69 protein-coding genes and 4 tRNA genes (1 of these 73 cut by a window edge) are annotated in these 54,022 nt (G+C 54.1%); 16 read left to right on the top strand and 57 right to left on the bottom strand.

The features are described 5' to 3' along the window. The 11 genes from H8696_RS08115 to H8696_RS08065 form a co-directional block, all read right to left on the bottom strand. Positions 1-188 carry the 5' portion of an HK97 gp10 family phage protein gene (locus H8696_RS08115; RefSeq protein WP_249316453.1) on the bottom strand. Its footprint begins 187 nt before the window's first position, so 188 of the gene's 375 nt are visible here — the first part of the coding sequence; its start codon is at positions 186-188; the stop codon falls past the left edge of the window. Next, a complete protein-coding gene (locus H8696_RS08110; protein WP_249316449.1) occupies positions 178-489 on the bottom strand; it encodes a phage head closure protein in 312 nt (103 codons plus the stop codon). Before H8696_RS08110 ends, H8696_RS08115 begins: the two co-directional genes overlap by 11 nt. Continuing rightward, positions 489-761, bottom strand: coding sequence for a phage head-tail connector protein (locus tag H8696_RS08105; protein ID WP_249316446.1), 273 nt, complete (start codon positions 759-761; stop codon positions 489-491). Before H8696_RS08105 ends, H8696_RS08110 begins: the two co-directional genes overlap by 1 nt. Further along, entirely contained in the window at positions 754-912 is a 159-nt protein-coding gene (locus tag H8696_RS08100) for a hypothetical protein (protein WP_249316444.1), read from the bottom strand. Before H8696_RS08100 ends, H8696_RS08105 begins: the two co-directional genes overlap by 8 nt. A gap of 14 nt (positions 913-926) precedes the next feature. Further along, positions 927-2,051 (bottom strand): phage major capsid protein, encoded by a 1,125-nt coding sequence (locus tag H8696_RS08095; protein ID WP_249316443.1) that lies wholly within the window; start codon positions 2,049-2,051, stop codon positions 927-929. Then, on the bottom strand, positions 2,048-2,623 hold the full coding sequence (locus tag H8696_RS08090) for an HK97 family phage prohead protease (RefSeq protein WP_249316442.1): 576 nt from the start codon (positions 2,621-2,623) through the stop codon (positions 2,048-2,050). The genes H8696_RS08095 and H8696_RS08090 overlap by 4 nt, the downstream gene beginning before the upstream one ends. Continuing rightward, positions 2,607-3,791: a phage portal protein gene (locus tag H8696_RS08085; RefSeq protein ID WP_249316440.1), complete on the bottom strand. Its 1,185-nt coding sequence runs from the start codon at positions 3,789-3,791 to the stop codon at positions 2,607-2,609. The genes H8696_RS08090 and H8696_RS08085 overlap by 17 nt, the downstream gene beginning before the upstream one ends. Beyond that, entirely contained in the window at positions 3,792-3,980 is a 189-nt protein-coding gene (locus H8696_RS08080; protein WP_249316437.1) for a hypothetical protein, read from the bottom strand. Position 3,981: 1 nt separating this feature from the next. After that, positions 3,982-5,631, bottom strand: a complete 1,650-nt coding sequence (locus H8696_RS08075; RefSeq protein WP_249316435.1) for a terminase large subunit — start codon at positions 5,629-5,631, stop codon at positions 3,982-3,984. Continuing rightward, positions 5,624-5,977, bottom strand: a complete 354-nt coding sequence (locus H8696_RS08070) for a hypothetical protein (protein ID WP_249316429.1) — start codon at positions 5,975-5,977, stop codon at positions 5,624-5,626. The genes H8696_RS08075 and H8696_RS08070 overlap by 8 nt, the downstream gene beginning before the upstream one ends. Before the next feature lie 109 nt (positions 5,978-6,086). After that, complete coding sequence (locus tag H8696_RS08065; RefSeq protein WP_249316427.1) at positions 6,087-6,383, bottom strand: HNH endonuclease signature motif containing protein; 297 nt, start codon at positions 6,381-6,383, stop codon at positions 6,087-6,089. A gap of 68 nt (positions 6,384-6,451) precedes the next feature. Between H8696_RS08065 and H8696_RS08060 the strand changes: the two genes are divergently transcribed. Together H8696_RS08060 and H8696_RS08055 are read left to right on the top strand one after the other, a co-directional pair. Further along, positions 6,452-6,634 carry a type II toxin-antitoxin system HicA family toxin gene (locus H8696_RS08060; protein ID WP_249316425.1) on the top strand — a complete coding sequence of 61 codons (183 nt, stop codon included), beginning with the start codon at positions 6,452-6,454 and terminating at the stop codon, positions 6,632-6,634. A gap of 40 nt (positions 6,635-6,674) precedes the next feature. Further along, positions 6,675-7,067: a type II toxin-antitoxin system HicB family antitoxin gene (locus tag H8696_RS08055; RefSeq protein WP_249316422.1), complete on the top strand. Its 393-nt coding sequence runs from the start codon at positions 6,675-6,677 to the stop codon at positions 7,065-7,067. A 73-nt stretch (positions 7,068-7,140) separates the two neighbouring features. On the opposite strand, the gene H8696_RS08050 is transcribed toward H8696_RS08055, so the two are convergent. The 11 genes from H8696_RS08050 to H8696_RS08000 all read right to left on the bottom strand — a co-directional run bounded on the left by H8696_RS08050 (position 7,141) and on the right by H8696_RS08000 (position 16,647). Next, positions 7,141-8,226: a DNA-methyltransferase gene (locus tag H8696_RS08050; protein WP_249316420.1), complete on the bottom strand. Its 1,086-nt coding sequence runs from the start codon at positions 8,224-8,226 to the stop codon at positions 7,141-7,143. A gap of 136 nt (positions 8,227-8,362) precedes the next feature. After that, positions 8,363-8,755: a sigma factor-like helix-turn-helix DNA-binding protein gene (locus H8696_RS08045; protein WP_249316418.1), complete on the bottom strand. Its 393-nt coding sequence runs from the start codon at positions 8,753-8,755 to the stop codon at positions 8,363-8,365. Beyond that, entirely contained in the window at positions 8,745-9,092 is a 348-nt protein-coding gene (locus H8696_RS08040; RefSeq protein ID WP_249316416.1) for a VRR-NUC domain-containing protein, read from the bottom strand. Before H8696_RS08040 ends, H8696_RS08045 begins: the two co-directional genes overlap by 11 nt. After that, positions 9,064-9,516 (bottom strand): hypothetical protein, encoded by a 453-nt coding sequence (locus H8696_RS08035; RefSeq protein WP_249316414.1) that lies wholly within the window; start codon positions 9,514-9,516, stop codon positions 9,064-9,066. Before H8696_RS08035 ends, H8696_RS08040 begins: the two co-directional genes overlap by 29 nt. Before the next feature lie 333 nt (positions 9,517-9,849). Continuing rightward, positions 9,850-12,576, bottom strand: coding sequence for a DUF927 domain-containing protein (locus tag H8696_RS08030; protein WP_249316413.1), 2,727 nt, complete (start codon positions 12,574-12,576; stop codon positions 9,850-9,852). Positions 12,577-12,630: 54 nt separating this feature from the next. Beyond that, the gene (locus H8696_RS08025) at positions 12,631-13,362 is read right to left on the bottom strand and encodes a hypothetical protein (RefSeq protein ID WP_249316412.1); all 732 of its coding nucleotides are present in this window, start codon (positions 13,360-13,362) and stop codon (positions 12,631-12,633) included. 14 nt (positions 13,363-13,376) lie between these two features. Beyond that, positions 13,377-13,781: a gp33 family protein gene (locus H8696_RS08020; RefSeq protein ID WP_249316409.1), complete on the bottom strand. Its 405-nt coding sequence runs from the start codon at positions 13,779-13,781 to the stop codon at positions 13,377-13,379. Beyond that, positions 13,729-15,441: a DEAD/DEAH box helicase gene (locus tag H8696_RS08015; protein WP_249316407.1), complete on the bottom strand. Its 1,713-nt coding sequence runs from the start codon at positions 15,439-15,441 to the stop codon at positions 13,729-13,731. The genes H8696_RS08020 and H8696_RS08015 overlap by 53 nt, the downstream gene beginning before the upstream one ends. 309 nt (positions 15,442-15,750) lie before the next feature. Continuing rightward, positions 15,751-16,011 (bottom strand): hypothetical protein, encoded by a 261-nt coding sequence (locus H8696_RS08010; RefSeq protein WP_249316406.1) that lies wholly within the window; start codon positions 16,009-16,011, stop codon positions 15,751-15,753. Further along, positions 16,008-16,235 (bottom strand): hypothetical protein, encoded by a 228-nt coding sequence (locus tag H8696_RS08005; protein WP_249316405.1) that lies wholly within the window; start codon positions 16,233-16,235, stop codon positions 16,008-16,010. Before H8696_RS08005 ends, H8696_RS08010 begins: the two co-directional genes overlap by 4 nt. Before the next feature lie 142 nt (positions 16,236-16,377). Next, the gene (locus tag H8696_RS08000) at positions 16,378-16,647 is read right to left on the bottom strand and encodes a hypothetical protein (RefSeq protein WP_249316404.1); all 270 of its coding nucleotides are present in this window, start codon (positions 16,645-16,647) and stop codon (positions 16,378-16,380) included. A gap of 148 nt (positions 16,648-16,795) precedes the next feature. On the opposite strand from H8696_RS08000, the gene H8696_RS07995 reads away from it, so the two are divergent. Beyond that, on the top strand, positions 16,796-17,245 hold the full coding sequence (locus H8696_RS07995; RefSeq protein WP_249316403.1) for a hypothetical protein: 450 nt from the start codon (positions 16,796-16,798) through the stop codon (positions 17,243-17,245). 356 nt (positions 17,246-17,601) lie between these two features. Here H8696_RS07995 and H8696_RS07990 read toward each other — a convergent pair whose 3' ends face one another. Together H8696_RS07990 and H8696_RS07985 are read right to left on the bottom strand one after the other, a co-directional pair. Next, the gene (locus tag H8696_RS07990; protein ID WP_249316402.1) at positions 17,602-17,781 is read right to left on the bottom strand and encodes a hypothetical protein; all 180 of its coding nucleotides are present in this window, start codon (positions 17,779-17,781) and stop codon (positions 17,602-17,604) included. A 38-nt stretch (positions 17,782-17,819) separates the two neighbouring features. Continuing rightward, positions 17,820-18,011: a helix-turn-helix transcriptional regulator gene (locus H8696_RS07985; protein WP_249316401.1), complete on the bottom strand. Its 192-nt coding sequence runs from the start codon at positions 18,009-18,011 to the stop codon at positions 17,820-17,822. 122 nt (positions 18,012-18,133) lie between these two features. Here H8696_RS07985 and H8696_RS07980 point away from each other — a divergent pair, with 122 nt between their 5' ends. From H8696_RS07980 to H8696_RS07955, 6 genes are all read left to right on the top strand, one after another. After that, positions 18,134-18,799 carry a LexA family protein gene (locus H8696_RS07980; protein WP_249316400.1) on the top strand — a complete coding sequence of 222 codons (666 nt, stop codon included), beginning with the start codon at positions 18,134-18,136 and terminating at the stop codon, positions 18,797-18,799. A gap of 14 nt (positions 18,800-18,813) precedes the next feature. After that, positions 18,814-19,527, top strand: coding sequence for a DUF4428 domain-containing protein (locus H8696_RS07975; protein ID WP_249316399.1), 714 nt, complete (start codon positions 18,814-18,816; stop codon positions 19,525-19,527). Between the two features lie 20 nt (positions 19,528-19,547). Beyond that, the gene (locus tag H8696_RS07970; RefSeq protein WP_249316398.1) at positions 19,548-20,048 is read left to right on the top strand and encodes a hypothetical protein; all 501 of its coding nucleotides are present in this window, start codon (positions 19,548-19,550) and stop codon (positions 20,046-20,048) included. A 57-nt stretch (positions 20,049-20,105) separates the two neighbouring features. Then, a complete protein-coding gene (locus tag H8696_RS07965) occupies positions 20,106-20,309 on the top strand; it encodes a DUF4160 domain-containing protein (RefSeq protein WP_249316397.1) in 204 nt (67 codons plus the stop codon). Between the two features lie 44 nt (positions 20,310-20,353). After that, complete coding sequence (locus H8696_RS07960) at positions 20,354-20,818, top strand: DUF2442 domain-containing protein (protein ID WP_249316396.1); 465 nt, start codon at positions 20,354-20,356, stop codon at positions 20,816-20,818. A gap of 132 nt (positions 20,819-20,950) precedes the next feature. Further along, the gene (locus H8696_RS07955; RefSeq protein ID WP_249316395.1) at positions 20,951-22,102 is read left to right on the top strand and encodes a tyrosine-type recombinase/integrase; all 1,152 of its coding nucleotides are present in this window, start codon (positions 20,951-20,953) and stop codon (positions 22,100-22,102) included. Positions 22,103-22,258: 156 nt separating this feature from the next. Here H8696_RS07955 and H8696_RS07950 read toward each other — a convergent pair. The 4 genes from H8696_RS07950 to H8696_RS07935 all read right to left on the bottom strand — a co-directional run bounded on the left by H8696_RS07950 (position 22,259) and on the right by H8696_RS07935 (position 22,606). Further along, positions 22,259-22,334, bottom strand: a tRNA-Lys gene (locus H8696_RS07950). A 26-nt stretch (positions 22,335-22,360) separates the two neighbouring features. Beyond that, positions 22,361-22,434, bottom strand: a tRNA-Gly gene (locus tag H8696_RS07945). A gap of 4 nt (positions 22,435-22,438) precedes the next feature. Then, positions 22,439-22,513 (bottom strand) — tRNA-Gly (locus H8696_RS07940). Positions 22,514-22,522: 9 nt separating this feature from the next. After that, positions 22,523-22,606 (bottom strand) — tRNA-Leu (locus H8696_RS07935). A 214-nt stretch (positions 22,607-22,820) separates the two neighbouring features. Between H8696_RS07935 and H8696_RS07930 the strand changes: the two genes are divergently transcribed. Then, positions 22,821-23,525 carry a coenzyme F420-0:L-glutamate ligase gene (locus H8696_RS07930; RefSeq protein ID WP_249316394.1) on the top strand — a complete coding sequence of 235 codons (705 nt, stop codon included), beginning with the start codon at positions 22,821-22,823 and terminating at the stop codon, positions 23,523-23,525. Here H8696_RS07930 and H8696_RS07925 read toward each other — a convergent pair. Continuing rightward, positions 23,506-24,426, bottom strand: a complete 921-nt coding sequence (locus H8696_RS07925; protein WP_249316393.1) for an aldo/keto reductase — start codon at positions 24,424-24,426, stop codon at positions 23,506-23,508. The genes H8696_RS07930 and H8696_RS07925 overlap by 20 nt on opposite strands. Positions 24,427-24,519: 93 nt before the next feature. Here H8696_RS07925 and H8696_RS07920 point away from each other — a divergent pair, with 93 nt between their 5' ends. From H8696_RS07920 to H8696_RS07900, 5 genes are all read left to right on the top strand, one after another. Continuing rightward, entirely contained in the window at positions 24,520-26,037 is a 1,518-nt protein-coding gene (locus H8696_RS07920; RefSeq protein WP_249316392.1) for a putative polysaccharide biosynthesis protein, read from the top strand. Between the two features lie 119 nt (positions 26,038-26,156). Next, positions 26,157-27,548: an MATE family efflux transporter gene (locus H8696_RS07915; protein WP_249316391.1), complete on the top strand. Its 1,392-nt coding sequence runs from the start codon at positions 26,157-26,159 to the stop codon at positions 27,546-27,548. Positions 27,549-27,607: 59 nt separating this feature from the next. Further along, the gene (locus H8696_RS07910) at positions 27,608-27,880 is read left to right on the top strand and encodes a DUF1294 domain-containing protein (protein ID WP_249316390.1); all 273 of its coding nucleotides are present in this window, start codon (positions 27,608-27,610) and stop codon (positions 27,878-27,880) included. Beyond that, positions 27,877-28,287, top strand: coding sequence for a PaaI family thioesterase (locus tag H8696_RS07905; protein ID WP_249316389.1), 411 nt, complete (start codon positions 27,877-27,879; stop codon positions 28,285-28,287). The genes H8696_RS07910 and H8696_RS07905 overlap by 4 nt, the downstream gene beginning before the upstream one ends. A gap of 260 nt (positions 28,288-28,547) precedes the next feature. Beyond that, a complete protein-coding gene (locus H8696_RS07900) occupies positions 28,548-30,467 on the top strand; it encodes an elongation factor G (RefSeq protein WP_249316388.1) in 1,920 nt (639 codons plus the stop codon). A gap of 216 nt (positions 30,468-30,683) precedes the next feature. Here H8696_RS07900 and H8696_RS07895 read toward each other — a convergent pair whose 3' ends face one another. After that, entirely contained in the window at positions 30,684-31,352 is a 669-nt protein-coding gene (locus H8696_RS07895) for a hypothetical protein (protein ID WP_249316387.1), read from the bottom strand. Positions 31,353-31,641: 289 nt separating this feature from the next. Here H8696_RS07895 and H8696_RS07890 point away from each other — a divergent pair, with 289 nt between their 5' ends. Beyond that, a complete protein-coding gene (locus H8696_RS07890) occupies positions 31,642-32,076 on the top strand; it encodes a hypothetical protein (protein ID WP_249316386.1) in 435 nt (144 codons plus the stop codon). A 338-nt stretch (positions 32,077-32,414) separates the two neighbouring features. On the opposite strand, the gene H8696_RS07885 is transcribed toward H8696_RS07890, so the two are convergent. From H8696_RS07885 to H8696_RS07755, 27 genes are all read right to left on the bottom strand, one after another. Continuing rightward, the gene (locus tag H8696_RS07885; protein ID WP_249316385.1) at positions 32,415-33,140 is read right to left on the bottom strand and encodes a hypothetical protein; all 726 of its coding nucleotides are present in this window, start codon (positions 33,138-33,140) and stop codon (positions 32,415-32,417) included. Positions 33,141-33,849: 709 nt separating this feature from the next. Next, positions 33,850-34,107: a phage holin family protein gene (locus H8696_RS07880; RefSeq protein WP_249316384.1), complete on the bottom strand. Its 258-nt coding sequence runs from the start codon at positions 34,105-34,107 to the stop codon at positions 33,850-33,852. 3 nt (positions 34,108-34,110) lie between these two features. Further along, positions 34,111-35,202 (bottom strand): peptidoglycan recognition protein family protein, encoded by a 1,092-nt coding sequence (locus tag H8696_RS07875; protein WP_249316383.1) that lies wholly within the window; start codon positions 35,200-35,202, stop codon positions 34,111-34,113. 12 nt (positions 35,203-35,214) lie between these two features. Further along, positions 35,215-35,439, bottom strand: a complete 225-nt coding sequence (locus tag H8696_RS07870) for a hypothetical protein (protein WP_249316382.1) — start codon at positions 35,437-35,439, stop codon at positions 35,215-35,217. Next, positions 35,429-35,581, bottom strand: coding sequence for a DUF433 domain-containing protein (locus H8696_RS07865; protein ID WP_249316381.1), 153 nt, complete (start codon positions 35,579-35,581; stop codon positions 35,429-35,431). The genes H8696_RS07870 and H8696_RS07865 overlap by 11 nt, the downstream gene beginning before the upstream one ends. Then, positions 35,578-35,940: a hypothetical protein gene (locus tag H8696_RS07860; RefSeq protein ID WP_249316380.1), complete on the bottom strand. Its 363-nt coding sequence runs from the start codon at positions 35,938-35,940 to the stop codon at positions 35,578-35,580. Before H8696_RS07860 ends, H8696_RS07865 begins: the two co-directional genes overlap by 4 nt. 2 nt (positions 35,941-35,942) lie before the next feature. Then, positions 35,943-37,055, bottom strand: coding sequence for a hypothetical protein (locus tag H8696_RS07855; RefSeq protein ID WP_249316379.1), 1,113 nt, complete (start codon positions 37,053-37,055; stop codon positions 35,943-35,945). A 4-nt stretch (positions 37,056-37,059) separates the two neighbouring features. Beyond that, positions 37,060-38,142 (bottom strand): siphovirus ReqiPepy6 Gp37-like family protein, encoded by a 1,083-nt coding sequence (locus H8696_RS07850; protein ID WP_249316378.1) that lies wholly within the window; start codon positions 38,140-38,142, stop codon positions 37,060-37,062. After that, positions 38,142-39,017, bottom strand: coding sequence for a phage tail family protein (locus H8696_RS07845; RefSeq protein WP_249316377.1), 876 nt, complete (start codon positions 39,015-39,017; stop codon positions 38,142-38,144). Before H8696_RS07845 ends, H8696_RS07850 begins: the two co-directional genes overlap by 1 nt. A gap of 4 nt (positions 39,018-39,021) precedes the next feature. Further along, entirely contained in the window at positions 39,022-42,318 is a 3,297-nt protein-coding gene (locus H8696_RS07840; RefSeq protein ID WP_249316376.1) for a phage tail tape measure protein, read from the bottom strand. A gap of 201 nt (positions 42,319-42,519) precedes the next feature. Further along, positions 42,520-42,870, bottom strand: a complete 351-nt coding sequence (locus H8696_RS07835; RefSeq protein WP_249316375.1) for a hypothetical protein — start codon at positions 42,868-42,870, stop codon at positions 42,520-42,522. Between the two features lie 10 nt (positions 42,871-42,880). Further along, complete coding sequence (locus H8696_RS07830; protein ID WP_249316374.1) at positions 42,881-43,648, bottom strand: major tail protein; 768 nt, start codon at positions 43,646-43,648, stop codon at positions 42,881-42,883. A gap of 4 nt (positions 43,649-43,652) precedes the next feature. Then, positions 43,653-44,042, bottom strand: coding sequence for an HK97-gp10 family putative phage morphogenesis protein (locus H8696_RS07825; RefSeq protein ID WP_249316373.1), 390 nt, complete (start codon positions 44,040-44,042; stop codon positions 43,653-43,655). After that, positions 44,039-44,416: a hypothetical protein gene (locus H8696_RS07820; RefSeq protein WP_249316372.1), complete on the bottom strand. Its 378-nt coding sequence runs from the start codon at positions 44,414-44,416 to the stop codon at positions 44,039-44,041. The genes H8696_RS07825 and H8696_RS07820 overlap by 4 nt, the downstream gene beginning before the upstream one ends. Next, a complete protein-coding gene (locus H8696_RS07815) occupies positions 44,377-44,733 on the bottom strand; it encodes a head-tail adaptor protein (protein ID WP_249316371.1) in 357 nt (118 codons plus the stop codon). The genes H8696_RS07820 and H8696_RS07815 overlap by 40 nt, the downstream gene beginning before the upstream one ends. Then, positions 44,730-45,026 (bottom strand): head-tail connector protein, encoded by a 297-nt coding sequence (locus H8696_RS07810; protein ID WP_249316370.1) that lies wholly within the window; start codon positions 45,024-45,026, stop codon positions 44,730-44,732. Before H8696_RS07810 ends, H8696_RS07815 begins: the two co-directional genes overlap by 4 nt. A 193-nt stretch (positions 45,027-45,219) precedes the next feature. After that, the gene (locus H8696_RS07805) at positions 45,220-46,536 is read right to left on the bottom strand and encodes a phage major capsid protein (protein WP_249316369.1); all 1,317 of its coding nucleotides are present in this window, start codon (positions 46,534-46,536) and stop codon (positions 45,220-45,222) included. Between the two features lie 4 nt (positions 46,537-46,540). Further along, positions 46,541-47,233 carry a head maturation protease, ClpP-related gene (locus tag H8696_RS07800; RefSeq protein ID WP_249316368.1) on the bottom strand — a complete coding sequence of 231 codons (693 nt, stop codon included), beginning with the start codon at positions 47,231-47,233 and terminating at the stop codon, positions 46,541-46,543. Beyond that, positions 47,234-48,451, bottom strand: a complete 1,218-nt coding sequence (locus tag H8696_RS07795; protein WP_249316367.1) for a phage portal protein — start codon at positions 48,449-48,451, stop codon at positions 47,234-47,236. Beyond that, the gene (locus tag H8696_RS07790) at positions 48,451-50,184 is read right to left on the bottom strand and encodes a terminase large subunit (RefSeq protein WP_407926376.1); all 1,734 of its coding nucleotides are present in this window, start codon (positions 50,182-50,184) and stop codon (positions 48,451-48,453) included. Before H8696_RS07790 ends, H8696_RS07795 begins: the two co-directional genes overlap by 1 nt. Then, a complete protein-coding gene (locus tag H8696_RS07785) occupies positions 50,165-50,515 on the bottom strand; it encodes a P27 family phage terminase small subunit (RefSeq protein WP_249316365.1) in 351 nt (116 codons plus the stop codon). The genes H8696_RS07790 and H8696_RS07785 overlap by 20 nt, the downstream gene beginning before the upstream one ends. Before the next feature lie 104 nt (positions 50,516-50,619). Next, entirely contained in the window at positions 50,620-50,904 is a 285-nt protein-coding gene (locus H8696_RS07780; protein WP_249316364.1) for an HNH endonuclease, read from the bottom strand. A 260-nt stretch (positions 50,905-51,164) separates the two neighbouring features. Beyond that, the gene (locus H8696_RS07775) at positions 51,165-51,572 is read right to left on the bottom strand and encodes a sigma factor-like helix-turn-helix DNA-binding protein (protein WP_249316363.1); all 408 of its coding nucleotides are present in this window, start codon (positions 51,570-51,572) and stop codon (positions 51,165-51,167) included. A gap of 85 nt (positions 51,573-51,657) precedes the next feature. Beyond that, a complete protein-coding gene (locus H8696_RS07770; protein WP_249316362.1) occupies positions 51,658-52,092 on the bottom strand; it encodes a hypothetical protein in 435 nt (144 codons plus the stop codon). Next, positions 52,092-52,472 carry a RusA family crossover junction endodeoxyribonuclease gene (locus H8696_RS07765; RefSeq protein ID WP_249316361.1) on the bottom strand — a complete coding sequence of 127 codons (381 nt, stop codon included), beginning with the start codon at positions 52,470-52,472 and terminating at the stop codon, positions 52,092-52,094. Before H8696_RS07765 ends, H8696_RS07770 begins: the two co-directional genes overlap by 1 nt. Further along, positions 52,456-53,448 (bottom strand): DNA cytosine methyltransferase, encoded by a 993-nt coding sequence (locus tag H8696_RS07760; RefSeq protein WP_249316360.1) that lies wholly within the window; start codon positions 53,446-53,448, stop codon positions 52,456-52,458. Before H8696_RS07760 ends, H8696_RS07765 begins: the two co-directional genes overlap by 17 nt. Positions 53,449-53,454: 6 nt before the next feature. After that, on the bottom strand, positions 53,455-53,886 hold the full coding sequence (locus H8696_RS07755; RefSeq protein ID WP_249316359.1) for a single-stranded DNA-binding protein: 432 nt from the start codon (positions 53,884-53,886) through the stop codon (positions 53,455-53,457). Between the last annotated feature and the right edge of the window lie 136 nt (positions 53,887-54,022).

Genomic DNA, 54,022 nt, shown 5'->3' with positions numbered 1-54,022 from the left:
TATACCGTTTCTTTCCTCCATCCGCGTTGGTATTTCCCCGTGTCTTTTGGACTCGTGGTCCGAAGCTCGGCAACACCTTGAGCCGCTACTTTGTCCGTAGCGATTTTTACCTCATTTGCGGCCTTTTGTGAGTACGCCATAAGCTCCTTCTGTACTGCGTCGGCAAGCCCACTTACATCAACCTTCATTGCCCACCTTCCTTTCGCAGGTAAGGTCCACTTTGTCTTTGTTCTTTGGAGCGTATGTGCGCACGACCGTATAGCGCATGTCCTGGTATTCGACTTCCTTTTCCCCATTGTAATCCGCCGAGTAAAGCCTAAACACATGTTCCGGACGGAGGTCTGTTTGGGCTGCGGCATAATACTCAGACCGCCCAACGGACAGCACATCGCAAAACACACGCCGCTTGGTATCCACAGGATATTGATTGTGATCAGCGTCTTGACGATACTCATGGACAATAAGATCAATCTCATCCGAGAAATTCATCAGTTCTCCCTCCAGTCCGTGTATCCCGTCGCCATTTGGAGCTGGGCCTTTTGCTCGTCATAGGAGGCTTTCAGCCGATCCGGATCGTCCGGCACGCCAAAATGCAGTTTGCAGTAAGTGGTCACCACCCGGATAATGAGCGGATCTGTCTCTTGCAGTGTGGTGACGCCGGCAATGCCAAGGTCAGCCAACGCTGCGGCGATCAGGTCTTGAATTTCCTCGTCAAACGCTGTGCTCGTGATTCGCAGCGCCAGCTTCACCTTGTCAAACATTTTTGGCCTCCTGTTGTTCCAAAAACTCCGCTATGATTTCGGCTTTTCGGATCTTGGTCACGCTATAACCCAGACCCGCGGCCAAGGCCCTGATCTCCGCTATGGTCATAGCGTTCAGGGCCTCAGCGGTATAGACCACGGGTCCGCTCATGAGGCTATAGCTCCTTAACCCCCCGCTGCTGTAATGGTGAGCTGGGCAAAGGCATTGGGATCCACCAGGGCGCCCTGACCGCGGGCATAGCCGCTATAGGTGGTGACATGCCTCCTGATGTCCCGATCGCTTTCGATCATGATGTCTTGCACCATGTTGTAGACCACCTTGCTGCCATCACCAATCAGGATCACATCATCCGCTACAGCGTCCTCCACCTTGATTGCGGCGCCAAGCACAACGCCCTCTTGCCCCGCCTGTGCGGAGGGCTGGAAGATGGGCCGGCCGGTGCTGTCCACCATGCCCACAAGGTAGTTGTAGATGGTGGACCGGGTGGCATAGACCGATACCGCGCCCACCCGCTTCAGCAGCCCAAAGAGCTTGGCCAGCTCCGTAAAGGTGAGAGCCCCAGCGGCTGCGCTGTTAACCTTGTTGCCCGCCGCCGTATCGGTGCCGATCTGGGCAATAACGTCGGCTGCCATCGCGTCGCCAAGGCTCGCACTGATCTCGGACACGAGATACTGTTCCAGGGCGTCAATGCTCATGCGCTCCATGGCATAGGAGATGTCCACATGCTTGGCAAAATCCTTGCCGGAGAGCGTAACCTTCACAAAGGTATTCTGCTCATCATCGTTGGCCGTGTTCTCGGATAGGGTCTTTGCGGCCCCCTGGGTGATCGCCGTGTGTTTGACCACCTCCAGGATGGTGCCGGTGCGGTAGATGGTAATGTCGCCCATAATGGCATGCTGCTTGGACACCAGATCCCAGATCTGATTGAGCATAGTGGTGGGCAGCACAGCCGTGGTGTTGGCGGTGGTGTGCACAAACGCCGCCCGCTCCTCCTTCGACATTTCAAGGCCGAGGAGGTCCTTTAAAAAGGCGTTCCGGTACTCCTTGGAATCGGCGTTAAAGCTGCGATCCTCCGCTGCATCCAGCGCAAACTTTCTAACCACAGTCCCCGCACCGCCGGCCACTTCGTCTCTCAGGGCCTGTCGCTTTTCGGCGGTCTCTGCAATAGCCTTCTTCTCGTCCTTCAATCCGCGCACTTCCTTTTCCAGTGCATCCACATCGGCGTTCTCGTTGTCCAATTCCTTTGCGATCTCCGCCATACGGGCTTCGATCTCATCAATTCTGCTCATCTTATTACCTCCATCATTAGTTTGATCCGCCTGATTTTTCGCGCTCGGGCCTCCGCCCGCTCAGCTTTGACCGCCTCCGCATCAAAGTAGGAGCGCGCTGAAATGTGGGTCGCATCGTAGGCCGGCATATCCACGGCTGCAACATCGTACAGCCGCTTGATGCCAAGTATACGCCTTGTATGGGTATCGCGGTCGTAAGTATCCTCCGATACCACAAACGCGAAGCTCATCTTGTCGATATAGCCTCCCTTGATCTCCTCATAGAGGCGGCGGCCCTCCTCCGTGCCCGAAAGATCGGCCCGAACCTTGAGCCCCCGGCCGTCTACAGTGAGCTCAAGGGTGTGGTTCTTGGTCCGCGCTACCGGTTTTCCGCCGTGGTTGTAGTTCATGACAACGTCCTGCATTTCTGCCGCTATAAAAGCGCCCCGGTCGATTGCCTCTTTGTAGTCCACGCCTTCATAGCTGTACAGGGTGGCCGGTGCATCAAAGACTGCGGCGTAGCCTTCCACCGTCATCTCATCTTCAGCCGCCCGCATCTCAAATGCGCGGTACTCCCTATCCTTGCTGATCACCTGTCAGATCATCCCCTTTCTTTGTCACGCTGCCATCCTGCCCCAAGAGGTAGTACTCGCCGCGGATAGTGTAGGCTTGGCCCTGCCCATTCGGCAGCGGCGGCAGATTCCAGATCTCCCGGATCTCATCACGGTTCATGATCCCGCGGTCCGCCATTTGGGCCGATACGTTGAGCTTTTCTGTGTTGCTCATGTACTGCAATCGGTTCGCGGTGGCCATGAGATAAGAGCCAGAGGCGCGCTCCCGCTCCGTGAAGGCCATCCGTGTCGTCACGTCCGAGAACTGGATGGCGAAGGGCTCCACTCCACCCTCATAGAACGCGCTCCAGGCATCGCCGTAGGCTCTGTTTTGGAGCACATCCTCATTGACCCCGAAGTAGTTGTATACGTTTTGGTTGATTGCCGACATCTGGGCAGCGTCCACGACAAAGGGCGTTGATTTGATCTGCTGGATCTCGCTGTAGGTGTTGGGGAACAGCAGGATGCCGCCCTCGCCCTGGAGATTCTCTCGGGAAAAGCGCTGCCGCTCCTTGGACAAATCTTCCGGTTTGGTGAAGTTATTGACCTTGGCGGCGAACCGGAAGGTTGCGGCGCTCTTGACCCCCTCCGCAATGCCCTGGTTCTGGATACTCACCAGCTCCATGGTGGGCGTCAGAGCGCGGTTGTTCTCGCCGAAAAAATCGTCCGTGTACTGGAACTTGGTCATGATGCCGCAGCTTCGAAGCTCCATGGCCGCGAACCCGCCCGTCTGGAACTGATACCTTAGCCACGGCTCGCCGGAATACTGCAGAATCTCACAGCGGGACGGAAGCAGCGGATAGAACCCGCCGATCTCGCCAAAGCTGTCCAGCACCGGAACGATGAAAGCGGTGTTTTGCACGTCCAGAATGGTGGACAGCCGGTAAAGGAACTGTCCCCAGGTCTGCCACTCGTTTGGGCCCGCTCTAAGCTTGGTTTGCAGTTTGGGCTTTGCTGTGCCGCTCGCCGTAATCTGAAGCTTGCTGATATGGGTCGCCCTCGCATGGATCGCGGAGCGCACCAGCTCGCTCTCGTAGATGGAGCCGGACCAAGTCGTGAATGCCGGCGCATAGGCAGTAAGCGTCCGGAAGAAGCCTTCGGCTTCTCCGTGTGCCGCCGGGCGCTTGAAGATTTTCTCAAACAGCCCCACTCAATCACCCCTTTGCTCGATCCAAAGCCGGAAGTCACTCCTGTCCGGCTTCTCGCCGCCGCCCAACATGACCAGGTGCGGATTATCCCGAAGATACATTTCCAGAATTCTCATACAGCGCTCCGCGGACTCCTTCGGTATTTGCAGCTGTGCGTTCACCGCTATCGTAAGATCGTTCTGCTTTCCCATGTCATCCTCCATTTTTGAGCTGCTCGCCGATCTCGGCATAGTATTTTTGCCGGACCGTCATCGCGTCCAGCAGTGCCGCCGTGCCGTCGATATGGTCTGTAGTGGCAAGCTTTACCGGCTTGCTTCGTCCGCTTTCGGCCTCGCTCTTAAGCGCAGTGTTGAGCAGATGGACCTTGAGCAGATCATTGTCGCCAATATGGATGGCGCCATCCTTCATCAGGCCCTCCGTCTCCCGGATCACCGGCGTAAGGTTGTAACCCTGGAACACATCGTCCATGTGGAAACCGTAGGCGGCCATCTCCTGGACCAGGTACTGGGCCGTGTAGCGGTCATACCCTACCTTGAGCGGATAGATTTGATAGCGCTCCACCAGCTCCCGGAACCAGTCGAAACAATCATGGTAATCCACGAAGTTGTCCCCCGAAAGCTGGAGGAATCCCCGCTGCACATAGGCCGCGTAGGGCAGCCCGTCCCGAGCCGTCGCTTCCTCGATCCGTTCCGCCGGAAGGAAAAATTTAGCGAATACATTCAGCCGCCCATTCTGCTCGATAACCGCCGTGCAGGCTGTAAGGTCGGTAGTGCGGGACAGATCGATGCCGCCCACGCAATAGGTGTTGCGGAAGTCCTCCATATGGAGCGCCGGGCCGCTCGCCCTTTCCACCGCCCTGGTGGATAGCCATGCTTGACTGCTGTTCTGCTTGATATTGCAGTACTTTGTCAAGAATTCCGCCTTCTTGGACAAGCTGCCCTCGGCTACGGCGATTTCCTCCAGCAGATAGTCCACCGATATCGACACGCCAAGATTGGGGTTGGACTTCCTCAGCTCGTTGATGTCGTTCCATTTGCTGATATCGTCGATCATGTAGAGAAATGGGGCCAGCCGCCGCTCCTTGGAATCCCCCAGCAAGAAGCGTGTGGCCCGCTTGATGAGCTCGTCATAGATCCCCTCATTGAGGTATCCCGAGGTGCTGATCGACACGATGAGCGGCTGTCTGCGGGCGCCCAGCGCCGATTTCATGACCTCGTATTGCTTGAGGCCCTGATCCCCTGGCCAGCTCGCAATCTCGTCGCAAACTGTCAGGTGGGGGTTGAAACCGTCCGACTTCTTGGCGTTAAAAGCAATCTTCTTAATGCTGCTGTTGGTGCTCTCGACATAGTAGTCGGATTTGCGGCGCCGGATCAGTGCGGCAAGCTCCGGCTCCTGCTGGATCGTCTGCCAGAAGGCGCTGTACACCAGATCCGCCTGATCCAATTTTGGGGCCACGCAAAAGACCTTTGCGCCATATTCACCGTCCAAAAACGTGCAGTAGGCAATGAGCGCGGCGGCAAACAGCGTTTTGCCATTCTTTCGTCCTATGATGATGACGATCTCCCGGAACATTCGACATCCGTTATCATCCATAATCCCAAAAACCACCGAGACAATGGCCTTTTGCCATAATTCCAGCTTTAGCAAATCATTGCGGCCTTCGCAATGGTGGCAAAAGTTTTCGACGAACCGGATCGCCTTTTGAGCATGCTTAGATTCATAGAAAAAGGACTGCTGTTCCAGTCCCTTGATGATATATTCATAAAAAAGACGAATCCATTTTCCCACGACAACGGAGCCATCCTGGATGGCCTGATAATACGCCAGGATATAGTTATCCATCCTGCATCAGCTTTTCCAGCTTCCCGCCCGTCTTGCTCGGCGGCGTCAGCTCATTGAGCTGCTTGATGATCGCCTGATAATTTTTATCGGTGGCGGTGAAGAGCCTAGCCGATGGTCTTTCCCGTTCGTAGGGGTCGGTCTTTTCGGATTGGGTGAACCACTCCGTTTCCCCATTGGCCTCGATGTCCGCCCACAGACGGTCCAGTCTTGCCCGCAGCCGTGCCGCCTGGACGATGAGCCCTTGGGCCACTGCAAATTCGTTCGGCGGTAAATCCTTGTAGATCCCGGTAAGTCGTGCAATCTCCGCTTGTTCTGCCGTTTGTTTCGATGTCTTTTTCCGGGGCAAGCTCTCGCCTCCTTTCTGCCGTGGTAGGGGTTCACGCGCCCATGGAGCGGAAAAATGTAGTCCACCCACCGGTCTCCAGAGCCATCAGTTTTAATTTTGAGAGGGGGGACTATCCGATGAACCGTAGCCTCCCCGCCTCATCCACCTTGTAGCGTTTCGTTCCGCCATGCTCTTTGGCATGGCAATCCCGGCACACAAGCCTAAGATTATTCCAGGCCAAGGTGATACCCGGGTCATCAATATTGCTTGGCATCAGCGCCACCTTATGGTGGACAATCTCCCCCGGCTTGTAGATGCCAGCAGCCAAACAATCCTCACACAGCCAGCCAACACTGGCCGCATAAGCTTCCCGCGTATTCCGCCAGGCTCGCGATCTGTAAAATGCTTTCGCAAATTCTTTTGCCATTTCTTTATCATTTCTCTTGACATACGTGTTTATACGTGTTATTATAGTATTGCAAGGAGGGAACACCAATGACTGAACGGGAACTGATCCGGCTACTCCGGCAAAATGGCTGGGAACTTCAAGAAGGCAAACGCCATTCAATGGCTACCAATCCCCGGGTTCCCGGCGTTAAGATCCCGATACCTCGTCATAAAGGCGACATCCCCATTGGCACAGTCAACAGTATCCTTAAAGACGCGGGGCTTAAATAAGTCCCCGCCCTTTGGGATATTTAGAGCAAGGAGGTTTACCATGAAATATATCTATCCCGCAATCTTTGCCCGCGAAGGTGACAACTATATCGTGTCCGTTCCTGATCTTCCCGGTTGCCATACCTTTGGACATTCTCTGGCCGATGCTATCGATATGGCCCGCGATGCCATTGAAATGTGGCTGGTCGATGCTGAGGATAACGTGGATGTTATTCCCGATTTGAGTCCTCTTGATCAGGTAGTCCCGCCAGAAGGAGGCTTTGTTAATCTCATCGATGCGGACACGGACGAATACCGACGCGAGAATGATAATCGGGCAGTGAAGAAAACCCTCACCCTTCCAAGCTGGCTCAATTCTAAAGCTGAGCGGGCCGGTATTAACTTCTCGCAAACTCTACAGGAGGCTTTGAAGCAACGCCTCGATCTTGACTAATCGCTCCACGGCTCCCGCCCCTGCCTTGTATCTCATGGATACTTTGAGCGATTCATACCCTATTAACCAATTTCTACGATTCCGCCAGCTCTGCCTGCGCCTTGGCTATACGGTCCCGCGCCACCTCAAAATAGTGCGGGTCCAATTCAACTCCCACAAATTTGCGGCCCGTATTGATGCAGGCGACGCCGGTGGAGCCGGATCCCATAAATGGGTCTAACACGACCCCGCCAGGTCTACAACTTACCCGGATCAATCTCTCCAATATTGCTTCGGGCTTTTGGCATGTATGATATCTCTTCTGCGATGGGATCGGCGGTACATGCCATACATTGCAGTGCATATCGTCACAACGATGATAGTGTCGCATCGCTTCGTACTCCTGCCGCATCGCTTCGTACTCCTGCCGCATCGCTTCGTACTCCTGCCGCATCGCTTCGTAGCCTTGCCGTCCTTGCGTCATAATGCGGAAGCCCAGGGGCTCGTATACACTCTCAAAAACTGCCCTGGTCGGTATCTCGAACTGGCTGTCCCGAAAATAATGGCGCAGCATATGGGGCTTGCGTCCCGTAGCTATCATGTACTGCTTGGACACGTCCTCCTCCGTCAACCCAAGTCGTTCTTTTTCTTTGGTGTACCACGCCTTCAAAGGCCGAAAACATTCCGGGTTGCTGTGAATCCTGTCTAATCCCGTATGCTTCCAATGGCTTTCGGCATCCTTCGGGGCATTGAAAAAATGCAGGCAATATTCGCATACGCTGAACCATGACCTCAAGGCCGTCTTTCCCTCCGGGTCACGATGATGCCAACTTCGAGCTCGAAATGCATCGCCCTTATCCCATATGCAAAATGATCGAAACGCGAGGTGCGTACGCCTTTTGATCACTTCTAGGAGTTCCGCAATTTGGGCCATGTCGTTGTGCCAGAAATACAATACACCGTTGGGCTTCAATACGCGTTCACATTGTTGTAGCCAGCGTATGCACCAGTCAATATATCCGTCGATTTTGTCCCATGAGTTTACGAACTGCTTATTGCCCTTTCGGGTAGTCACTCCGATATTGTATGGTGGATCGGTCAGCACCAGATCCACGCTTCCATCCGGGATCCGCTCCATGAGCTCAAGGCAGTCGCCCTGCATCAAGGTTATATCGGTCATTCTTACCCCCATATTTTCCCAAAGCAAAGCCGCCCGAAGAATCTCCGGACGGCCACAACATATTGTGTGCACGCTTGCCTTGCAGCTTTACACGATACTATTTTAGCATGGATGATAGGGGCTTTTCGGGGCGTATTTAATCAAGCAGACTATCTTCCGCCCGTTTGGCCAAACGCTTGCACCATCTCTCGTCATAGTTCATGCGCTGTGCCACCTCCCACCACTTGAGCCCATCCACATAGCGCAGTCGCATAACCTCCTGCTCAGGGCTGGGCAACGCCGCCAACGCCTCGTCAATGACGATCAGCTCCGTCTCGTACTCCAACACTCGTGCTTTCAGCTGGTCCTCCAGCTCCAGCAATCTGGCCACGTCCGACGCCATGCGGTCCTGCTCTTTGGAGGCTCCTCCGGGCAGATCCCTGATCCGGATCGTCGACCCCTCCAGCGACGAACGGATTCGTGCTATGCGCTCCTGGAGGCCCTCTATACGTCGTCTCAAATCCCGGACCGTATGTATGTCAATCACCATCTACACCGCCTCCCGTTCCAAGGATCCCCCACTCCGCCAGCAGCGCCTGAGTTTCTTCCACCGAGGTCACCACCCCCGCATGGGCACCAGCGGCTTGCAGCCGCCGGATCGTCTCCTGCTGGAGCCTGGTCGGCCGTCCGCCCGGGCGCTTGACCTCAAAAAAGATTGCCCGTCCGTCCACGATCATCTCAATGTCCGGGATCCCCCCGGTAGCGAACCGGCCTTGGGAATGATTCTTTCGGATATGCGCGTCCGGGAATGTCCGCCGGAGATATCTCAGGATCCTTGCCTGGATCTCGCTTTCAAGCTCACCATGGGCTTTCGGCATATCGTTCATCCACCTCCACCATCCCGATCTGTGCGCTGTGATTCCACCGGGTATTGATCTCCTGCCAAGCAGCCAACCAGGCCGTGACCGCGGCCCGGAACCGTTCCAGGTCCCTATCCTGATATGCCCTATCCACCTCGCGTTCCGCAGCCTCCATGGTTTGCACAAATCCGCTCAGTTTGGTACAATCAAGATCCAACCCGCCGTCCGGCCAGACCATGGCCCCGATCTGGTGCGCTGCCCGGAAGATCGACTCCAGGTAGGGGTCCCCCCGGTCCTCCGGCTCCATGGTGTCCGTGACGCTCTCCAGTTCCTTGATCCGTTCAAGCAGCGCCGCATATTGAGGAGCGTACCGCTGTTTCGCCGCCGGCGGCAGTTTTTCCGCCATGGCTTTGCGCTGGTACAGCCCTTTAAGTTCCGCTTCCAGGGTCATTTTTGCCTCCTTTCTGGCGTGGGTCACTCCCGGTGACCCACATTTTTGGCCTCAGAAATCCTTATATATCAGGGGTTTCAGCCACTTTTTTGGTGTGGGTCACCAAGGTCCGAAATACCATTAACCTATATAGGTAATTGTGTGGTGCGTAGGGTGTGCGTATTACAATTGTCCTATATAGACATATGTATGTACGTGACCCACGTGACCCACACATGCTCTATATGGCTCCCCTCTAGGGATTCAGCGCGGGTCACCTGCGGGTCACCCGGGTCACAACCCCCTGTTTTTGGGTCACTTGTGGATAACTTTCACCGTTTATTCACATATTATTCACATGTTATCCACAATCACAGCCACAAACATCTCACGCTTGCCGCTTATCTGGCGCCGGACCTTGCAACGGCGCTTGCCGTCGCTGGGCCGGGTCTCCGTGAGAATCCAGCCCTTGTCCGCCCAGTCGCGCAGGATCCGCTGGCCGTTGTAGCCACCGGCCCGCATGGCGTCCTCGAAAATCGGCGGATACACGCACACGATCCGCTCGCCTGCCGCGCCCTGTTCCGTGATCCCATACCGCCGTCCGCCGGGCGGGTCCGCCTCGAAAAAATTGGCATTGATCCCGCACCAGGAGGCGAAATACTCCATGGCTCGGGACGCGTCGTTGACCTCATCCACGCTCTCCAGCTTGTCGAGGATCGTGTCCCCGAGCGCCAGCGCGTCGTCCATGGCCGCGCTCTCCGGCACGTCCATCAGCCACTGGCTATAGAGATAATCAGCCATGCAAACCACCGCTACGGCATGCACATGGGCCGCCTGCAGATCGGGCCGGGCAAAGAGCAGACTATCCCGTAGGGCCTGGTACTGCCCCCGAAGTTCCTCCCGGTCCATCTGGGCCAGCCGGGCGACAAACACCGGCCCAGCGGTCCCATGATACTGATCCGTCGCGTCATACATGGCTCTGGCCGCGTCCTCATCCTCACCAAAGGGCCGGCCGTAGATCTCGAGTACACGATTTTTGACGCCGGCCTCCACGCCCGCAGTGGTAAGCGGCTGCTCCCCGGTGGACAGGGTAATCGTCCGCCAGGTCGTAAATTTTTGCAGGCCGCCACCCCGCATACCCCGGGCCTTGGACTTGCCAAGGCCCAGCATATACACGATGCTCTTCACGAAATCGTCCCGGTCTCCGGCCACCTGCCGCTCGTCGATGAGTAGCGGCAGATCAGCATAGAGCGCCGCCATATTTTCAAGCCCTACCCTCGTTGCGTTGAAGCTGGTCTTGAGGGTCTCGGGATCGCCCCACACGCTCACCGCCCCGTAGGCGCCGGCGGTCTTGCCGCCGCCCGACGGGCCCCAGTTATGCACGATGAACACCCGGTGCCCCAAAAGGGCGAGCAGCGGCGCGCCGAACCCCGCGGCTAGCTGGAACCTCGCCAGCGGAAACTTGCGAACAGGCCGGGCCACCTGGTCAATCCAATCCTCCAGGCTCCCCGCCGCCTCATAGCCCCGGGCGATGGCCCCGGTGCCCCCCTGGTCGTCGAAATCAAGCCGGACGTCCTCCGCGCCGCCGGGCAGGAACCGGCCGTCTGCAAGCCAGCCGAAATGACTGACCGTGCTGGTCACCGGCAGCGCGTCTAAGTTGAGCCCGAACTGATCGTCAAAATACCGGACCAGGTGCCGGGCGGTCTCGCTGGACACGGTGAGCCCCTTGTCAGCCAGATCCACAATGTTTCGTGCCGCAAAGGCTACGGACCGCTTGACGATCATGGACTGCCACCGGTTATCCAGCCGGTAGGACAGTTCCACCCGTTCCTCACGGGTCTCGATATTGACCGCCCGGCCGGTGATGGCCACGGGGACCTGACTTGCCACCTGCAGCTCATCCGGTCCGTTGTTTTTGGGCACCACGCGCCGGACCCCGGTGAGGTCCCAGCGCCAGTCCCGCGGGATGCGCACCTTGAGCGGGCAGTCCTTGATCAAGTCCGAGGCCAGGGGATCGGTCTCGTTGCCGTTCACAATCCGAAAATTCCGCTGCTTGGCCTGGGCCTGCTTGACCGCGCTGTCCAGATCCCGCATGCTCACAGCCCGGCCAAATCTGTCCCGGATCTGCAGCTTATACTGGGCGTAGTCCGCGGCATTCTCGTCCTTGACCGCGGCCAGCGCCCCGATGATCTCCGCGCCAAAAATCTCTTCCGGAGTCACGTCCCTGAGCCGCGTATCGAGAGCGGACCGTTCCATGACCGCAGCCGCCGGCCTGGGCTCCCCCGGTGCATACTTGGCGCAGCTCTCCGCGATGGTGTCCACCTCATGGTCGCTCAAGGGCGGCGTGCACCGGGCCCGGTTCTCCTCATGCAGTGCCGCCCGGAGTGCCGCGGCCGACAGACCGCGGGCCCGGAGAGACGCTCCGAGCCGGAACATGAGCTCGTTGCGCTGGCCTGCCGCAAATTTGTCCGGCAGGTCCACAGCCTGGCCGGTGCTTTGCTTGGGTTCGGTCAGTGCCGACACCCACAGCTCCGGCGCCATGGCCATGGGGATTTCCGCCGGATGGTGTTCCAGCTCCCACTCGTAGGTGCGGCCGCTGGCGTGGACGCTGGGCGGGGCCACGATATAGCCACCGTCGCCCCTGACATCCAGACCGTCCATCCAGCCCACTTTATTTTTGATTGGGATCCCGGGGTAGCGGAACAACATATGCCGCCCCCCGGAGCCCGTTATCTGTTCCCATGTCGCCGGCAGCGGGCCCAGCTCGTCCTGGAGATAATCCAGGCTGTCCTCGCCTGCTTTCCCGCCGGCAGTGTCGATGTCCAGCACCCAAAAGCCGCTTACCGCGCCGGTGGCGATGCCCACATTGGCGTCCGGCCAGCGTCGCCACCACCGGGTAATGACCTGCGGATCCTTGCTGGCGTCCTTGAGGCCGCCTTGGGTCCGTGGGTGCTTGCCTTTTCGGTCACATTTGGCATTGCCGCAGGTGCACCGGCCGTCCCGCACGCTGTGCAGCGGAAACACGGCAAATCCATATTTTTGCGCATAAACCAGTGCCGCCTGCGCCTGTCTGTCCTCCACGTACTCTCCCCCTTTCCTGCGCCGTCCGGCGCCAAGCTGTCAGGCCGTTGGCCGTCATGCGCCGGGGGTGGCCGCCTCGCCCCGGACCGTCGCCCGAAGGGCCTGGGCCATGCGTTTCGTCTCCTCCGCCTGCTCCTGGGGCAACCAGCCCGCCACCCGGAACGCAGCCACTGAATACTTGTTCCCACCGGATTCCACTCGCTTAAGGGTAATGCTGGCCACCGCCGCAGAGGTCCGCTGGCGCCGGGCCAGAAACGCGGCGCGCACGAAGGTCCCGAAGGCTTTGAGGCTGGTCGGTGGCAGCGATAGAACTACGGGTACTATTTCGCCGCTCCGGAGAATGTATATTTGGTGCATATTCTTGCAAGCCTTGCCGCGGCCGCCCTCGCCGGAGCCCATGACATTGAGGGGGCACTCCGCACACGCACCACCAGGGAGCCCGGAATCCGGCGCGGGAACACCGGTCCTACCGTCGCTGGAGGCGCAGTCCGGCGGGGTGCCGCCGGTGGCGCTGTCGGCGTCTGCCCAGTAGGCATTAGCGGGATGGTGATAGAGGATAACGCCGGTGAGCTCCTGGGCATAATCCGGATTATCCGGCTGATCGGCGTTCGGGATCTCAAACTGCAGCGCACCGCCGGCGGGGATCTTGATCCGAGCATAGGAGGACGGGAGATTGCCAATGTCCTCCATCATCTCATCCATTTCTTCGGGGCTCATGTCCCCCATGATGCCCTGGTCCGATATAAGGGCAAAATCCTTGTAGATTGCAAGAGCTGTTTCCGTCATGTTGATTGCCTCCTTCATTTTTTTGTTTTCCGGGCCTGTAAGGTCCGGACCGTGAACACATGGATCAGGGGTTCTGCCCAGTCGGGCAGCCTGCCCTCTGTCTCGTAGTACTCCTTAACCAAGCTGTTGAGCGTCCCCGGGTGCACGGTGGGCTTGATGATATCGCCCAGCCCGTGGGCCCGAAGCTCCTCCATAAACCTGTCGCGGTTGGCTGCCAGCACGTTGCCCTTGATGCTCGCATGATAGCTGTAGCGCCGGCCATCCAGTTTTAGATCGTCCATCTCCTCCAGCTCCATGGCGTCGAGGATCTCCTGCTCCAATTGTGACGCTTGGGCCTTCTGGGCCTTGAGCTCGGTCTCGAGCTCGTCAATCCTGTCCCGCAGCCGCTGGAGGCTGCGGATTTCCTGAATCAGTTCCATGGCCTCTCCTTTCCCGCCAGCGGTCCACCATCTCCGCTGCGAAGTCCTTCTTGCGCCGCAGGGTCTCCAACACGTCCTCGTCAATGGTCTTTTGCGCGATAAGGTGGATGGCCGTGCAGGGGTGGCACTGCCCCGCCCGGTGAATCCGGGCCCGGGCCTGTTCATAGGTCTCATAAGAGTAATCGAGGGAGTAGAATATGCAGGTGTCCGCTGCATGCAGAGTGATGCCGAGGCCTGCTGTGCGGGTCTGGGCCACGAACACCCGGACCTCACCAAGGGTCTGGAAGTCCTGAACCGCCTGGCCACGCTGTTCCCCGGGGGTCTCGCCCCAGATGGCGCGGCATCCGGCTTCCCCCACCAGCGCCGCTGCGGCGGAACAGATCGCGTGGATTTCCGGCACGAACCGAGCAAAGATCACGATCTTTTTGCCAGCGGCGACAAGGTCCTCCAGTACCTCCTCGAGCAGCTGCAGCTTGGCAGTGCTCACCTGCCGGACCTCTCCCCCCTCGTCCGGCCTCAGATAGCCGCCGGTGAGCTGAGACAAGCGCAGCATTCGGGTGACCACCAGCGGCGCCGTAACCACCGCGGCGGCCTCGAGCTCCGCCGCCGATTCCCGCTCCAATGTGTTGTAGAGTTTTCGGGCTGCGGGCTCAAGGGTGCAGTATCTAAGCTGGTCCGTGTAGGGCGGCAGATCCAACGCCTCAGCCTTGGTCACCCGGTGAGCGACGCTGTGAGCTTTGCGGGTAAGCTCCCCTAGGTCCCGGTAAGCCACCACCTGCTTGCCCTCGAAGCCGCCCATCACGGCGTAGTGGTTGCGGAATGCGTAATAGCTGCCCTCAAAGATCGTGGGATCAAGGTACCGATATTGACTCCAGAAGTCCAGCGGCCCGTTGTTGACCGGGGTGCCGGTAAGCATGAGCCGGTACTTGGCCAACCGCCCCAGCCGATGCAGCGCCCGGGACTGCTTGGCCTTGGGATTTTTGATCCGCTGGGACTCGTCACAGACGATCATGTCCGGCCGCCAGGCGGCAATCTCATCCTCCAGCCGCCACACGGACTCGTAATTGATGACCGCCACGGCGAGCCCCTGGACCCGGGCCAGGCCTTTGAGAGCCGCGGCCTTCTGGGCCCCGGAGCCGGTGAGAAGCCGCAGGGTGGCCGGGACACTGGAATAGGCGGCCCACTCCGGCTCCCAGGCCGGGATCACGGAGAGCGGCGCAACCACCAGGCACCGGCGCACCTGCCCCTCCAAATGCCGCCGTCCGATGAGCGCGATGGCTGTCAGGGTCTTGCCACATCCCGGCTCATGGAGCAGTGCGTATCCGTCATGCTGCAGCGCCAGAGCGTAAGCCGCCTGCTGGTGTGCAAAAGGTGTGATCCCCGGGCGAAGGGGCATGGGTGGCGCGTCTGGAACATCCACTGCTTCCACCGGGATCTCCGGCTGGGGCAAGCGCGCCATGAGCTCATCGTCCAGTTCCAGACCCCGGAACCCGGCCAGGATTTCCAGGGTGGCCGCCGTGTTTGGCAGCACCCACACACGATTCCATGGGTCCCAGCGCCTACCGGGGACAGCATCTGCCGCCGCCCGCACATTAAAGGGACAGGTAAGCCAGATCTTGCCCTCATGGAGCTCCGCCCGCGGCGTGATGGGCTGGCTCATCCCCGATAACCCCGAGCGACCAGCGCCATGTACCGCCGCCCCTCGCAGCAGGGGAACACGGGTGTAACGCACGCAAGGTTGTCCAGGGCCTCAATATGATCGTTCAGTGTCATGTTCAGTTATCTCCTTCCAGCGGCCTCAATCGGAGCTGACCGCCCGACAAGGTATAGCCCGCGAGTGTCTTGACGGATCCCTTTCGCCTGGGTATAATGTAATTGTAATCTTTTTCTGGGTTCCTCTTTTTGGGGGCCTTCTTTTTTTGTCGTTTCTGGGCCGAATAGGTCCTGGTAGTCCACGCCAAACACGTTGTCATACCTCATTGATCTCCCTCCTGTCCATCGTTATTTCCAGCTGATTGTCGCCCGCCATCTCCCGGAGCTGGCCGATATAGCTGGCGACGCACGCTGGGCACCGGTCCTTGGCTGAGGCCCGGAAAAGCACTTTGCCGTCCGACCGCTCCAGGCAGATGGACACATCCAGCAGCCACTCGGCCGCGGCCCGCCGCTTCGGCTTCCATGCGCTGCCCCGGCAGTCGTGGCAATCGTCACACACCTCAATGATTGTCCTCATTTCTTCACCTCCCATCTCAAGCCATAACTACGCACAGGGCCGTCCCCAAAGATGACCTTGATCGCCGTGGGATAAGGTTCGCCGCGGGCGTATTGGGGCTCCACGACCGTGGCGGGATCCTCCAGCAGCTTGTGGGATTCCTGGCACGCCTTGATCCGATCTTGGACTGTTGACGTCCGGCCACAAATCTCGCATACATAATAGGTCTTTGTAAGCACTTTCAAACCGATCACTCCTCTCGTTGCTTTGTCTCACGGATCCAATCCTCTAGCTCTTTGCAGGCCGCGCATAACGGATAATCGTAGAGGCTCAAGTAGACCTCACTGATTAGCTCTCCACAAGCGTCACAGCGGGTCATCCCTGCATTCACTCTCCGAGGTCCCGGTACAACGCCGCCTGGGTCATCCAGTTGTACAGGGGCAGCTTGGGGATGCGGCAAAACCTGGATGAGTGCGGGCCCTGCCGCCCGCCAAACCCGAAGGGCAATGTACCGTGTTCCGCCGCTGCCCGGATGATGTCCACGTCCACGCCCCAAAGGACCGCCAAATCCTTGGCCGTGACACATGGACTGTCGTCCCGTTCCAGCAGCTCCAGGAATGCTCGCTGCTGCTCCTCAATAATCTTGGGTACCTTCATACCGATTACTCCTTTCTGCTTTGGTTGTGGTTTGGGGTGGTTTGCAATCGCTCCATGGATATACATGCTTCAATTTCCTCCTCCCCTCTCTGGAAAATTCTTAGCCTATGTGGTACAATTTGGTTATCTCCATAAACGAGGTGCAGTTATGTCTGATACGCTAATTGCCGTTCTTATTGGTGCCGCAATATCAATTATTCCTACAGTTTTTATCTCCGTTTTCCAATTCATTGGACAAAACCGCCAACAAGAATTCCAGATAAAATTGGAGCGAACTAAAATCTATGAGGCATCCCGAAAAGAAGCGCTTGAATCTTTTATGTATCATCTCGGCGCGATGGTATCAGATCGATTGCCGCCGGATAAATTTACCCCTGCAAACTATTTTGCAGCAGCAAAAAAAGCTTGCATCTATGTATCACCGGATACGGCAAAATTGATTGAAACCGTAAATAAATTGGTAGATGGTAACTGGAACGCACAGAATCACTATACCTACCTGCTGGATTCAAATGAATTTATCGCGCTTAACCAGGCTATTTCATACGAGCTTTCCGTACCAATCAACGATGGTGCATGCCGAAATAATGCTAAATGATTCGTGCCCTAGCCATATCAACCATTCATAATGATCACAGGCGAATTTAGTTTTACGGGTGCCCTTTTCTAAAGCCCAGCCTAATAGGAAGTTTGCACACCCAGCGATAAACAGCAGTGTCACCCATATTAATGAGGCTTCATTTCCCCAAACAAGCCATCCAATGCTGCACAAAACAAACAATTTATGAATAATCACATTGATGCAATATGGGCATTTTGGGTGTGTTCCTCTAGCGTAGCAGCGGAACCCCAAAAACCAGTTTAGCAATATGCCCGCATGTCCGATAACAACCACCGATATCATCCATAGCATCAGTCATCGCTCCTATCCGTCGTTGTTATCTCTGTCCGCTCCTAACCACGCTTGTAGTCATTGCAGAACCGGATCGCTTCCATTTCGGAATCAAACACATCGACCCATACATCGCAGGACCGTGTCTCTGTGCAGCCGCTTTCTTCGCCATCTCGTGCCGGCCTTACCCGGGCCACCATTCTTCCATTGTCAAACACCTTGGCTTCCACCGCGTATTTCATATTTTCAGCCCCTTCATCATGTCTAGCTCACTAGACTATTAGTCTAAAAAAATATCACTAACTTTTTCTCCCAAAGCTTGTGCAATTTTACGCAAAGTTTCGGTCGTTGTTATCGTCACCATGCCTGTTTCTAGGCCAGATATAGTGGCTCTAGATACCCCCGATTTTGCTGCGAGTTCTTCTTGTGTCAGATTGTGTTTCAGCCTTTTCTCTTTAATCCTGTATGGCAATTTTGTTCACCTCCATTGCCTGTAGTCTAGCACACTAGACATTCATTGTCAAGCCTAATTTACAAAAATCTTGACTTCTTGTCTAGTGTACTGTATTATGTATTTGACATGGAGGTTATATAATGATTTTAGGTGATATTATAAGCGATTACAGGAAAGACCATAACATGAATATGCAAGAGTTTGCGGACAGAGCCGGTCTTAGCAAGGCTTATATTTCTATATTGGAACGGAATTATAATCCTAAAAGTGGAAAACCCCCTATCCCGTCTCTTGAAACTATAAAAGCTGTAGCTGTTGTCGTTGGCCTTGATGTCAATGATGTTATTTCTGCCCTGGATAGTGATCAACAAGTCTCTTTGAAACCAGATGCAACTCTCCCCGACAACATCATGCCCCTGCCCAAAATGCGCAAGGTTCCGCTGCTGGGTACAATCGCGTGCGGTGAGCCCATCCTTGCTCAGGAGAATATTGAGGACGAGGTAGACATGCCCGAAAACGTTCATGCAGACTTCTGCCTGCGGTGCAAGGGCGAAAGTATGATTGGGGCACGAATCCAGGATGGCGATATTGTGTATATCCATCAGCAGCCGGATGTTGAGAATGGGGAGATTGCCGCCGTTATTATTGACGATGAAGCCACCCTAAAGCGGGTGTATAAGTATCCTAATAAAGTCGTTCTTCAGCCCGAAAATCCGCAATATGCGCCGTTGGTTTATGTGGGCACCGAATTGGAAGCTATCCGTATCATTGGTAAGGCTGTAGCATTTTTGAGTAATGTGGTTTAGTGGGAGGCTTATGAATGATTATCGCCGCAATTGCATTTCTAAGTTTAGCCATAATTTTTCTGATAACCCATATGGATATTGAAGCAGCAGTGGGTGCCCTTGGAGTTGGAGTGCTTCTATTGATAATTGGGTTAATCAAGAAGAAAAGGAGCTCTTATAAAAGTGAGCATCCATGCTCGATATGCAACCAAAAACTACCAAAGCTTGTTAGGAGCCAAATTGGAGATGGTGAGATTTGTTCGGCCTGTAGCCGTATTTGCCTTCATTCTATGTTGGCAACCACTGACGAAGTCAAAGCTGCCTGGGAAAGAAATCATGAACGGTTAAAAAAATTTGAGGAATCCAGGGTAGTTAAAAGCCCTTTATCCGGTCGTATTGTTTTGGATACCGAACATAAATGGGCATATATCTCTCAAAAGAGACATCTCAAAAAGGAGCCTATAGTTTTTTCCTTTTCTGAGATCGAAGGATATCAAATCGAAAGTGCGGGCGAACATACGGTTACAAAAAAGATGGGCGGTTTCACGCGAGCAGTTGTTGGCGGAACGCTTTTTGGTACCGCTGGGGCCATTGTTGGCGCTTCAACGGCTAAAGAGCAGATTAAGACTCGCGGTGGTATACCTATTCTATACGTCAATCTTAAAATTATGAATCTTAGAACTACTGATAGTATTGCTCACCCACCAGTTGGGGCAAATCGAATTCTTAACAGTATGATGAACCAATAAGGAGCAAGGGAGGTAACGGAATGTCATCTAAAGAGCGTCGAGAAGAAAAGCTATCCTACTATGGGCGGCGGATTGTCGGTCTAAAAGCCTACATGTATTTCTGGCTTCCGGTGATTACTGTACTACTGATCAGCGGTATTGTGCAATATATCACCGCCTGGGATGGCAATGCTTTGGGCTTTGTCGTACAGCTTGTGCTTTCCGTAACCGCGGTGTGGGCCTGGGTCACGATCTATGATGTGTCGTCGATCAGTTGGGTATCAAACATCATCTTTTTGATCGTTTTTGGTGTTGGCATGATCATCAATATTATTCCCTTGTTTTCTGGGTCAGCAGAGCTCATGGGCACGTCCATATTTGGTGGTTTTCTTGGGCGGTATATGATGGTCATATCCATTGTCGTGTCGGGGTTCTTTTTGATATTCGTCGGATTCTATTTGGGCATGTTTTGCAAGCATAAAGTCTTTTTTCGATCCTCGCTTAAGACCCTCCAGAAATTTAGCGAAGACGAAACGGCATAAAAAAGTCTAGATTTCTGGTGATTGTTTTATATTTTTAGTTGACTAACGTCAACCATTATGAATGAGCACAATCCTCCACACATCCACGCAGTATACGGAGAGCACAACGGCATGTTCGAAATCTCTACCCTAAAAATGATCGAAGGCGATCTACCGGCCAAAGCACAAACACTTGTGCAGGAATGGGGCCAAAAATACCAAACGGAACTAATGGATATGTGGAATAACCGGACGTTAAAAAAACTCCCGCCGCTCGAATAACGGCGGGAGTTTCCCCCTAACCTAACCTGCTAGGAGGTGTTATCATGTTGTCCATCAAGGTATCGTCCGTTACGCCCCTGTCCGATATGCGGCTTCTGGTCATATTTGAAAATGGGGTGATCAAATTGTTTGACGTGCGCCCCATCATCACCGATTATCCCGAATATGCCGCCTTGGAAAATCCGGATTTATTTGCCCTGGTTAAGGTTGAGCCCGGCGGCTATGGCGTTTCCTGGACCCCGGAACTTGACGCTTCGGAGGGCGAATTATGGGAAAACGGCGTGGAAATCAAGGGCTTGTCTTACGACGATCTTGTGGCATTTGTGCGCCATAACGTCATCGAGACATCGGACGTGACGCAAATCCTGGACTGCTCCAGGCAAAATATCGACAAGCTGACCAAGCGCCAGAGATTAGAGCCCATCAAAATCCTGGACAAGACCAAGCTCTTTCTACGCTCCGATATTGAGCGTCGGGCCTATCAAACAGCGCCCCATGGCAAGGAATGACAGCAAAAATAAATGCTCCCCCGGTGTTGGCGCACCGAAGGAGCGGTTGCAGATGCCCACCCCAAACCACTGCGGCGTAGCCCTGCCTTATTATTATACCATAAGGTGGGGCCAGCCGGAAAGGAGCAATTTATGGCGACCCCACCGAAAAAACAAAAAAAGCAGAAAACAAAGCGTGAAACCCAGTCCAAACTTGTGGAGGTCAAGGTGACCGTGGGCCGGAACTACGACGGATCGGCGATCCGTAAGAGCTTCTACGCCCCCTCTCGGAAGCAGGCCCTGGAGAAGGCCGACGCCTACAAGCTGGCGCTGGCGACCAACACTCTCACGCCTACCACCGTCACATTTGAGCAGTGGGCCAACAACTGGCTCACGACCTACAAAGAGGGCTCCGTCCGGGACGTAACCTTGGAGCGGTCCTACAAGGGCCCGTTGGACAAGCACATCATCCCCTACTTTGGCAGGATGCGGCTCTCCGAGGTCCGCCCGGTACACGTTCAGCGATTTTTTCAGACCAAGGCCGGCTACTCCTATTCCCAGCAACATAAGCTCAAGCTCATCCTATCCGATATCTTTGAGCGCGCCATGGAAAACGATCTGATCAGCAAAAACCCGGCCAAGAGGATCAAACTGTCCAAGAGCGCCGATGACCGGATCAAGGCCAAGCAGGCCTATACCTATGACCAGGCCCAAATCTTTGTGAGCTTCGCCCGCCGTCACCCTTTCGGCGTGGGGCCCATTATCCTGATTAAGACAGGGATGCGACTGGGTGAGCTGCTGGCTCTGGAGCTCGCCGCTATCGACGAAACGGCGCGGGTCATCCATGTGCGCCAGTCCGTCTCCGAGACCCGCTACGGCCTCGAGTATCACGCCTGCAAAACGCGTAAGTCCGTGCGGGACATCCCCTACAGGGAGGATCTGGACGACATCCTTAAATCCGTCCCCCGGTACACGCGGCGGCAGCGGGGCAAGGTCATCGTTCCCCATCAATACCTTATCACCAACAGATTTGGGGGCGGCTGTGGTCCCCATAGCTGGCGGCGGCAGTACGACAAGTTCATGGACGATTTCATAGATTTCTGCAAGACCGAAGGCCACAACGACATCCCCCGGCTCACGCCCCACGAGCTGCGGCATAGTTTCGGGAGTATCCTCTATGAGCGCGGCGTGGATATCGTGACGATCAGCAAGCTCATGGGCCATGCCAGCATCGATATTACGACACGTCTGTATGTCCATGACAACGCGGATCTCAAGCGGCAAGCCATTTCGAGGGGTGTTTAACCCCTCTTTTCTTTACGACTTTTTTACGACACTTTGATGCCTTTCATAGCCGTTTTAGGGCTTCTGCTTATTTCATCGTGGAGGTTTAGTATTGTTCTGATCTTTTCTGATAAACAGCAAAACCCCTGCAGCTGTAAGGCTACAGGGGTTTCACGATGGTGCGCCATCGGGGGCTCGAACCCAGGACACCCTGATTAAGAGTCAGGTGCTCTACCAACTGAGCTAATGGCGCATAACCGGAGCTTGTCCAAGCATTTATGGAGCGGGTGAAGGGAATCGAACCCTCACAGCCAGCTTGGAAGGCTGGAACTCTACCATTGAGCTACACCCGCAAAATGGAGCGGAAGACGGGATTCGAACCCGCGACATTCGCCTTGGCAAGGCGACGCTCTACCACTGAGCCACTCCCGCGCAAGATTTTGGTGCGGGCGAAGAGATTTGAACTCATACGCCATAGGCACTAGATCCTAAGTCTAGCGCGTCTGCCAATTCCGCCACGCCCGCGTATCGTCCCACAAAAGAACGGGAACGAGAAATATTATATCCAATCCTCCCCTCATCGTCAAGGGGAATTTAGGAAATTTCTCGTTCTTTCTTCATTCAGGCATAAAGGTTCCCCGATTCGCAAAGATTTATAAGGAGATATCCGTTGAGATTTGTTTTTTCTACCATTCTGCGGTAAAATAGAGACGATTTACGACCGAAGGAGTTGTTAGGCATGAGTGAAGCCGTTTTGGCGGCCAATGATGGCAAAAACCTGGTGATGGAGGTCGAGGGCAGAAGATATGCCCGGTATGCCGTAAAAACCCATGTAATCACCGATAAAGATGATATCGTGGAGGTTTGCCAGCGTTATGCGGGGCCTCTGCTTCAGGACAACGATACGCTGTTCATTTCAGAAAAGATCGTTGCCTGCACTCAAAAACGCGCCATTCCCATGAAGGATATTCATCCCCGGAAGCTTGCCGTTTTCCTTAGCAAGCACGTACAAAAAACGCCCGTCGGCATCGGTCTTGGCATTCCGGAAACCATGGAGATGGCTCTTCAGGAATGCGGTACGCTGCGAATCCTGTTTGCGGCTTTCGTCTCGGTGATCGGCAAAATCTTTGGTAAACACGGCTGGTTTTATCATGTGGCTGGTGAGAAGGCGCGGGCCATCGACGGACCCTGCGATTACACCCTGCCTCCCTACAACGAATATGTGGTGCTGGGCCCCACCGATCCTGATGAAGTTGCCCTACGCGTATCCAAAGCCCTGGGTCATCCGGTTACCGTAGTGGACGCCAACGATCTCGGCGTCAACATTCTGGGCGTATCCGATCCCTCCATGAGCCGCGAACGTCTCGCGGCCATAATCAAGGACAACCCTCTCGACCAAAAAAGCCAGCAGACTCCCCTTGGAATCATTCGTCCGGAAAACTGATCAAACCATCCATTTCAGCGGCGGAAAGCGTAAGCTCCGCCGCTTTTGCATTGCTGCGAACCTGTTCCGGTGTCTTGGCGCCCGCCAGAGCCACCGTATGCTGGTGGGCCAGCGTCCAGGCGATGGCCATTTGTGCCGGTAAAACGCCCCGTTCCCGTGCCGCCTTTTCCAGTGCCTCCACCGTCCTGAGCGCACGGCCAAGATGGGGCTGCTTAAAGTAGGGATAGAACTTCACGCGCCGGTCGTACCGTTCCTCGGGCATGCCCCTGTACTTGCCCGTCAGCATTCCGCCCGCCAGGGAGCCATATCCCATCAAGGTCACGCCCTCCCTTTCACACAGGGGCATGAGCGCTTCCGGCGCACGGCAAAGCAGCGAATACTCATTTTGTACGCTCACCACGCTTCCCTTGGACAGAGCCTCTTGCAGCAACGGCAGGTCAAAATTGGATACTCCCAGATACCGGAATTTTCCCGCCCGCTGCAGACGTTCCAATTCTGTAAGGGTGTCTTCCAGAGGCGTTTGGGGGTCCGGCCAATGAATCTGGAGCAAGTCCACCGTCTCCACCTGCAGCCGCATCAAGGAGGCCTCCAGCTGCCCTGCGAGCGTCTCCGGCGCCAAACAGTGGCGCATGCCGCCCTCCCAGACAAGACCGATTTTGGTGGCCAGCACCACTTCGTCCCTTCTGCCTTGAATGGCACGCCCCACCAGCCGCTCCGCTCTGCCCTTGCCATAGGCCGGCGCCGTATCCACAAGGTTGATACCCCTGTCCAGCGCCGAGCGAACCGTGGCGATGGCCTGCTGTTCAGTGACAGAACCCCAAAAGTCTCCGCCCATGGCCCAGGTTCCAAGGCCCACCCTGGACACCTTGCAGCCGGTTTCGCCCAGCTTTTGATAGATCAACCCAACGCCCCCTTTTCTGCATTATAACATGATCCAGGGGCATTTCCACCTATCCGAACGAATATGCTGTTCTAAGAGGAAAGGTGGGTAAGCATGTCAAGAAAAAATTCCTTCATCGCCGGCGCCTTCATTTTGACGGCAACCGGCTTTATCACCCGCATGCTGGGGTTCGTCTACCGCATCTATCTTTCCAATATTATCGGCGCTGAGGGCATAGGCCTGGTTCAGTTGGTGACGCCCATTTACTTTCTGGCAATCACGGTCTGCTCGGTGGGCACCTCCACCGCCATCGCCCGGCTGGTGGCCATCGAAAACACCAGAGGAACAAGCGGCGGCCAGCGCAGCATCGTCTTTACCGGAACCGCCATTTCCATCGTGATTTCCCTCATTGTCACCGTGTGTGTATATTTATTTGCAGATTTTATAGGGGTAAAATTATTAGGAGACGGCCGAACCGTGCCCGCGCTGCGTCTTTTGGCTCTGGCCATTCCCTTTTCCGTCATCACCAGCTGTGTCCGCTCCTATTTTTACGGCATCAAAAGAATGGGTGTGCCCGCAGCGGCGCAGGTTCTGGAACAGGTGGCCCGCATGGCGGCCATCTTCGTTGTGGCTCCTCTTTTTTTGACAAGGGGTCTGCAGGCTATGTGCATCATGGCGGTGGTGGGCACCATCGTAGGTGATTTCATCGCCTTCCTCTTTGTCATGATATCCTACCATTTCAAGGGTCCGGACGCGGCTCTGCAAGGCCGAAAGGCCAGTGTAAAAAAGGTCCTTGGCATTGCTGTTCCCCTCACCGGCAACCGCGCCCTGTCCTCCCTCATCAACAACTATGAGAACGTCATGATCCCCGCCAAACTCCAGCAGTTCGGTCTGTCCAGCTCCGACGCCCTGTCCACCTATGGGGCACTGTCCGGCATGGTTATGCCGCTGCTCTTTTTTCCCTCCATTCTCACCAACGCCCTGTCCACCAATCTTCTGCCCATGATCTCTGAAGCCAAAGCCTCCGGCCAATACACCCGGATCGCCAACACCGTGTTTCGGGCTTTGCGCTTTTCACTTCTGATCGGCATGGGTGCCGCGGCACTATTCGCCACCGAGGGATACAATCTGGGCATTGCCCTGTATAACCAGCCCCTTGCCGGCGAGCTTTTAACGGCGCTGTGCATTCTTTGCCCCTTCCTCTACATTCAGTCCACCTTTGGCGGCATTCTGAACGGGCTGGGCCTGCAGGACGCCGTGTTTTTCAACGGTTTGATCAGCGATGTGCTGCGTATCCTGATTCTGCTGTTCCTGGTCCCCCGTTTTGGACTGGTTGCCTTTATCGCCGGCCTCATCCTGAGTACTGTGCTGGTGTCCATTCTGGATATCCGGGTGGTTCTGAAGCATGTGGTTTTCCATTTTAATATGGGCGGTATCATCCTCCGCCCCCTTATCGCCGCTCTCATCAGTGCCGCATGCCTGCACTTCCTGCCTCCCTTCACCGGCTTACCCGCGCTGATCGGTCTTGTCATCCGTATCGGCCTCCTGCTTCTTGTATATATTTCGGCTCTTCTTTTCACCGGCGGACTGAAAAAGCAGGACTTCTCACGTTTACATAAATCTAAATTATGAATCACGAAATGTAAAACTTTCAGAAAATAAGGTCCGCGATATTGAAATGCCTGCCCGGCAGTACTATAATGGATGGTGTGTGGCTTAGGCCATCTTAGATGAAAAAGGGAGGCTATACAATGTCCATCATGGTCAAGGACCGCAGCTTTTACAAGCGGCTGGCATTTCTCGCCATTCCTCTTGCGCTGCAGAACATCATTACCTTTGGCGTGGGCTTTGCAGACAACCTCATGGTTGGTTCCCTAGGAGACTTGGCTCTCTCCGGTGTATTTCTCTCCAACCAGGTGCAGAACATCCTGCATATGCTGACCACCGGACTTGGCTCCGCAATGATCGTACTGGCTGCCCAGTACTGGGGCAAAAAGGATGTATCCAATACCAAAAATGTGGTGGGCATTGCGCTTAAGATCAGCGTGGCCGTGGGCCTGCTGTGTTTCGCTCTGGTCATGATCATGCCCGAAAAAATACTAGGGTTGTTCACCAACGATCGGGCGGTGATTGCGGAGGGCCTCAAGTACATCAAGATCGTGTGCTTCTCCTACTTCTTCTTTTGTATCACCAACGTGCTGCTCGCTTCCATGCGCTGTGTGCAGAGCGTTAAAATCGGCCTTGCCGTATCCATCACCACCTTCGTGGTCAATGTCTTTTTGAACTGGGTGCTCATCTTTGGTAACCTGGGAGCGCCCAAGATGGGTGTGGCCGGTGCGGCCGCCGCTACCCTGACCGCCAGAATCATGGAGTGTATCGTGGCCTTCGTCTATGTGCGTTTCATCGATAAAAAGCTGGTTCTTCGCTTCAAGGAGCTCATACACACCAATCTTGATCTTCTCAAGGACTTTTTCCATTACGGCCTGCCGGTCATGCTGGGCGATGTGCTCTGGGGGATCGGCACGGCAACCCAAGTGGCCATTCTGGGCCGGCTTGGACCGGAGGTCATCGCCGCCAACACCATCGCCAACAATATCTTTCAGATGCTGGGCGTCATGGTCTACGGCACTGCCAACGCCTCCAGCGTCATCATTGGTCAGACGGTGGGCTCCGGCGATTACGACAGGGTCAAGCAGTATACCAAGACCCTGCAGGTAATCTTCCTTTGTGTGGGCGCCCTTTCAGGCCTGCTGCTCTACCTGTGCAAGGACCTCATCCTCAGTCTGGGCTTCCAGAATATCACCCCCGAAGCCCGGCAGTATGCGATTCAGTTCATCACGGTCCTGTCCATCACCATTGTGGGTACGGCCTATCAGATGTCCGCACTCACCGGTATCGTGCGGGCCGGTGGTGCCACGCACTTCGTGCTTATCAACGATCTTATTTTCGTATGGCTGGTGGTCATTCCCTCAGCGCTTTTGGCAGCCTTTGTGTTCCACTTTCCGCCGGTAGTGGTCTTTGCCTGCCTCAAGTGCGATCAGATTTTGAAATGCGCGGTGGCCGTGGTCAAGGTCAACCGCTTCAACTGGATCAAGAAGCTGACGCGGGAAGAGGAGCCAAAGAAAGTGGAAGCCGCGGGCTAATCCCACAAATTCCAAAAGCAGGCCCATGGCCTGCTTTTTTATGCTATAATACCGGTGCTATGATCTATTTTTATGGTTATCTTGCGCTGATCAATTTGACCGCGCTCGTTCTTTGCGCCAAGGACAAATATGCTGCCATCCGGGGCAGATGGCGCGTGCCGGAAAGAACCCTGCTTCTTTTTTGCGCCTTTGGCGGCGCCTGGGGCATGGGGCTTGGCATGATTCTTTTCCGACACAAGATTCGGCATCGAAAGTTTACGGTGAGTGTGCCCCTTCTCTGTCTATTATGGCTCGCCGCCACAATTTATCTTGCAACAGGAGTGATCAAATGAACCTGGAGAAGATCAACGCTTTCTTTGAGAATGACCGCTATGTGAAGCTCAGTCAGATGGTTATCGACGCTGTAAAGCCGGGTGAGGCCACCTGTTCCATGATGATCCAGCCCTGCCATCTCAACGGCTGGGATGTGGTCCAGGGAGGTGCAATCTTTACCCTGGCGGATTTTGCTTTTGCCGTTGCTTCCAACGTCACCAACGGTAAGCTTACCGCCTCTCTGAACAACAATATCTCTTTCTTCCGCCCCCCCAAGGGTAAGAAGCTGCTGGCGACCGCCACGGTGTTGTCCGCCTCCAAACGGATTTGCTTCTATGCGGTCCACGTTACCGATGATCTTGGAACGGACGTTGCTCAAATGAATGTTTCGGGCTATATCAAGGATATGGAATTGGACTTTAATTGAAATAGATCTTGCATCCACCCTGATTCCATGTTATAGTGACCCTAGATTCCCGAAAGGAGATATCATCATGCGGCGAGGTATTCTTAAATAACAATCCATTGGATTCAAGGAAACAGGCCATGCCCGGTGGGTTTGGCTTTGTGTCCGGTTTAAGAATACTTTTATCCAAATGATGCACGTCTTCTGAACGCTCATCCCCTGTGATAAAAGTATGATCACAGGGGATTTTTGTACCCTTTTGGACGGAGCGGAGGAATCACATGATTATCAATATCGGCATCCTGGCCCATGTGGACGCGGGAAAAACCACTTTGACGGAAAGCCTTTCGTACAAAAGCGGCGTCATTCTAGAGCCGGGGAGCGTGGACAAGGGCACCACCATCACCGATTCCATGCTTTTGGAAAAACAGCGGGGCATCACCATTCAGGCTTCCGTGACATCGCTTAAGTGGCGGGGCGTCAAGGTCAATATCGTGGACACCCCCGGTCATATGGATTTTTTGGCGGAGGTCCAGCGCTCCCTCGCCGTGCTGGACGGGGCGGTGCTCGTCATCTCGGCAAAGGACGGCGTGCAGGCCCAAACAAGGATTCTCTTTCATGCTCTGCGGAAGCTTGGCATTCCCACACTGCTCTTCATCAACAAGATCGACCAGGAGGGCGTCGATTTGTCCGCGGTCTATGAGGATATTCAAGAAAAACTTGCTCCTGAAATCATCGTCAAGCAGCGAGTGGACCTTTCCGTCCTTGCCGTGGCGCCCTCCGGCGATCCCGCCCGATGGGATAACGTCATCGCCGGAGACGACGATCTTTTAACGCGCTTTGAGCGGGGCGAGACCCTCAGCGAGGCACAGCTGCAGCGCTGTGAAGAACAAAGATTCAAATCCTGTACACTCTTTCCCGTCTATCACGGCAGCGCCAAAAAAAACGTGGGGATCCTTGCGCTCCTTGATGCCATCGTCCTCCACTTTTCCGTCTTGGCTTCCGGCGGTTCGTCGCTTTGCGGGAGTGTCTTTAAGATCGAATACCCCGAAAAGGGCCGACGGATGGCCTATCTTCGGCTGTTCAGCGGCAGACTGCACGCCAGGGACCGCATCGATTGGGCGGGCCGGCGTGAGAAGTTCAGGATCAGCGAGATGCGTGTCCCCCAAAGCGGGAAAATCCTTCGCAGCGAGGCGGCCGAACCCGGCGAAATCGTCATCCTGCCCAGCGTGCCGCTCAAGCTAAACGATGTTTTGGGCGATCCGAATCTGCTGCCCCGCACATCCCAGGCCGATCCTCCTCCCATGGTACAGGCCAGAATTGAGCCGGCAAGGGCGCAGGAACGGGAAGCGCTTCTGCAGGCTCTTGGTGAGATCGCCGACACCGATCCTCTCCTTCGCTATGATGTGGATTCCATCACCCATGAGATCACCCTCTCCTTTTTGGGAAAGGTGCAGATGGAGATTCTCTGTGCGCTGCTTCTGGAGAAATACGGCATCAGCGTCCGGCTGGGCCGGCCCACCGTCATCTACAAGGAGCGGCCCGTGGCGCAGGCGGCCCACACCATCCATATCGAGGTTCCGCCCAATCCCTTCTGGGCCTCCATCGGTCTTTCCATCGAACCCCTCCCCCTGGGATCGGGCCTCGTGTATGAAAGCCATGTTCCCACAGGATATTTGCAGCAGTCCTTTCAAAATGCGGTACGAGATGGCGTGCGCTGCGGATGCGAACAGGGGCCCTGCGGCTGGGAATTGACCGACTGCAGGATCTGTTTTCAGTACGCACTCTACTATAGTGCGGCGAGCACGCCGGCGGATTTTCGGATGCTGGCGCCCATCGTTTTGGAGCAGACCCTTCGAAAGGCGGGCACCCAGCTGTTGGAGCCCTATCTGTCCTTCACCCTCTATGCTCCTCAGCCCTATATGTCGCGGGCCTATCATGATATGAGAAAATACGAGGGTCACATCGATACCGTCCTGCCCCGAAAACATGAGACAGTGCTGATAGGTGAGATCCCCTTTCGTCATATTCAGCAGTTCCGCGAAGAATTTGCCCTTTGCACCAATGGGCTGGGCGTTTGTCTGACGGAGCTGAAGGGCTATCGGATCAGTAAAGGGGAGGCCCTCTGCCGGCCCCGCCGCCCCAATCAGCGTTTGGATAAGACAAGACATCTGTTCAATAAGATGGATCCATGGGGTTGATTTCAGAATACCGGTTTCTTCATATGATATTTCTTCCGCCGCCGTGCCCTCGACCCAGCTCGTTCCATCCCATTTAGGCCGACCAGATCACCAGGCGGCAGCGGTACGTTCAATATGCTTTCCTTTCCCCTTGCTTTAACGTGTAATGCTGGACACGCGTACCATCACTCTCAATGCGGGCCATCACAAATCCTCCGTAATACCCGTCCGCATCCATCACACGGCAATACTTATATTCCCACGTCTAACTTCCCGATAGGCCAGGAAACTGGCAGATAGACTGAGCGTTGGTGCATCCGCACCATAGTACACACCACTTGCACCGGGCCCGCCACTACCACTATACAAATCCACCATGCCCACAAAGCCCATCCCGGCCGCGAATGCCGGCACGGACAGCAGCGCTGCCGGATACCAGCCAATGGGCAGGGTAAACAACCCAGTTCCGTTTGTAATTGCTCCACCGTCCGCACGTTTCACATGCGCGTGCAGAGTCACCTCTCCCCAAGAATTGGCATAATAATAGCTGTCATAAGGGTCCGCCTTAATCAGGCCCGTACGAAGAGCCAGATCATATTTCTCGGGCTGATCATTCAGCCGTTCGTTGACGTAGGCAAGACCGGCCAGTTCCGCCGCATGCAGCCCATCCACCGTGTCCGCATCCAGACCGCTTCCCTCGCCATCCACAGTCTTGACCTTAGTCAAAATGTCCTCCGGTGTGTACAGCACCTTATCCAGTTTGGTATCCATCTTATCCTTCAGGATTATTCCATTTTCATCAACCACCAGTCGTTCCAGTGTCTTAGGATATAAAATATCGTAATCATTTGTCGGAACCCCCGAATCCTCCCGCCGTACATGTATTAGAATATCCTTCTCAGCCATGGTATCACTCCTATGCTTTTTAATACATTCTATTGCACGTCGGTGCAATAACCATGTCCAGCAAGACAACTTATAGAAGCCACTAATCTGCAAAGGAAGAACAAAAAAATGGAACTCAACAGTTCCAGAGCTGCCGACATAGTCATCCATCAGGAATTTAAATCCCCGGATAATGAAGCAGCTTGTCACAATTCACTAATCTGCCCTTAACCCACTGGAATTATCGATATCTCATAGTATTTCAACTCTTGGGTATACTATTTTAAAGAAATTAAAGGAGCTTAATGATATGATTGAATCGGATACCATCAAATTGCTGCGGGAATGCGACGCAGGCATAAAAATGGGCGTTACATCCATCGACGAGGTTATGGAATATGCCCATCACGAGAAGCTAAGGAATGCTCTTTCAAACTGTAAAAAGGAACATGAGAAGCTAAAAGAAGAAATCCAATCTTTTCTGGACAAGTATCAGGATGAAGGTAAAGATCCCAACCCTATGGCAAAGGGAATGTCATGGATGAAGACCAATATGAAGCTAAGCATAAACGATTCCGACAAAACGATTGCAGATTTAATCACCGATGGCTGCAACATGGGCGTAAAGTCCTTATGTCGATACCTGAACCAGTATGAGGCAACCGATGAACAATCCAAGAATATTGCCAAACGGCTGATCCATTTGGAAGAACAGCTTGTTATTGAATTGCAGCCATTTTTGTAAGTTTTTACTTTATCTTTATCCACATGTGTCAGGAATATCAGAAATTTAAACATTCCCTTTTAAATAGGGCGCTATATATGTTACTTTTCTCCCCCTGCTTTGAATCTGTCATTTCATTGATGAGATCGTTTCATGGTTTTGACCAAATTCTCCAAGGCTAAGGCGAAATATTTACACACAAGCCTTTGCTCAAATCCTGTGTGCAAAGATTTTGCCGCACCGTATTCCAGTCATCTGTGAGGCTAGGCATTTCAACCTCCCATGTCCCATCGCATCAACGCTTACTGGATCACCTGACATATTAATTTTATAAAAAGCAAGTTGCATGCACTCTCATGTTATACCTCCTGCACTGTGAGTATAGCCATTGCGCTACTGACTGTAACCGTTTTACCTTCACCACCGCCACCGCACGACACACGTAATTCTATCAGATCCCCCGTCTGTACTCCCGTGATTAAAACCGGCTGGATCTGTGCCGTATACCAGGTGTACTCGCTGACTTTATCATTGTTAGCCCAGGAATCACGGCGCACCGCCGTCTGCCCATTACGCAGCACATATATCCGAGCACACTGGTCGCTTACAAACTGGCTGGGCTGTTGGCCGACCGCACAGCTGACCAAGATTGCAGATACACCACTTGGAATTACTACACGGCCATTGGAGACCGTAAATTTACTGCCTACCTGTCCTATAATGCTGTCCACCGGTACAATCAGCTCAGCCCACTTCGCCGGGCCCGTAACTGACGCATCTACAGAGTTGGTAAGGCTTATGATGTCCTTGCGCGCCGCTGCCAGAATACCCGCCGCGTGCATTCCATCCACCGTGTCCGCATCCAGACCGCTTCCCTCGCCATCCACAGTCTTGACCTTGGTCAAAATGTCCTCCGGTGTGTACAGCACCTTATCCAGTTTGGTATCCATCTTATCCTTCAGGATTATTCCATTTTCATCAACCACCAGTCGTTCCAGGGTCTTAGGGTATAAAATATCGTAATCATTTGCTGGAGCTCCTGAATCCTCTCGCCGTACATGCATCAAAATATCTTTCTCAGCCATGGTATCACTCCTTTACTTTTTGATACATTCTATTGCATGCCGGCGCAGTGCACCATATCCGACAAGACAACTTCGCAATTCTTTCGGACCCATTTGATAATACTAATACTAATTCTACCCCCAATAACAAAAACCCTGTAACCGCAAGGGTTACAGAGCTTCTAGCATGGTGATCCATCGGGGATTCGAACCCCGGACACCCTGATTAAAAGAGAAGCAAGAGCAATTTTAGCTATCGAAAAATCCTTATTTTTCAGGGGTTTTAGCGCCATACCTAACCCCCACTTTCAAAACAAAAGTTTACAAAAAGATTACAGGCCATGTACCATTTTCAAGGACCCGGCCTGTTAATCTCTTTCAATCCACACGCCCGTGAAGGCCGCGACCGCCCTTACAGAACAGTATGTCTGCCAACAGCTATTTCAATCCACGCGGCCGTGAAGGCCGCGACAACATATTGCAGCCGTACGGGGAATACCCAAAGCATTTCAATCCACGCGCCAAGACGGCACGACATCGTTTATTCGCTTTTTTGCCATTTCAATGTAATTTCAATCCACGCCTCTAGGGCGACACTTATAGAATAGCACAGATAAGCAATAAAAAACACCCCGGCCATGATTAGCCGGGGTGTTAATACAATCGAACCTAATACCAAATCCCGAATCTAATGACAATAGTCGGGTCACGCATGGTTTTGGGGGCCAAGCTATTTCTGTGCTTCCGTGCCCTGCTTGACAAGCTGATTCCCGAGAACAGCCGCGCCCGTCACCAGAATGCCCTGGATCACGCTCTCAACCGACGGGCCCATCAGCCCCATCGCGCCGCCAATCCCAAGGACCAGCAGTACAAAAGGGATCGTCCAGTTCGGCACCTTTGCAAAGGCGTGCTTGATCAGCGCCCCCACGATCCATAGCGCCGGGACCAGGATCAGCGCGTCCCCGATGATATAATCCAAAAACTCCATCTTTTATCCCTCCCCATCATCCATCTTGATGATCGCCTCAAACCCCGCCGCTTCCACGGCTGCCTTCGCGGCTTCGGCGTTGGACTTGTCCTTGTAGGCTCCGATCTGCACCCGATACAGGGTGTCATCTTTTTCTGCTGTCGCTTGTGCCAGCGCCGTCCACGTCTTGGGTCCGGTCTTGCCGTCCACGTCCAGGCCGTGCTTGCCTTGAAAGTCCTTCACCGCCGCTTCCGTCGCCGGACCGTAGGTCCCGTCCACGTCAAGGGTGTATCCCAGGCTGTTCAGCGTGCTCTGGAGTTCCTTGACCTCCTCGCCCTTGGACCATTTGACCAGGACGCTGTGCCCCTGGCTCACCGGTTCCTGCTCCAACGCCGCCCAGGTTGCAGGACCCACCTTCCCGTCCACGTCCAGGCCGTGCGCCCTTTGGAAGTCCTTCACCGCTGCAAGCGTCGCGGGGCCATAGGTACCATCCACATCGAGAGCGTACCCATGCCGGTTTAGGGCGCTTTGCAGATCCTTGACCTCCTCGCCCTTGCTCCACTCGATGAGCACGCTGTGTCCCTTACTCACCTCGATCTGTGCCTCTCCTCCGTTGTACGCCGTCTCCACTGCCGCCACAAACTTGTCCCAGTGGGGCAGAATCAGAGCGGGACAGTACTTGCTGGGATACCAATGCTGATGGGTGGTCACGTTGGAAAGGGGGATATTGTGTTTCTTCATGAGCTGAGCCACCAGCTGGGCGGCGTTGGCTTCGGCTCGGGCCTGGTCAATCCCCTCGTTCATGCATACCTCAATCCCAATGGACTGGCTGTTGCCCGGGCCTCTGCCGTCCGCCGCGTGCCAGCCCTGCTCGGTATCCGATAGGTGCTGATAGATCACCCCGTCATCCACGGTGTAATGCCAGGAGACCTTCTGGCCGCTGGCGCCGCTGGACAGATAGCTCGCGTGGGCCCTGGCGTCGGCCCCCTTTGACGTGTTGCCGGTGTTGTGCATCGTGATATACTTCGGAGTCATGCTCCGTCCCGGCTTGTTCTTCGCTCCCATAGGGAGCAGCTGCTGAATGAGTCGCGTTTGCTCCTTAAGAAGAATCTGCATTATGTAACCTCCTCATTGCTTGTGATACTGTTCCAGGTCCTCGATCCGGTGATTGGCCACCTTGATCTGCTCCTCCACCACCGGCATGCGTTTGGCGTATTGGTTGTGCTCATTAACCCGGGTCTCCAGCTGCTGCAACCGGTAATTGGTCATCTTGGAGGATGTAATAATCCCCCCAAAGGTCCCGGCCAGCGTGCCCGCGAAGGCCACCAGCGCCACGATTATCTCACTGTTCACCGCCGCCCTCCAATTCCGCCTGAATTTCCTCCACCTGCTCCGCCGTAAGCCTCGGATAATCCGCGATAACGGTCTCCCAGCTCTCACCGGCCATGACCCGCCGCTCGATCACCCGGCACGCGATCCTCACCATCGCCGTCATACCGTACCTCCTTCGGACTTAGGAACCGTGCTATCGCCCGTTTCCCCTGGTCCAAATACTATCTCGGCCAGCGCATCCTCGATGTCCGCCACCCGGTCAACCAGAGTGGGCCCCTCTGATCCGGGAACGGGATGCGCCGCCTCCCACTCGGCTATTTCCTCAGCCGTTGCTCCCTCGATCCACTGCGTTCCATTCCACCTGGGCCGCACATACTTGCCGCTCACCTTGGTATTCACCAGGCTCTCTCCAGGCTCCAAGGTGTAATACTGGATGGCCTCCCGCCCATCATCAGCAATCTCCGCCAGCACCATGTGCTTGTAATAACCCTCCCCATCAATTACACATCTATGTACGTACATCATCACACCCCCACGTAAAATTGCGTGTCAAAGACCGGTGCGGAAAGAGTACCAAGACTTGCATTGTTGTGCGCCGGTACCCATATGGCGCCATTTATGATGACAAGCACATCCGGGTCAAAGATCGGATTGCCGCCGCTGGAAAAATTGCTGGTCACAGGCACCGCCATCCTCCCTTCCCGGTAATACCCCACCGGCAGGTCAGCGACGATTGTATCAACTGGGACCAGGTTACCCGGCGGCTTGTAGATCTGGCCATACAAATGGACAAAGCCCATATCGTCCTTGGCGTACTTGGCCAGGCCTGTGAATCCTTCCCGGATGGGCAGGTCATACCATTGCAGGGTCCGCCTGGCAAACTCCCCCGCATGCATCCCGTCCACCGTGTCCGCGTCCACTTTCACCGTCCCGTCCTCGCCTGTGTGCGCATGGGCGTTGATTTGATTTTGGAGATTACCCGCCGCGTCCTCGGAGAGCTGGCCTTTCATGCTTTCGAACCACGCCCCAAACTCCTGCTCCATGCCGGCTTTGTACTCCTCAGCCCACGCAACAAGTTGGTTGTAGAGTGTGGAAGTGTCCATCTGTTGGACCAGGCCCGTTACCCACCCACACACACTGCTATCTGGCCGGGTGTCTGCAATGTTGGCTTGCGTTACGGCCGTTGCCCCTTTGGGGATAGTGATGTATCCTACCATGATCTCCTTATAGTCAGCGTCATTTTGCAACTCCGGGACCGCAGGGGTCGTTGCGGGCGTACTTTGCTTGACTACATATTCCATTTTTCGGCCTGCGCGATTATAACGGCAAAATACAGCATCAATCCTATTAAGCTCGCCATCCGCAGGGGCAAGAGGGATGACCTTTGCGGTTTTGTTGCACCCCAAGCGGTTTCCTACGACACAATTCCCCGGGCGCAGAATAATTTGCATCCCTGTGTCTGCCATGAGCTGCAACGCATCTCCTGGGGTGGCAATAACTCCCGTGCTCACGAGGGCGCCCAAAAAACCATCCGCGAAGTCGTCTGCTCGAATTACTCGATCATATTGAGTTCGGCCTGATGCATCTACGCCAACCGGTACTGCCGGAACCGGCATGTAAATATCCATGTCTGGCACATCATCATCTCCTTGTCGTTATCTTTTCGTATAGTGTGGGGGCTGGATCGCCTACAGTAAGATAGATTGTAGGGCCGCCAACCTCATATATTTCCTCTATCTCAGCGATGCGGACATCAGCTTGCACGTTCCAGCGCTTGAGCTTAATCGTTACAATATCCCCAAGGTCATACTCACTCTTGTAGATCAAATTGTCATTAGCCACTACTTTGGCATCTAATGTCTGAACCGGTCGTCTTTCGGCTAAGGCTTCGGCGCCTCGCTGCTTAAGTGCTGCCACATATTCCGTTTCTGTTAGCACAATCTGCTCATCGCCATCGAAATAGGTCTTTTGTAAGCTCGTTGCATCACAATAAACCTCATACCGGTCTAGCCCCTGAGCTTGTTCGACCTCAAGCACGCGATCACTGCCCTCCACGATCGCGACGCTGCCATAGTTGCTTAATGTCTGTGTGTAGATAGGTTCTGTGATCATACCGCCCTCAAGAGTCAAAATAGCCCGCGGGTTTACGTCTTGATCAAGGGTGCGCCTCAATCCCTGACGGATCCGGAATATCAACGTTTGACACTGTGGATCAAGGCCAATGTATCCGCTAAGCCCCGAATACATTTCCAGCGCTCCGATTTCTACCAAGACCCCCGCACCCATTTCCGCCTGATACTGGATATCGGTGCCAATATAGCCCTGGTGGGGCTCGAGTATGAGGTGCGGTATAATACGGTCCGATCTCGCGCTGATTGCATGCATATCAACAACGGAGCGAATTACATCTTCCGGTTTGCCGTGCAGTGTGACCGGTGCTAAAAAACAACGGCGAGATAAGTAATCTTTTAGCATATAGCCCGTCGCTACAACCTCCTCAATCCCAGAGCTGTCCTGAGCGTATTGTCTAGCCACAATATGCGCCGCCTCTAGATCATCTTTGCGGTACAGGATATTGGTCGGGGCCAGCAGATCCGCATATTTAATGGGCGCGTGGAGTTCAAACTCCCCCGCACCCACATATTTGCGCCGCCACCGCAGCGATGTGAATTGTGTCACCATGCCTACTCGTTCGAGATGTTGATTGAGTACCAGTAGCTGCATCAAAACACCCCCGTATACAAGTAATCATGGTAAATTGTCACATTAAGCATCTCAATTCCCTCATCCGCATTATAGCGGATAAGATTGTCGCCCACAGAGAGCTGCATATCCACATTGCCGTCATAGTCCAGGGCATTAAAGACATTGATTGTCACGCCACTGGTCACCAATACTGCAGTCTGTTGCCCGTAGCCGGTCTTAACGGTGAGGACATCACCCTCCATCATGCTTTGATTGACCTTGATATACTCCTGTGTTTTGACGTTGGTAATCGACGGGTTCTCAACCGGCCCCAAAGCCCGAAACACAATGGTCATACCCGTCGGTACATGTCCCGGATTGACGACGTTAGTGATCAAGGATGGCTCGCGGAACTCGAAGATTGTGCCCTCCTCCGGGAATATAAGATCCCAATGCCACACGGGGACCCACGTTGCGATTTCGGAATAGGCCGACGTCTCATCGCGCCAATAGGGATCTGGGCAAAGAAGGCTGACGAAATAACTAATCAGCGCGGCACCATCCGTTGGCTCGGCAATTGTTGGCACCGCTTCCAGGTAACAGCCTATCCATACATCGTAATAGTCACTGTGGTATCGCAGTGTGCCCTCATGCTTAGGATTGCAGACCTGCAGTAACCTATTGGCGTCCTGCACCGAGTTCGTCCGGATGTAGCCGCTTATCGTGATATTTCTCGACTCCAGTGTGCTCCCTGTAACAGACCGACCGTCCTGGCCAACATTTTGCGTGCCGTGAATCGTATTCGGCAAAGCGTTAAGCCCTGTCACTTCCGCGGCGTGGAATACTCCAAGAGCCGAAAATTCAATTTCTGCGCCTGTTGCACTCCGATAGATCAGTCGCTCGTCCAGCCGCATGCCATCACCTCCACAAAAGCGCCGTTTTTTGGAGCTCGTTGCGGCTCTTGCGTGCCGCCTCTCCTGGGCTCAAATATTCTGGGCTCGAGATATTGTTGGTCTGGTAAATGTTAACGGTCCGACTTTGATTAACCGATGGCTGCGCTAAGGCGGTCTCAACGCGTCCCATCATTGAGGCGACCGGAACCAGATTGCTGTACGGCGACACCCCAAACTGCATCGATGCAGGGATGGCCGCGATATTCTCTACAGCCCGTTTTATTCTGGCACGGCTGCTTTCGATTCCTAACTCAACGCCCGCACCCCACATACTACCGGACCATGCGCCTTTCCGCGAGGGCGACCGTATATCCAAGACCTTGTTGAAAGCGCTATTGATCATGTTGGCCATATTCCGTGCACGGGCCACGAGAGAGTCCATTTTGGATGTCATGCCGTCCGCCACACCCTGAGCATAATTTTCGCCAGCCTTACGGCCCTCAGCGCTGTTAAGCCTTGCGTTAAGTGCGTCAGCCGCTTCCTGGGATACCGTCTCGGTCGCGATAAATACCACGTTGCCATTACTGTCGATGCCAAGGCCTAATTGGCGCATCATTTCTGCACCCTGCGCCCGCAGCTCGGGAGGCATGTTCTGGAACGTGTCCACGATCATGCGAGCCATGCCTAGTGCTTCGCCCTCAATCACACCGCCGTTTTCTTCGATGGCTGCAATCATCGCATTAAAAGCCTGAATTGTGCTTAAGTCCATGGACTGGAGCGCCGTAGCGTATTGATCTGCCCATCCTTTCGTCTTTTGCGCGAAATCGTTTTGGGCAGCCGCTTTGCGCTGAGATTTATCAATAAAGCTGAGAGTACTATCGTTGTCGATCGTTGTTAGCTTTGCTTGGTATTCTGCATAAGCAATGCTGTAATTATTGTTTAACGTCATAAGATCGGCAAGTCCAACACTCTCAACCGTATATCGTTTTGCATACCCCTGCGCGACAATGCTTACAGTATCCGCATAGACCCTATCGGTCTCCGTTAACTGCCGCTCATAATTGGTTACAGTATCGGACATATGCCGCTCCCACTGGAATTGAGAGAGGCGGCCCGCCTCGTATTCCGACTGCAGGTATGCTAATCTGTCGTCGCGCTGCTTTTCCAGCTGTTCCTTAACACCTTCCCGGGCGCCTTGGGCATTCTCGACAAGCATCTGCGCGTTTTCTTTGGTCATATTATTGGCGTAGGCGTTAGCCTGCCCAAGCATGCTTCGCTGCTTGGTTTCATAGGTGCCTATGATTTCCTCCTGCACCTCAATGAGTTTTCCGGTCAATTCTTCGAGGGCCCCGATTTCTTCCTCCAGTGCGGCCCGGCGTTCAGCCGAAGTTTCTTGACTAATCCTATTGATATTTGTTTGAATCGTGGTGTACTCATTTTCGAGCTCACTAAGGCTCCTGCCCGATTCTCCTACCGCTTTTGACATGTCAATTGTTGCAGCGGACGCACCCTGCAAACTTTGCGTGAGCGGATCTATCTCTACCTTGATGCCAGCCATGGCCTCGCGGAAATTACTGAGTGGATCGCTTGCAGCAATCAAATAAGTGGTTAGGGTCGCAAGCGCCGCAACGCTCATCAGTATCCAGCCGGCAGGGCCCGACCCCGCTGTCCCCAAGGCACTAGTCGTCTGCATGATCTTTGTTAACTTTCCAAACGCCCCGATCACGCTGCCGATACCTGAGGTAATTTTGCCGGCCAAAGCAACCATTGGTCCCATAGCTGCAATAACTCCGGCCCATTTAATGATATTTGCTTTCTGCTCAGTCGATAGGTTATTAAAATTTTGGATCAGCGGCTTAATACTCGCGATGACTTCCCGCAAAGCAGGCACCATTTGGTCTCCCATCTGTCGCGCCAGCTCCAGTATTTCATTCCAGAGTATTTTGAGTTGAGATTCTGTAGTTCCATAACGCTGCTCGGCCTCTTTTGTGAGCGCGTTGTTCTCCCACCACGCACTGTTCGCAAGGGATATAGACTCACGCACCAAGTCTCCTGCATTGGACGTACGTAGCAAGGAGTCGCGAAGTCGAAGTTCGGTAATTCCCATTTCTTCCAGGACTCCGATCGAGCTCATGCCCTCCTCAGACATATGGGACAGTCCGTCGATAAATTCAACAATGGCACCCGCCGCATCGCCCTGGAATCGCGTCTTAAATTCTTCAGCCGTCATTCCTGCCACGGCTGCAAAATCTCCCAGACTATCGTTGCCTGTTTCTACAGCCACTTGCATCTGGGCAAAAAGCTTTGAAAAGGCGCTGCCGCCAGCTTCGGCCTCGATTCCTACGCTTGCCAGTGCCGCCGAAATACCCGCAATCTCCGCCTCACTTAACCCGATTTGGTTGCCTGCACCGGCAAGTCGTTGCATCATAGCCAAGATCTTGGACTCTGTGGTGGCGGAATTGTTGCCAAGAGCAACGATGGTTGATCCCAAACGATCAAAGTCCTTCTGGCTCATCTGCGTGATATTTGCGAACTGCGCCAGCTGAACTGCACCCTCGGATGATGCAATATCGGTCGCTACGGAAAGGTCCATCATGGCTCGCGTAAATCCGAGGATATTATCTGTCTCAATCCCCAGTTGCCCCGCTGCCTCCGCGACGGCAGCAATTTCCACGGCGCTTGACGGCATCTCGAGCGACATATCGATAATGCCCTGTTTGAGTGTCTTAAGCTGATCATCCGTTGCATCGACGGTTTTTCGGACGCCCGCGAAGGCGCTCTCAAAATTGATTGACGTTTTAACTGCTGCCGTTCCTGCGGCAAGAAGGGGCGTGGTCAGCCCAAGAGTCATTGTGTTCCCAATGCTTGACATCTTTTGTCCGGCCGCCGAGAGCTTCCCCGAGGCCACTTCACACTGCCGCGCTACAGCCGACCACTTGTTACTCTGGTTTTCCAGCTCGGCGTTGGTTTCTCGAATCTGCCGCTCCAGGCTCACCTCAACGACTTCTGATCGGGCAAGCATAGCTTCATATTTCGTAGCCTCTGCTGAGTTTTCACCATACTCGTTTTTTACGTCCTCAAGCTCGCGCCGCAATCGTTCCGTGCGTTCTCGTTGCGCTTCAAGTTTTTCGGTGAGTGCCTTGGATCTCGCCGACAGCGCCTCCGCCGATTTGCTGTTCGTACCATACTGCGCATTAACCTTGGCCAGGCTGCTACTGGCCTTGGATAATGACGCATTGATTTCCTTGATAGTCCGCAGGGTCTTTTCTTCGCCATCAGTTGTGACTTTTAGGGCGGCTTCCCTGATCGTTTTTAAGGCCAAACTATCACCACGTTCCCGGCGGCAGCTCATCGTAGTAGCGCACCCGCCTCGCGCCGCCTTGTTTTTTATTTGCGGGGGTCGTCATGCTGATATGATGGTCTAGCATATCAGCATAAAACTTTGGGGTGGCCGTCAGAAATTGTTCCGTCGACCACCCCAGAAGTTTTTGCGCATAGTAAATCTCAGCAATCCAATTATGCTCTATTTTTTTGTCTGCTTTGGGTTCGTTTTTTTTTCGGGCTCAAGGGGCACCTGTTGGGCGATGATTCCGGCAAGCTGCTGCAATATGTCGGGAATATACGCGGGCGGGATTCCGTCCACAACGTCCTTATAAATAAGCTCCGCATCTCCGCCTTCCTTGAGCGCCCCGTAGAGCAGTGCGCAAAGTTCCTCAGCCGAGGTCGAGAAGCTTAATAGTTTTGTCAACAACACGGTCATGGGCTTCCCGCTCTTATCTTCCGCCAACATCAACGCACGGTTCGAGAATTTAACGGGATACTCATCATCTCCCAACCGAATTGTGGCCGGCAGAATCTCCAAAGGCCTAAACATGCCCTACCTCCTAGCTTGCGTCCTGAATATACTCAGTCCAGGCGCTATCCACATACCGCCACATGGTGCCCTCCGCCTTATCGCCGTCAACCTCGGTCAAGACATAGATTGCGGTCTTGTCCTGATTGGATGCGGGCAAGGCGGCTACCGGCTTAATGTTGCCCCAGTCAATTTGTTCCGCAACAGAGTTGTCGAGCTCATAGACCGGTGCCGCAAAAAACTCATCTACGGTAAGGGGTTCCTGACTGTCCGGAACCATATTGGTGTAGTACCGCACACGCCACACACCATTTGCGGCCGGCATAGCATTGATCGTGTAAGTGACGCTGGGCTCCTGCGCATCGTCCTGCGAGGTCCGCTGAGTAAGCTCCGACGCAGGGGACAATTTGCAGCAGGGGTGCCAATAATATACCTTAGAGCCATCGCTTAGATCGGCCCAATACCCAAACGCGAACTCCTTGCTTAGATCCCCGGCAGTGTCATACACATAAGCCCCCGAAGCTTTGGTGCCGAGTGCCTTGCGCTCCGTTTCGGAGGACAGCGCAACGGCGCTGAGAGAAATTGTAGCACCGGTCCTGGACTGGACAATATCATAGACCTTGCCCGAAGCATAGATTTTGCTTTCAGACGACAGCGGGGTAATGCCGATCTCCTTGATAACGGGCTCCTGCACAACCTCCGCTTCATATACAATTCTGTTGCCTGTCTTGGACGCCTGGAAACAAAATAGGGCGTCTCCAACAGTCAGCCAATAGGCCGGCTTACGATACGTAATCATATAATCACTCCATTTCTTTTTGGTAAACCTTGATCATCTCGTCAAGCGCTTTTTCGCCCTTACTGTCCATCGCGGGGCGCATATGAGGAGAAGGGCGCATCTTCATCGTGCCATATTCATGGAAAAACCCGTAATAACCGTGGGCGGATTTTGTTGAATTCAGTTCGCCGCCCCAGCCCACATATTCGGCTTCTTCTGCGGGGTCATATTCCGCGACAATGCTCTTGAATAGTCGCCCCGAGCGGCGGTGCAGCTGCCGCTGAGCATTCCGAAGAGCTTCATCGGCCAAGACCTTACCCGCGGCTTCACAAGCCCTTTCTTTAACCTTGGCATCGGTTATCTTCGCCGCAATCTTCGATAAGTCATCGGCATACTGCAAAAAACCGTCTTTCACAGATCCGTTTGCACCTCCACATCAATAGCCAGATGGTACCAATCTTTTTCCTTTTGCTCCAACCCCACCGCCACGGTCATGCCCGCAGCTTTAAGAGCGCATTTGGCTTGATGAGCAAGCTCGTCGAAGGTCGTCCCATCCTTGCACCAAAGATCGACCTGCCCCCGCGTGATCTCACATAACGGGCGGCCTGATGCGTAGAACGCGGAAACGTTGCTGTAGAGCCAGACCACAAAAAAAGTATCCGCGTCCGGATAAAGAGTTGTATTGTGGCTCGTGCGCTCAACAGGATACCCTAAGGGGATCAGCGCTGCACGAATGGCCTCGATCACATTTAGCCGGGTACGTACCGGCTCACCTTGATTTCCAGCCATCTGCATCGCTCCTCCACGTTATCTATGCTTATAATCTCATACGGATCGGGATCATCTCCGCGATAAATTCGACATTTGGGCGTAATCTTTGGACTGTAACGCATCGTAAGTGTCGCCGGATCTTTGAGCTGCAAAGTCGTTGCCGTGATCGCCTCCGCGCCATGCGCGTTAACCCATTTACAGCGCACAGACACTCCATCTCCAAAGACATTATCCCAGGTTTCGGAAACATATCCACCCACGCTTGGCCCTGCCCCTTGCGGAGTGAGGACTCGGATGGCTGTCTTTAACTCCCCTGAATTTGCCGACTTGCTCATGGTCCATCCTCCACCGCATGCCTAAGCTCCAGTACAAATGCGTCGATCATTTTTTGGGCGGCCTCCGTTGTGCCCGTCTTGTAGGACCCGCTTACGGTAAGCCCCCGATTATCGTAATAGTACGCGGCCAGTGCATAGATAAACAAATCGTATTGAGCATTGTTTTGGAGGGCTGGAATCCCTGCTACTCTAGCCTTGGCTATAGCAGCATCTAGACATATCCTTGCGGCTCCCTCAGTGTCATCCGGCATAAGGCCCAGATATTCTTTGAGCCCATCCAAGGTTGCAGCCATGCCAACCACCTACTCCTTGATCATTTTCTTCGCCAATAACGCCTTGGCCACCATCTCATCTCTTATATCCACCTTCTGGCCCGGCATCTTACCATTGACCCGGTATCCCGGCCTTACCGTATACTTCATCCCGTCACCTCCTTTATCAGGGAAATGGGAGGGCATTGCCCTCCCGCACTATACGCCATTCTCCTCAAGCGCCGTACTGAATCCAGTCACTATTGGCATAAATCCACATCGTCCCAGCAGCACGATCGCCATCAGTCGCCGTCAGCACATACACCGTGCCCTCTTTGATATCAGTTGCGGGCAATGCAGCCACCGTCTTGACATCTACAACCGTGGGCTCATCATCCGCAGGGTTAGGATCCTGACCGACCTCCGCAATTCGGAACGCGCTCTTGAGCAGGATCTGATGGTCAAACCAGGCCGTCAACACGAACTTGTAGAGGCCTTTGTCTACGTCCTTGTCCGTGTCATAGGAGGTATTGATGTCATAATTAAGCTGCGCATACCGGAAATCACCCACAATGGGCTTAACAGCGCGGTCCACAAATACGACCGGAATCCCGATGATGTCCTCGGGCTTTTTGCCCCACAACGCCGCAGATCCATTCGCGAGATCGGAAATCATGTTAACGTAATCGATGCGCCGCATGACCACTCGGGCGTTCTCAGCAAACATGTCCGGCAGGTCCGCGTAGGCTGCCATAATAGCAGCGAGCATCGTGGTGCCATAAACCTTGCGAATTCCAGTACTATTGCTGTAAAAACTCATATGCGCCAATTCGCTTGCAGGATTTGCGTCAAACTGTACCTTCTTTTCCTTAGCAGCAAGTCCGGAGCGCAGTGCATTCTCGATAGTGCTCACAAGGTTGGTGGTAGTGCCGCGGTACACAGTATCACTTACCTGCGCCTTAACCTTGCTCTTATGACGGCCAAACCTCACCATATCCCCATCCATCGCCAGTTCCTTTGCTGTCTCGGAATCGGTTACAAAGTCATCATCATCCAGCGTAAAATCCAGCTTAGGCTTTTCAAGATTGGTGATATTGGTCACCTGCTCGATTTGCCGCATAGGGTTAATCTCCATGGGTTCGGTAATAATTTCATTGCTCACGTTGACGGGCAGGAGGTTATCACCATTGCCAATGGTGCTGTCCCCGGCAGGCACAGCACCAAGGAGAGCCATTACCTCTCGTGGCACCACCTGCTGCGCCAGCGCAGCACGATAAAATTTAGCCCTTGCCTCTATCTTTTTTGTTTTTTCATCGGGTTTCGGCTGAGCTTCCATCTGCTGCTTGGTTTCAGCTTCCATTCGGTCGTGTTCCTCCTTAAGCTCGGCGAACCGCTCTCCAAGCTCGTCTCTTTTAGCTTTGGCTGCCCGAATTGTCTCGATGGATGTTTCGGGGTCTGCTGCGTGCGCGGAAATCCAATCCCGCTGCGCGTTAAGTTCGGCTCCTACCTGAGCCATAGCTTCCTTGATCTGATACAACGTCATTTTCTTCATCCTTTCATCTTCCGTTTTCGGCCAAAATTCTACGTCGTTCTTCCATTTCGTCCATTTCTCCGCTGGCCTTTACATTTCTAGCAGCTTTAAGCAGGCCGTGGTGAGCTACGCTTGCAGCATACTGTGCCGCAGCTTTCAGCTCTGCATTATGATCAATAATTCTATCCGCGAACCCCATCTTAACAGCTTCCTGAGCATCCATCCAATAATCACCGTCCGCAATCATCGCACGAATTGCCGCCTCGTCACGCCCTGTACGCAGTGCATAGATCCGTATCATGCCTGCATCAATCGCCTTGAGCTCTCCAATGATCTCTACCAACTCATCCTCATTACCACAAGCGTAGGCCCAAGACTTATGGATCATCATGGATGCTCCCGGAGCCATCAATATTTCATCGCCACCCATGGCAACAACGGACGCCGCTGAGGCCGCCAGCCCCACCACTTTTACGGTGACTTTCCCACGGTATTCTTTGAATGCTTCATAGATCGCACAAGCCGCAAAGGGGTCCCCGCCGGGGGAATTGATTTTTACGGTAATATCCTTGCCCTGGCCCTGTTTCTTAAGGTCGGCACGGAATTCTTGCGGCGTTACTTCATCTCCCAGCCATGTCTCGCTGGCAATCGTCCCTTCAAGCAGCAATTCCGGACCGTCAGTATACGGATCCTTTGCCCAAATCCAACGTTTTTCCACTTAGTTTCTCCCTCCCAACAACAGTTCTGGCCGATTCACTGCTACACCCAGCGGTATCATATCTCGGCTGATTAACAGCTCGTCCCCATTTTCACGCGGCGGCTTTCCGTATTCCTCGCGAATTTCGTTCGGCGTTTTCCACGAGCTCCGCACCGCCTTATAATTAACTTCCGCCATGGTGGCCGCATCCGCCCTCAGGGCCGCTTGCATGTCGAATTTCCAGTGGTACCCCTGTTTTCGCTGTTCTGGCGCCAACAGTTTGCGATCCAGCTCTTGCTCGTACATGCGTACAATAGGCAGCATGGTCAGGCTCAAAAATTCAAGCATTTGCTGTTCCATCGTGGACAAGGCTGTATCCGAGTAATCGCCAAGCAAATGGGGCGGCAAATTGTAAACCATGGCCACTTTGCTCCGAGTGATCCGCTCCACCTCCAGTAGCCTGGAATCGACCGGCGATAGGTTGAGAGCGGACGCTCTCACGCCGGACTCCAGCAGCAACACATTGCCGCCTGTCTTGCGGTACGCCTCCACAAAATGTTCAAGCATCGCTGAACGCTGGGCATCCCCCAAATTCGCCGGTGCCTCCAAGACGATCTGAGCATTGATCCCCTTGTCCAATTGATCCAATGCAAATTGCTTGATCCTCTGACTGTAGTCGATTGTACCAAACAGCACCGACACCGGATTTACACCGCAAATGCCCGATGTCGAGACAAATTGCAGATGGATCACGTAATAGTTGTGTATCCAATAGGTCTTATCCCCATCGGTAATCTGATACCATAGCTCCTTTGTGCCTGTATCCATGTAAGGCGTTACGCGCATGGGATCCAGGATATCCAACCTCACCGGCTGCATGGCGGAGTCCATCACCTTGAGTGCGTAAGCATTCCCAGATGTGTCCCGACACGCTTCCATGGTCCGGAAAAAATTACAGCTTGTCATATTGGGGTTTGGAGCCGCTGACAATAGATCGTTGAGGGCGTTATTTTCGGGATTTAACCCCTTATAGAGGCGCACCGGCATAGCGGATAAAGCGTTGGAAATTCGAGAAACTGCCGCAAAAATGATCTCGCTATTTTCCAAGGAATGATCCCCAGGCGAAAATACACTCGAAATTCTCTGGACCAAAACTTTGAGAGGATCCTCTCGTGGTTGTGCTTGCGCAGCCTGCACTTTTGGCTTGTGCAGCCGTCGAAATCTATTAACGATATCCATTAATTCACCTCTTTGAGATTGATCACCGTTACCAGATGGGCGTCCGGTTTTATCCCCGGTTCGGGGTGGGCTCGCATGTACTCCGTGTGCGCATTAAGCAACGCTGCAAAGCCATCGATCTTGCGATAACGATTCTGCTTGGTGGGCAACCAGTTACCCGCTCGGTCCCTACATACTTTGACATTGCTCAAATACCAATTAAGCATGCGGTTATTATTGTGGACCACCTTCCCCGCTAAAAACAGCTCCTTGAGATGTTTTACCGGCGCGTTTAGCGTATAAGCGCCCTGTCGCACGGCCTCTAATTTAAATCCGGCCTCCGCAAGCTCCTGGACCAGGAAATGTGCATTGGCCGGATCGTATCCAATGGTCTCAATCTTATATCTTTTAGCTTGCTCTACAAACCAACGGTACACATCGGTGTAATCCACAAATGCACCTGCCGAAATGGTGAGCAGGCCCTCCCGGACAAGGCCAGCATAATCTAATCCTTCCCGGTCAATATCGACCTTTTTTTGGGTTGTCCAACTATGGGATAACGCAAAAATGGCACCGTCACCAAGATCGAATTCCAGGCAGGCACTCGTATAATCCTCCGTTTCGGACAGATCAAATCCGCCATGGCAGCGCTGCCCCTGCAACACTTCCATGGGTAGGTATCGAGAATTTGCGCGGATGGTCTGTGCGTCGAACATGCTCAGCTCATCGGTTTGCGTAAATACGTTGAGCTGTTTATTGATGAAATCCGAACGTTCTTCCGGAACCAACTTTGCTCTATCCCAATCCTCCTGCAAATCAGAAAGTTGGTACAAGACTCCCATGGAGGGGTTGGCCTTGATCCAACATCTGCAGTCGTTGGGGTCGTCCTCCTCGTCAATCTCCGCAATGTAGGCAAAGAATCGATCGGCTACAGACGCCTTTACGGCGCCAGTCCCGTTTAGCACGTCCGTGGCCAGTTGATAGAGCTGTATCAATGGGCCATTAAGCTGGGTGCCCATCGTGGATATATAGATGATCAAGGGGTTTTTACGTTTCTTCTTCATCGGTCGCTTGATTACATTGATTAGCTTCCAATCCGTAAATTCGTGGATTTCGTCAAAAATAGCCAGATGGGGATTGAGCCCATCTAGCTTTTTAGAATCGCTCGCCCTTGGCTGGATTTTACTGTTGGTTTTGTCGTAATAAATCACACTCCGCAAAGCGCGGAAATGCTTGTTGAGGAGGTCACTGTTTTTGATCTGGGCCTTGCACTCCTCAAAGATGATACCGGCCTGTTCCTTGCTGTTTGCCAGGAGGTCCACCTCTGCTCCGCGCTCCCCGTCCTTACTGGCCCCATACTCGGCGTTCCCGCCGACAATCGTGCTCTTTCCACTGCCACGGGCTACCAGAATCAACGCCTCACGATAGCGGCGCAGCCCCGTCGTCTTTTCAATCCAGCCATATACATTTCCCTCGACAAAATGCTGCCATCCCAATAATTCCATTCGGTCAATTTCTCCCTTTGTTGGGCGACAAAACTTTTCGATGAAATTAATCGGTCGATAAGCTTTCCCTAAATCGAATACCCATGGAAACTTTGGATCACGCATCCTGTGGAGGTCATCCAAAAATCGTTGACAAGCTTGGATGACTTTGCGACAAGCAATAATTCTGCCTTGCAGCACGTCATCAGCATATTGATAACATTTGCTGGCCAGAATCTCGGGGGCAATATCAGTAATCGTCAAATTCATCGCCGCCGTTTTCGGAAGGAGCGGCGTCTGCGCCAAATGCCTTACGCTGAGCGGGCGTTAGTCCCATCGACTTTAGTAACCCATTCAGTGTCTGCACCGCCTTGGCCATTTCTATGATCAGGGGGTTCTTTGTTTTGTTCGTCGCTCCCGCCTTGTTCGTGTAGTCGTACAACATGCCGTTTTTAGAGACCTCGGCGCGCAGCCGCTGATAGAAATCATAGGTCTCCGCATAAAGATCCACAAGTTCCATGTCCGAGTCCTGGTAATTCCCAGCATCCTTCAGCCATTTGAGCAACCTTGCTTTTGCCGCTGCGGCTTGTGTTCTTGGCATCTCAATACCCCCTTTCGTGACAAATCACCCTTGCAGTGTAAACGACAGGCCACAGCCGCTCCCTGTAATAAAATGTAATAATATTGGAGGGAGGGGGGATGGTATTAGGGCTTAATCACTCTAACGCCATCCCAACTGCATGGTCCATCCGCTGCCCCTTGGCCTCGATTAGGATGCAACTGGTTATGACACTGTGCGCATACACTCTGGAGGTTGCCTATATCCAATGCCTGCGCAGGGTAACGATCCACAGGACACACGTGGTGTACTGTAGTCGCCCGTTTCAACTTGCCTGACAGCAGACAACGCTGGCATAGATAATGATCGCGAATCAATGCTTGTTCTCTCAGTCTTTTCCATACAGCCTCATGATAGAAGTCCTTCGCCATCATCCGTCTCCCATTTATTGGGCCCTCGCAAAATATCTTGTGGGCTCTCCACAGGATAATCGTTGACCTTCTTATGTACATCTTCCGCCTAATCGCTCCACGGCTCCCACCCCTGCCTTGTATCTCTCGGATACATCTGAGCGATTCATACCCTTGTAACCAAATTCCAAAGCAAAGCCGCCCGAAGAATCTCCGGACGGCCACAACATATTGCGTGCACGCTTGCCTTGCAGCTTTACACGATACTATTTTAGCACGGATCATAGTGGGTTATCGTGGGTATTTTCCAAACGGTGCAATGCTTTTCGATGTAGTTCCTTGCACCAATCCTCTGAATAGTTAAGCCTGTTCCCTACCTCCCACCACTTGAGCCCATCCACATAGCGCAGCCGCATGATCTCCTGTTCAAGGCTGGGCAGCGTTGCCAATGCCTCGTCAATGACGATCAGCTCCGTCTCGTATTCCAGCACCTGGGCTTTTAACTGCTCCTCCAGCTCCAGCAATCTGGCCACGTCCGTAGCCATGCGGTCCCGCTCTTTGGAGGCTCCTCCGGGAAGATCCCTGATTCGGATCGCCGACCCCTCCAGCGACGCACGGATCCTGGCTATGCGCTCCTGGAGGCCCTCTATGTGCAGTCTCAAATTCCGGACCGTATGTATGTCAATCATTCCCTTGCATCCCGCCTCCCGATTATGATATAATATCATTATTAAGAGTACCGTTTTCACTCTTTGCCCCGTCTTTCGGGGCTTTTTATTTGCCCTGATATGGACAGTCCCGATCGCTCTTTGGCATAATCCCCAATTTGAGCAATCGCTTGCGCTTTTCGCACCGTTTGATCTCCTTGCACGCTTTGAGACACAGCGCACAATCCGATATGCTGTCCTTCAGCAGTTCCTCAATGTCCCGCGGGTCCACCACGATCATCTCCCGTTTTGCCGCCAGCCGCTCGTTTGGGATCACCCGAAGCTCGCACTTCTCAAAGTACCGGATCAGCTCCACCGCCTGATCCTCGTCCACGCCTTCCATCAGCCCGTCCAACACCCGCCGGCAGTAAGCCCGCGCCATCCTGGCGTCCCGTACCGGCACATTGAGCCGCTCCGGCGGATGTTCCAAAAGACCGTCATAGTAAGACTGGGTCGCCGCACAGCTGATGATATAGTCCCGCATGTCCGCATTCATGTACATCAGCGCGTCACCTCCAATTCCACCTCAATCCTCGGATTATCCCGATCCACCTCGAACCGGTCCCGGAACCCCTCGATATGTTTCCACCCGTCCCCGGCCAGCACGCCCGCTTTGACCAGCGCGTCCTGGATCACCTTGCGCCCGTAGCTTGACACGTTATCCTTGTCCCGCCTCCTGCTGGGCTCGTACCAGGTGTAGGTCATTGTTACTGGTCCGTCAAAATGCACCCCATGGAGCTGGCGCCGCGCATAGCTCATGACCACATGCTCCGACTGGTTTTTGAGCTTCGCCGCCAGATACTTATTGCGCCGCTCCGCATTGATGTACTCGTTGAGGCCCGGCAGCGTGCCCTGGATCACAAGCTTAGTCCGCCTGCCCATGACCACTCTCCACCTCCGCAATCGCCGCGAAAAACGGGTAGAATTGTTGCGGCACCACCGCGTTGCCTAGGCATCTAAGTCGGTCCACCCTATGGGGTATCCCATCAGCCACTCGACCCACGCCGGGTTCAGCCGGCCACCATGCCCCTCCGTCGCTACTTGATCGCTTAAATTGCGGCTCCTCGGGTATTGCTGCCCCGTCCCCGTCCTGTGGTCCCTTGCAACCGGCGTGGCGTACATCTTGGCGTAACCGCTCAACGTAAGCACCGGCTTGTCGTGATTCCCACGGCTGTATTGATAATCCCCGCTTTCCCGCGCTCTGGGCGTCGGGAACAGTGCCGCAACCTGGTCCAGTCTCGCAAAGCTCTGCCCGCCTTGTTTGTTTTGGTGACGTATGGTCCCGTTTCGGGTCATAATCGGATTCAGCGCCGTCCTGCCCGTGTCCGACGCGCTCGGCGTGGGCCAAATTGTTGGCGCACGCAATAATCGCGCATCTGTCCCGCCTGTGCGGGGCGTCGACGGCGCAAGCCGGAACAACAAACGTCCTTGCGGCGTACCCCTGACCTTCCAGGTCAGATAGCACCTGGTCGAGCGCCATATTGACGATTCCAGCAACATTTTCTCCAACAACCCAAGCGGGCTTGAGCTCTGAAATAACTCGCAGCATTTCCGGCCAGAGGTAACGGTCATCTGCCTTGCCTCTTCGCTTCCCGGCCACACTGAACGGCTGGCAGGGGAACCCGCCGGAAATAACGTCAACTGTTCGAAGTCCTGTCCGCTCATGGTAACTCTCCTTGGTCAGCGTCCGGATATCCCGCCATCTCGGCACATCCGGCCAATGTTTTTCCAGCACCCGGGTCGGATAATCCGCCCATTCACACTGCCCAACCGTGTGAAATCCCGCCCACTCCGCCGCCAGGTCCAGACCGCCGATCCCGGTAAACAGGCTGAGGTGAGTAAGCGCGTCAGGTCTCATCTTCCTCTACTCCCACGGAAACGGGTCCGCCGCCTGGGCCTCGCTCACCCAATCGTCCTTGGGCGGCGCCGAATGCGCATCCTGCTCCCGCTTGGCTGGCGCTTCATCCTTCGAGGACTCGCCCCTTGGCGTGAGGAAATCCACCTCGTTGGCCTGTATCTCCGATACCCACCGTTTCACGCCGTCCCTATCCGTATAGCTCCTGATTTGCAGCGCCCCGCTTACAGCCACCTTTCGCCCTTTGGCGAGATACTTGGCGCAGTTCTCCGCAAGATCACGCCAGACTACCACCGGAATAAAATCCGTGGGCGTGTTGCCGTCCTGATCCCTATAGCGGCGGTTCACCGCCACCGTGAAACTGCATACCGCATTCCCCTGTTCCGTGGCACGAAGCTCCGGGTCCTTGGTTAGATTGCCGACGATGCAAATTTTATTCATTCGCTGCCTCCTCCTCGGCTCTATTCGCCGTTCGTATGATTTCGCGCATAACCCCCGGAAGTATCTCGCTTAGTGGTGTAAGCTTGCCGCTGCACACCGAAAAATCGCATGACCTCCGGTTTGAATGCCGTGTCGA

The organism is Gehongia tenuis (assembly GCF_014384795.1).
Classification (GTDB): Bacteria; Bacillota; Clostridia; order Christensenellales; family NSJ-53; genus Gehongia; species Gehongia tenuis.
This window is presented reverse-complemented; position numbering and strand designations above follow the sequence as displayed.

What these genes read in the sequence shown, in the direction of transcription:
- H8696_RS08110 (WP_249316449.1), bottom strand. Translation starts at nt 489, where the DNA reads ATGAATTTCTCGGATGAGATTGATCTTATTGTCCATGAGTATCGTCAA.
- H8696_RS08105 (WP_249316446.1), bottom strand. Translation starts at nt 761, where the DNA reads ATGTTTGACAAGGTGAAGCTGGCGCTGCGAATCACGAGCACAGCGTTT.
- H8696_RS08100 (WP_249316444.1), bottom strand. Translation starts at nt 912, where the DNA reads ATGAGCGGACCCGTGGTCTATACCGCTGAGGCCCTGAACGCTATGACC.
- H8696_RS08095 (WP_249316443.1), bottom strand. Translation starts at nt 2,051, where the DNA reads ATGAGCAGAATTGATGAGATCGAAGCCCGTATGGCGGAGATCGCAAAG.
- H8696_RS08080 (WP_249316437.1), bottom strand. Translation starts at nt 3,980, where the DNA reads ATGGGAAAGCAGAACGATCTTACGATAGCGGTGAACGCACAGCTGCAA.
- H8696_RS08075 (WP_249316435.1), bottom strand. Translation starts at nt 5,631, where the DNA reads ATGGATAACTATATCCTGGCGTATTATCAGGCCATCCAGGATGGCTCC.
- H8696_RS08065 (WP_249316427.1), bottom strand. Translation starts at nt 6,383, where the DNA reads ATGGCAAAAGAATTTGCGAAAGCATTTTACAGATCGCGAGCCTGGCGG.
- H8696_RS08060 (WP_249316425.1), top strand. Translation starts at nt 6,452, where the DNA reads ATGACTGAACGGGAACTGATCCGGCTACTCCGGCAAAATGGCTGGGAA.
- H8696_RS08055 (WP_249316422.1), top strand. Translation starts at nt 6,675, where the DNA reads ATGAAATATATCTATCCCGCAATCTTTGCCCGCGAAGGTGACAACTAT.
- H8696_RS08050 (WP_249316420.1), bottom strand. Translation starts at nt 8,226, where the DNA reads ATGACCGATATAACCTTGATGCAGGGCGACTGCCTTGAGCTCATGGAG.
- H8696_RS08045 (WP_249316418.1), bottom strand. Translation starts at nt 8,755, where the DNA reads ATGGTGATTGACATACATACGGTCCGGGATTTGAGACGACGTATAGAG.
- H8696_RS08040 (WP_249316416.1), bottom strand. Translation starts at nt 9,092, where the DNA reads ATGAACGATATGCCGAAAGCCCATGGTGAGCTTGAAAGCGAGATCCAG.
- H8696_RS08035 (WP_249316414.1), bottom strand. Translation starts at nt 9,516, where the DNA reads ATGACCCTGGAAGCGGAACTTAAAGGGCTGTACCAGCGCAAAGCCATG.
- H8696_RS08025 (WP_249316412.1), bottom strand. Translation starts at nt 13,362, where the DNA reads ATGACGGAAACAGCTCTTGCAATCTACAAGGATTTTGCCCTTATATCG.
- H8696_RS08020 (WP_249316409.1), bottom strand. Translation starts at nt 13,781, where the DNA reads ATGGAACTGATTCAGGAAATCCGCAGCCTCCAGCGGCTGCGGGACAGG.
- H8696_RS08015 (WP_249316407.1), bottom strand. Translation starts at nt 15,441, where the DNA reads ATGAGCCAGCCCATCACGCCGCGGGCGGAGCTCCATGAGGGCAAGATC.
- H8696_RS08010 (WP_249316406.1), bottom strand. Translation starts at nt 16,011, where the DNA reads ATGAGGACAATCATTGAGGTGTGTGACGATTGCCACGACTGCCGGGGC.
- H8696_RS08000 (WP_249316404.1), bottom strand. Translation starts at nt 16,647, where the DNA reads ATGAAGGTACCCAAGATTATTGAGGAGCAGCAGCGAGCATTCCTGGAG.
- H8696_RS07995 (WP_249316403.1), top strand. Translation starts at nt 16,796, where the DNA reads ATGTCTGATACGCTAATTGCCGTTCTTATTGGTGCCGCAATATCAATT.
- H8696_RS07990 (WP_249316402.1), bottom strand. Translation starts at nt 17,781, where the DNA reads ATGAAATACGCGGTGGAAGCCAAGGTGTTTGACAATGGAAGAATGGTG.
- H8696_RS07980 (WP_249316400.1), top strand. Translation starts at nt 18,134, where the DNA reads ATGATTTTAGGTGATATTATAAGCGATTACAGGAAAGACCATAACATG.
- H8696_RS07975 (WP_249316399.1), top strand. Translation starts at nt 18,814, where the DNA reads ATGATTATCGCCGCAATTGCATTTCTAAGTTTAGCCATAATTTTTCTG.
- H8696_RS07970 (WP_249316398.1), top strand. Translation starts at nt 19,548, where the DNA reads ATGTCATCTAAAGAGCGTCGAGAAGAAAAGCTATCCTACTATGGGCGG.
- H8696_RS07965 (WP_249316397.1), top strand. Translation starts at nt 20,106, where the DNA reads ATGAATGAGCACAATCCTCCACACATCCACGCAGTATACGGAGAGCAC.
- H8696_RS07960 (WP_249316396.1), top strand. Translation starts at nt 20,354, where the DNA reads ATGTTGTCCATCAAGGTATCGTCCGTTACGCCCCTGTCCGATATGCGG.
- H8696_RS07955 (WP_249316395.1), top strand. Translation starts at nt 20,951, where the DNA reads ATGGCGACCCCACCGAAAAAACAAAAAAAGCAGAAAACAAAGCGTGAA.
- H8696_RS07930 (WP_249316394.1), top strand. Translation starts at nt 22,821, where the DNA reads ATGAGTGAAGCCGTTTTGGCGGCCAATGATGGCAAAAACCTGGTGATG.
- H8696_RS07920 (WP_249316392.1), top strand. Translation starts at nt 24,520, where the DNA reads ATGTCAAGAAAAAATTCCTTCATCGCCGGCGCCTTCATTTTGACGGCA.
- H8696_RS07915 (WP_249316391.1), top strand. Translation starts at nt 26,157, where the DNA reads ATGTCCATCATGGTCAAGGACCGCAGCTTTTACAAGCGGCTGGCATTT.
- H8696_RS07910 (WP_249316390.1), top strand. Translation starts at nt 27,608, where the DNA reads ATGATCTATTTTTATGGTTATCTTGCGCTGATCAATTTGACCGCGCTC.
- H8696_RS07905 (WP_249316389.1), top strand. Translation starts at nt 27,877, where the DNA reads ATGAACCTGGAGAAGATCAACGCTTTCTTTGAGAATGACCGCTATGTG.
- H8696_RS07900 (WP_249316388.1), top strand. Translation starts at nt 28,548, where the DNA reads ATGATTATCAATATCGGCATCCTGGCCCATGTGGACGCGGGAAAAACC.
- H8696_RS07895 (WP_249316387.1), bottom strand. Translation starts at nt 31,352, where the DNA reads ATGGCTGAGAAGGATATTCTAATACATGTACGGCGGGAGGATTCGGGG.
- H8696_RS07890 (WP_249316386.1), top strand. Translation starts at nt 31,642, where the DNA reads ATGATTGAATCGGATACCATCAAATTGCTGCGGGAATGCGACGCAGGC.
- H8696_RS07885 (WP_249316385.1), bottom strand. Translation starts at nt 33,140, where the DNA reads ATGGCTGAGAAAGATATTTTGATGCATGTACGGCGAGAGGATTCAGGA.
- H8696_RS07880 (WP_249316384.1), bottom strand. Translation starts at nt 34,107, where the DNA reads ATGGAGTTTTTGGATTATATCATCGGGGACGCGCTGATCCTGGTCCCG.
- H8696_RS07875 (WP_249316383.1), bottom strand. Translation starts at nt 35,202, where the DNA reads ATGCAGATTCTTCTTAAGGAGCAAACGCGACTCATTCAGCAGCTGCTC.
- H8696_RS07865 (WP_249316381.1), bottom strand. Translation starts at nt 35,581, where the DNA reads ATGACGGCGATGGTGAGGATCGCGTGCCGGGTGATCGAGCGGCGGGTC.
- H8696_RS07860 (WP_249316380.1), bottom strand. Translation starts at nt 35,940, where the DNA reads ATGTACGTACATAGATGTGTAATTGATGGGGAGGGTTATTACAAGCAC.
- H8696_RS07850 (WP_249316378.1), bottom strand. Translation starts at nt 38,142, where the DNA reads ATGCAGCTACTGGTACTCAATCAACATCTCGAACGAGTAGGCATGGTG.
- H8696_RS07845 (WP_249316377.1), bottom strand. Translation starts at nt 39,017, where the DNA reads ATGCGGCTGGACGAGCGACTGATCTATCGGAGTGCAACAGGCGCAGAA.
- H8696_RS07835 (WP_249316375.1), bottom strand. Translation starts at nt 42,870, where the DNA reads ATGTTTAGGCCTTTGGAGATTCTGCCGGCCACAATTCGGTTGGGAGAT.
- H8696_RS07830 (WP_249316374.1), bottom strand. Translation starts at nt 43,648, where the DNA reads ATGATTACGTATCGTAAGCCGGCCTATTGGCTGACTGTTGGAGACGCC.
- H8696_RS07820 (WP_249316372.1), bottom strand. Translation starts at nt 44,416, where the DNA reads ATGGCTGGAAATCAAGGTGAGCCGGTACGTACCCGGCTAAATGTGATC.
- H8696_RS07815 (WP_249316371.1), bottom strand. Translation starts at nt 44,733, where the DNA reads ATGAGCAAGTCGGCAAATTCAGGGGAGTTAAAGACAGCCATCCGAGTC.
- H8696_RS07810 (WP_249316370.1), bottom strand. Translation starts at nt 45,026, where the DNA reads ATGGCTGCAACCTTGGATGGGCTCAAAGAATATCTGGGCCTTATGCCG.
- H8696_RS07805 (WP_249316369.1), bottom strand. Translation starts at nt 46,536, where the DNA reads ATGAAGAAAATGACGTTGTATCAGATCAAGGAAGCTATGGCTCAGGTA.
- H8696_RS07795 (WP_249316367.1), bottom strand. Translation starts at nt 48,451, where the DNA reads ATGGATATCGTTAATAGATTTCGACGGCTGCACAAGCCAAAAGTGCAG.
- H8696_RS07790 (WP_407926376.1), bottom strand. Translation starts at nt 50,184, where the DNA reads ATGAATTTGACGATTACTGATATTGCCCCCGAGATTCTGGCCAGCAAA.
- H8696_RS07785 (WP_249316365.1), bottom strand. Translation starts at nt 50,515, where the DNA reads ATGCCAAGAACACAAGCCGCAGCGGCAAAAGCAAGGTTGCTCAAATGG.
- H8696_RS07780 (WP_249316364.1), bottom strand. Translation starts at nt 50,904, where the DNA reads ATGGCGAAGGACTTCTATCATGAGGCTGTATGGAAAAGACTGAGAGAA.
- H8696_RS07775 (WP_249316363.1), bottom strand. Translation starts at nt 51,572, where the DNA reads ATGATTGACATACATACGGTCCGGAATTTGAGACTGCACATAGAGGGC.
- H8696_RS07770 (WP_249316362.1), bottom strand. Translation starts at nt 52,092, where the DNA reads ATGTACATGAATGCGGACATGCGGGACTATATCATCAGCTGTGCGGCG.
- H8696_RS07765 (WP_249316361.1), bottom strand. Translation starts at nt 52,472, where the DNA reads ATGGGCAGGCGGACTAAGCTTGTGATCCAGGGCACGCTGCCGGGCCTC.
- H8696_RS07760 (WP_249316360.1), bottom strand. Translation starts at nt 53,448, where the DNA reads ATGAGACCTGACGCGCTTACTCACCTCAGCCTGTTTACCGGGATCGGC.
- H8696_RS07755 (WP_249316359.1), bottom strand. Translation starts at nt 53,886, where the DNA reads ATGAATAAAATTTGCATCGTCGGCAATCTAACCAAGGACCCGGAGCTT.